The sequence below is a fragment of the Pelagerythrobacter marinus genome (assembly GCF_009827515.1).
In the GTDB taxonomy this organism is placed as follows: Bacteria; Pseudomonadota; Alphaproteobacteria; order Sphingomonadales; family Sphingomonadaceae; genus Pelagerythrobacter; species Pelagerythrobacter marinus.
This window is the reverse complement of the sequence record NZ_WTYO01000004.1, coordinates 277,908-332,887: the sequence shown is the minus strand read 5'-3', so window position 1 is coordinate 332,887 and position 54,980 is coordinate 277,908. Positions and strand designations below refer to the sequence as shown.

Here is a 54,980-nt window from a genome sequence, read left to right as displayed (position 1 = left end):
GTGCGGACGGTTACGCCGGGAGGAAAGGCAAGCGGACGGAACCGGCCGGTGCCGCCTGGGCATCACAGGATTGCCACCTGGGCGTCACAGGGTTGCCTTGGCAACATCCTTGCGAGTGGCGGGAGGGGTTGCCTTCAACCTCCCGCTCGGCCCTTCGAGGGGTGCGAGGCGCGGACAGGGCCAGGGCTCGCGCTTGCCCCGTCCGTTGGAACCAGCGTCCGTTGGAACCAGGGTTCGTGTCGTTCGCGGCGTTGAGGGCCACCGCGAAGAGCGAACCCGGGTTCCCATGTCCTCGCATCCCGGCACAGGGGTGCTTTATCGAGCGGTCACTAGCCCCCCGAGGCACCGGCCGTATGGACGAAGCGGCCAGACGTGACGCGTACACGCTTTGCCCCCGTCGCTGTAGCCAGCCTGGACTGGCCCTCACCACATAACCAAAACGGTTATAAATGTCAAGGAAAATGTGCCAGAGGCGGGTGTCGCCGCCGCGCTCCGCGCGCTAGTTCATCAGTTCGCGGACGAAGCCGATCAGCCCGGTCTGGCGGGCGCGTTTCATGCGCTCGGCGTGGAGGATCTCGCGCACCTTGGCAAAGCACTGGTCCACGTCGTCGTTGACCACGACGTAGTCATAGCCGTCCCAGTGGCTGATTTCCGCCCGGGCGCGTTCCATCCGCCCGTCGATCACTTCGTCGCTGTCGGTCGCGCGGGCCTTGAGCCGGCGGTGCAGCTCGTCGAGGCTGGGCGGCAGGATGAAGACGCGCACGACGTCCTGCTGGTCTTTCTGGTAAAGTTGCTGCGTGCCCTGCCAGTCGATGTCGAACAGGAAATCCTGCCCTTCCTTCAGCCCGGCGCGGATATGGCCCTTGGGCGTGCCGTAGCGGTGATCGAAGACATGTGCCCACTCGTAGAAGTCGTCTTCCTCGATCATGCGATCGAACGCGGCATCGGACACGAAGTGGTAATGGACCCCGTCGATCTCCCCCGGGCGCATCGGCCGCGTGGTGGCGGAGACCGAGAGGCGGATCTCGTCGTCGGCTTCCAGCAGCATGCGCGATATCGTCGTCTTCCCCGCGCCCGAGGGGGAGGAGAGGATGAACATGAGTCCGCGGCGGTGGAGCGTGTCGTGATCGGCCATGCGCGCTCATGCGCCGAGCGATGGCGCGAAATCAAGCCCGCGGGGGGAGATCAGTCCTCTTTCGCCTGTTCGCGCAGCGCCCGGTCGCCCTTGCGCCGCGCGCCGTGGCGCGACTGGCGCCGATCGAGCAGGGTCTTGGCGACGAGGCCCCCGCCGACGACGATGGCCCCGGGAATCGAACGGGTCGCGAGCCGCGCGATCGCGAATGTCGCCAGGGTCTGCGCCATCGTGCGGTTTTCGACCATCTGCTTGGCCTGCGATCCGCCGTAACGGTTGCTGAGCAGGCCCTTCTCCAGCCCGAGCCGCAGGAGGCGGCCGCCGCTGCGCAGCAGGACATCGTGGATGAGGAGGTTGGTCGCGGGGTTGGGGCTGGGGCCGGCCACTTCGCGGTTGCCGGGATTCATCCGGTCGCCGGCCGCGTCGATCGCCGCGCCCAGCCGGTCGGTCGCGTGCTTCCCGCCCGACCCTTTCGTACCAGATCCGTTGGTTCTTGCCATGTCCTTGCGCCCTTTCACCGCGGCCGGGTGGAAGGTGGCCCGGTCGCCTTACTTCTTGCGGCCGAAATCGACCGTGACGACGTTGGAGCCGTCCTCGCTACCGGTAACGGCCGGCTCGTCGCGCTGTTCCGGGCCGTCGTTCTCGGCATCGTCGTGCGCCTCGGGCGCCATGTCGGCCACGCTGGCCTGGAACTGGAGGCCGAAATCGACCGCCGGATCGACGAAGGCCGTGATCGCGGAGAAGGGAATGTCGAGCTTGGCCGGGACCTGATTGAAGCTGAGCCCGACGGTAAAGCCGGCCTCGTCCACCGCGAGATCCCAGAACTTGTTCTGCAGGACGATCGTCATCTCGTCGGGGAACCGTTCGCGCAAGTGGGCCGGGATCGTCACGCCCGGCGCATGGGTCTTGAACGTGATGTAGAAATGGTGGTTGCCGGGCAGCTCGCCGCCGCCGGCCTGGATCTCGCCCAGCACGCGGCCGACCACGGCACGCAGCGCCTCCTGGACGATCTCGTCGTAAGGGATCAGGCTGTCGGGTGTTTCGTCGGTCATCTTGCCCGCTTGGTGGCGGCCCTCGGCCCGCCGGTCAAGCGCCAATGCTTGCGCCGTGCCCAGCCTTGCGTATAGCGCCGCTGGCATGCGTACTGGCAGGATCGAGCGGAAGACGGCGGAAACCGCCATCGAGATCGAGGTGAACCTCGACGGGACGGGCACCTATGCGGTGTCCACGGGGATCGGGTTCCTCGATCACATGGTCGAACAGTTCGCCAAGCATTCGCTGATCGACGTGACGATGAAGGTCGCCGGCGACCTGCACGTGGACCAGCACCACACGACCGAGGACAGCGCGATCGCGCTGGGCCAGGCGCTCGCCCAGGCGCTGGGCGACAAGGCGGGGATCGCGCGATACGGCCATGCCTATTCGCCGATGGACGAGACGCTGGCGCGGGTCGCGCTCGACATTTCCGGGCGGCCCTACCTCGCCTGGCGGGCCGGTTTCACCCAGCAGCGGCTGGGCGAATGGGATACCGAGCTGATCGAACACTGGTTCCAGTCGGTCGCCCAGGCGGCGGGCATCACCCTGCATGTCGAGCTGCTCTACGGCCAGAACAACCACCATATCTGCGAGGCGATCTACAAGGGCTTCGCCCGGGCCATGCGCGCCGCGGTCGAGGTCGATCCGCGCAAGGGCGGGGCGGTCCCCAGCACCAAGGGCATTCTCGGTGGCTGAATCGGTCGCGCTGATCGATTACGGCGCCGGCAACCTGCACTCGGTCGAAAACGCGCTGCGCACCGTCGGCGCGCGGGTCCGGGTGACGGCGGAGCCGGACGCGGTGCGTGCAGCGGACCGGGTGGTCCTGCCCGGCGTCGGCTCGTTCGCCGCCTGCGCCGGCGGGCTGCGCGCGATCCCCGGCCTGGTCGACGCGCTGGAAGAGCGCGTCCGGGCGGGCGGCGTGCCGTTCCTGGGGGTCTGCGTCGGGATGCAGCTGCTGGCCGATCGCGGGCTGGAACACGGCACGACCGCGGGGCTGGGCTGGATCGCGGGCGAAGTGCGCGCGATCGAGCAGACCGACCCGGCGATCAAGGTCCCGCACATGGGCTGGAACGACGTCGCCCCCACGGCCCATGCAGGCCCGGCGATCGAGGCGGGCGAGGCCTATTTCCTCCATTCCTATCACTTCGCCGCCGACGATCCGCAAGCGATTGCCGCGATGACCGACCACGGCGGCGGGATCGTCGCCGCGGTCGCGCGCGACAACCTGCTGGGCGTGCAGTTCCATCCCGAAAAGAGCCAGGCCTACGGGCTGGCCCTGCTGACCCGTTTCCTGGAGTGGCGCCCGTGATCGTATTTCCCGCAATCGACCTCAAGGCCGGCCAGGTCGTGCGCCTGGCCGAAGGCGACATGGACCGCGCCACCGTCTACGGCGACGATCCGGCCGCGCAGGCCATGCTGTTCGCCGAGGCGGGGGCGCAGCATCTCCACGTCGTCGACCTCGACGGGTCGTTCGCCGGCCGGGCCGAAAACCGCGAGGCGGTGGAAGCGATCGTCGCCGCCTTTCCCGGCTACGTCCAGCTCGGCGGCGGCATCCGCACGCGCGAGGCGGTCGCGGGCTGGTTCGATCTCGGCGTGGCGCGCATCGTCATGGGCACGGCCGCGCTGAAAGACCCGCAGTTCGTGAAGGACATGGCGGCCGAATTTCCCGGCGGGATCGTGGTCGCGGTCGACGCGCGCGACGGCATGGTCGCGACCGAGGGCTGGGCCGCGGTGTCGGACGTGCCGATGGTCGATCTCGCCCGCCGGTTCGAGGATGCCGGGGTCGCGAGCCTGCTGTTCACCGACATCGGGCGCGACGGGCTGCTGAAAGGCTGCAACATCGATGCCACGGTCGATCTGGCGCGCCGGGTCGATATCCCGGTGATCGCCAGCGGCGGGGTCAAGGGGCTCGACGATATCCACCTCCTCGCGCTCCACGCGCACGAGGGGATCGAGGGCGTGATCACCGGCCGCGCGCTTTACGACGGGCGGCTGGACCTCGCCGCCGCGATCGCGATGGCGAACCGCGCATGACCGTTCGCGTGCGCGTGATCCCCTGCCTCGACGTGGCCGACGGCCGCGTGGTCAAGGGCGTGAACTTCGTCGACCTGAAGGATGCGGGCGACCCGGTCGAGCAGGCCCAGGCCTACGACGCGGCGGGCGCGGACGAGCTGTGCTTCCTCGACATCTCCGCCAGCCACGAAGGGCGCGGGACCCTGCTCGACATCGTGCGCCGCACGGCGCAGGTGTGCTTCATGCCCTTCACCGTCGGCGGCGGGGTCCGCACGGTGGAGGATGCCCGCGCGCTCCTGCTCGCGGGCGCGGACAAGGTCGCGGTCAACTCGGCCGCGGTCGCCCGGCCCGAGCTGGTCGGGGAAATCGCCGCGCGGTTCGGCAGCCAGTGCTGCGTCGCCTCGGTCGATGCGCGCCGCGTGGGCGAGGGGGCGACCGAATCCGGCTGGGAAGTCTTCACCCACGGCGGCCGCCGGGCGACCGGGATCGATGCCGTCGCCCATGCCCGCCGCCTGGCCGAACTGGGCGCGGGCGAGCTGCTCGTCACCTCGATGGACGGCGACGGGACGCAGGCCGGATACGACCTCGCGCTGACCCGCGCGATCGCCGATTCGGTCAGCGTGCCGGTCGTCGCCAGCGGCGGGGTCGGCACGCTCGACCACCTGGTCGAAGGGGTGAGGCAGGGCCATGCCAGCGCGGTCCTGGCGGCCTCTATCTTCCATTTCGGCACGCACTCGATCGCGGAAGCCCAGGCCGCCTTGCGCGCCGCCGGGATTCCCGCCCGCGGGCAGTCGGGCGAAGGCTGGCGCCGGCCGCGGTAGGGGCCAGCCCCGAACCGGCCAGTTCCGAACCGGCCAGTTCCACTTCGGGACGCGGCCGATCGCGCGCTTGCCAGCCGGTGCGGGGCGGGCAAGGGGCAGGATCGATGCGCCTTCCCGCCGCCTTCCTGCTGTTCCTTACCGCGCCGGCCGCCGCGGCGGAGGCCGTCGCGCTGCCCGAACCTTCCGGCCTGTCGCTCTTCGGCCTGGGCCTGGCCGGCCTCGCCATGGGCCGCTGGCTGGGAATGCGCGCGCGCGGCAGGGGTTCGCGCGACTGATAAAAGTCGGCCGGCGGAACCCGGCGCGCGTCTTGCGAGTAGTTGGGGCATGTCCCTGACCCTCGATTTCGATCGACCCCTCATCCCGCTGGACGCCGCGCGCCTCGAAGATTCGCTCCGCGAACATGTCGCGGCATCGGACTTCCCCTGCGTCGGCGCGAAGTCGGCGCTGGCCAAGGGCACCTTGCAAATCGAGCCGGCCTGGTCGCTCGTCAGCGCCTGGGATGACTTGCGCATTCACCGCAAGCTGCTGGAATGGAGCGCCGACTACAGCCGCGATCCGCAGGGGCTGCGCAGTTTCGCGGTCGTCTTTTCCGAACCCGGCGACCTCAGCGAACGGGCGTTCGAGCGGGCGATGTGGGAACGGCTCCAGTCGCTTTCCGACAAGGACGGCTGGATCGGGCACCCTTACGACGACAGCGTCAGCAGCGATCCCGACGATCCGCACTTCTCGCTCTCGTTCGGCAAGCAGGCCTATTTCGTGGTCGGGATGCATCCCAATGCCTCGCGGCCCGCGCGCCGTACCCCGCACCCGACGCTGGTGTTCAACCTCCACGACCAGTTCGAGCAGTTGCGTGCCGCCAACCGCTATGAACGGATGCGCGAGCGGATCCTCGCCCGCGACGAGGAACTGGCCGGGTCGATCAACCCGATGCTCGCGCGGCACGGCGAAGGCAGCGAGGCGCGCCAGTATTCGGGCCGCCAGGTGGACGAGGACTGGCAGTGCCCGTTCCGCGATCCGCGCTCGGCATGACGGAGCGTATCGCACCCCGCAGCGGCACGGCCTTCGTCCTCGACCAGGGGGACGAACTGGTCGTTATCGACCCCGATGGCGGCCAGGTCAGCGACCTGCTCGCCTATGCCCGCGACGACGTGCGCGAGGCGATCTCGAACGGTCGCACTTTCGATTACGAGGAAACGATCAGCCTGACGACCGGCAATGTCCTGTGGTCCAACCGGTCGCGCAGGATGCTGGAGATCGTCGAGGACACCGCCGGGCGGCACGATTTCCTCCTCACCCCCTGTTCGGTCGATACCTTCCGGCATTTCTATCCCGACAAGCCCGAACATCGCGGGTGCTTCGGCAACCTGGCCGAGGCGCTGGCCCCTTACGGGATCGACGAAGAGGCGATCCCGACCGCGTTCAACGTGTTCATGAACGTGCCGGTGGAGCCCGAAAGCGGGCGCATCGCCGTCCTGCCGCCGACGACCGAGCGGGGCGATCGCATCCGGCTGCGCGCGCTGATGCCGCTGGTGATCGGGCTGACCGCCTGTTCGGCCTATGCCTCCAACGGGGGGACGTTCAAGCCGATCGACTACCGGATCGAGAAGCCTTCGGGGCTGGCGCGGTGATCGGCCGGTATTGCCCCGCCCGCGGCGCGCGGAGATAGGGCGCGTGTTCGTCCAGTTGCAGACCCCGCTGCCCGTCCACGTGATCGAACGCGGGCCGGGCCTGGCCTTCGCGGTGATCGATTACGGCCCGGAACACGACCTGATCTGGGTCACCGCGCTCGACGAGTCGGGGGAGATCTGGTGCGCGCCGAACCCGAAAGTGCGCCTGGCCCGCAACTGGACGATGGGGCGCGGGACGGACCCGGCAGCGGCCAACGGGGCCGGACGGGATGGGGCCGGGCGGGATGGGACTGGCGGGAACGGGACCGAGCGGCCCGGTCCGCATCACGCGTCGTCGAGCGCGCCCGGGGCAAGGTCCCCTTCGCCGTAGAGATAGGACGCGTCGAACTGCGCCACTTCGCGCAGGCCCGCCTCGTCGTGGATGTCGAGCTGGCCGTCGCCCAGCGGGGAGAGGAGCCCGCGGTCCTTGAGGATGCGGAAACTGCGATTGGCGTGGACCGGGGTGATGCCGCATGCCTCGGCATAGTCGCGCTGGAGCAGGGGCACCGTCAGCACCCGGCCGTCGAACAGGTCCACGAAGCGCAACCGGTCGAGCAGCTCGCAGATCAGGTGCGCGATCCGCCCTTCGGCATTGAGCCGCCCGAGGCGGAAGATCCATTCGCGGTGCATCGCCGCGTCGAGCAGGGTGGAAAACCACAGCGCGCGCGCCAGGTGCGGATGGGCGGCCACCAGCGCGGTGATCGCCGCGTGCGGCACGGTCGCCAGCGTCGTCGCGGTCAGCGTCGAGATGCTGTGGTCGAGCCGCTTCATCGGATAACCGTGCAGGTCCACGAAATCGCCCGCGATGTTGACCCCGACCAGCTGCCGTTCGCCGCGCCGGTCGTCGAGATGGCGCAGCACCGCGCCTTCGACGACATAGTAACTGCGATCCAGCCGGTCGCCGCGCGCGACGATCCGCGTGCGCGCCGGCACCTCGATCGTGCCGGAAACCGCCTCGTCCAGCGCCCGCTTCTCGGCATCGTCGAGGTCGTGCCGCAGGCGGCCTTTCAGGAACAGGTCGGTCAGCAAGAACAATCCCCCTTCGCAAGCCGGGGGGGTACCGCCTTCGCCGCCCCCGGTCAAAGCCGAGGGCGGGGGCGCACGAGCCGGGCGGGCGCTAGGCCGGGCGGCGGGCGAAAATGCCGAAGCCGGCGATGATCGCGTAGCACGCGGCCGGCAGGGCCAGGGCCATGGCGAGGCTGCCGGTCAGGTCGGCCAGCGCGCCGAAGGCCACCGGCACGACCGCGCCGCCGAAGATCGCGACGTTGATGATCCCCGACCCGTCGGCCGCGCGCGGGCCCAGCTTCTCGCAGGCGAGCGAGAAGATCGTCGGGAACATGATCGAGTTCATCAGGCCGACGGCGAGCAGGCTGTAGCCGGCGAGCGCGCCGTCGGTATTGGCCGAGACCAGGATCAGCAGGATCGCGCCGGTGGCGTTGAAGGCGAGGATCTTGCCCGGGCTGAACACGCGCAGCGCGGCCGAGCCGATGAAGCGGCCGACCATCGCGCCGAACCAGTAGATGCCGACCATCCAGCCGATCGCGCTTTCCGGCTGGCCGAGCACGCGTTCCTGCGCGAGATAGTTGATGACGATCGACCCGATCGCGACTTCGGCGCCGACGTAGAGGAAGATCGACAGCGCGCCATATCCGAAGCGCGGCCGCTTGAGCAGGTCGAACCCGCCGAGGCCCGAGGACGGGGCGTGTTCTTCCCCCTTCAGCCGGTTGCGGAACAGCCACACGGCGAGCGCGACCAGCGCGATCAGCGCGGCGACGCCGAGGTAACCCTGCCAGATCGCCTCGCTTTCCGCCTGGCGATAGGCGAGCAGTTCGGCGCCCGAAAGCTCGTCCGCCGTGACATTGGCCAGGCTGCCGAGGATCACGATCGAGCCGACGATCGGGAAGACGGTCGTGCCCAGCGAGTTGAAGGCCTGGGCGAAAGTCAGCCGGCTGTGCGCGGTGCGCGGCGGGCCGAGCAGGCTGATCAGCGGATTGGCCACGACCTGGACGATCACCACCCCGCTCGCCAGGATGAACAGCGCGAACAGGAACAGCGCGTATGTCGCGGTCTGGCTGGCCGGAATGAACAGCAGGCAGCCGACCATCATCGTCAGCAGGCCCGCGACGGCCCCGCGCATGTAGCCGATCCGCTTGACCAGCTTGGCCCCGGGAATGCCGACCAGCAGGTAGGCGGTGAAGAAGCAGAACTGGACCAGCATGGCCTGGGTGTAGTTGAGCGTGAACAGCTCCTTCAGCTTGGGGATGATCACGTCGTTGAGGCTGGTGATCCCGCCGAAGATGAAGAACAGGCCGAAGACGAAGTACTGCAGGCCCGGCGCATCCACCGGCGGCGCGTTGTCTTCCACCGGGTTCGGATCGGTGCTCGATGCGGTTTCGGGTACCACGGCCATGTCTCTCTCACTCCCCAGGGTCCAAGCGGTTTTGCGGCGGCTTAACCGATCATGTAACCGGTTGCACGAGGTTTCTTCTTCGCGCACAAGCCATGCCACGGAATCGGCCCGGCGGCGACCCGCAACGGTCGCGCGGCGGGCAGGGAGAGATGAGGACCATGGACCACGACAGCCCCCGCCATCCGTTCGCGCGCCTCGCCATCCTCGCGCTGGGCCTCGCGCTGGGCCTCGCGCTCGGGCTCGCGCTGCCGCTCGCCGCGGCGCGGGCGCAGGAACCGGTCGCGCACCGCGTCTGTTCGCCCGACGCGCGCACCTGCTTCGCGCTGACCACCCGCGACGGCGTGCCGACCTACAGCGTGACGCGCGACGGGCAGCCGGTGATCGCGCCGTCCACGTTCGGCTTCATGCTGCGCGGCGCGGGCAAGTGGCAGCACGGCGTCGAACTGGGCGAAGCCAGCCGCGCCAGCCACAGCGACACCTGGGAACAGCCGTGGGGCGAAAGCCGGCTGGTCGCCAACGATTACAACGAACTGCGCGTGCCGATGGTCGAGCGGGTGCGCGATCGCCGCACGATCGAGCTGGTCGCGCGGGTCTTCGACGCGGGCGTCGGCTTCCGGTTCGTCTTTCCCCGGCAGGAAAGCCTTGCCGATGTCAGGATCGACGAGGAACTGACCGAGTTCAACCTCGCCGCCGCGGGGGGCGAGGTCGAGGCATGGTGGATTCCGGGCGGCGAGTGGAACCGCTACGAATACCTCTATCGCCGCACGCCCGCGCGCGAGGTCGGCACGGCGCACAGCCCGATCACCTTCCGCCGCGCCGACGGGCTGCACGTCGCGATCCACGAGGCGGCCCTGGTCGATTACGCGGCCTTCTGGCTCCAGCGGATCGAGGGGCAGCGCTTCCGCACCCGGCTCGCCCCTTCGTCGCAGCCGTGGAAGGTGCGGCGCACAGCGCCATTCGCGACCCCCTGGCGCACGATCCTGATCGGGGAAGACGCGCCCGCGCTCCATGCCGCGTCGGACCTGATCCTCAACCTCAACGCGCCGAGCCGGATCGCCGACATGAGCTGGTTCACCCCGCACAAGTACATCGGGATCTGGTGGGGGATGCACCTCGACACCTGGAGCTGGAACGACGGGCCGAAGCACGGCGCGACGACCGAGAACGCGCTGCGCTACATCGACTTCGCGGCCGAACACGGTTTCGGATCGGTCCTGGTCGAAGGCTGGAACAAGGGGTGGTGGAGCGAGAGCGGCCGCAATTTCCGCTTCGCCGAGGCCTATCCCGATTTCGACATCGAACGGGTCGCCGCTTACGCCCGGGCGCGCGGGGTCGAGATCATGGGCCACCACGAGACCGCGGGCAACGCCGGCCTCTACGAACGCCAGCTCGAGGAAGCGCTCGATTACTACGCGCGCCACGGCATCCACGCGGTCAAGACCGGCTATGTCGCCGATGCCGGCATGGTCCTGCGCGAGGATGCGGACGGCAGCGAGCAGTGGGAATACCACGACGGGCAATTCATGGTGCGCCACCACGCGCTGGTCGCCGAGCGGGCGGCCGCGCACCGGATCGCGATCAACGCGCACGAACCGGTCAAGGACACCGGCCTGCGCCGCACCTGGCCCAACCTCGTCACGCGCGAGGGGGCGCGGGGCAGCGAGTACATGGCCTGGGGCGAGCCGCCCAACCCGCCCGAGCACGAGCCGACCCTGCTGTTCACCCGGATGCTGTCGGGTCCGTTCGACCTGACGCCCGGCATCGTGAGCCTCGAGGGGCGCGACGGGCGGCCGCTGCCCAATACGCTGGCGCGGCAGCTTGCCCTCTATGTCGTGATCTATTCGCCGCTGCAGATGGCGGCCGACCTGCCGGAGAACTACGCCCGGTTCCCCGATGCGCTGGCCTTCATCGAACAGGTCCCGGTGGACTGGGAGCGGACCCGCGTCCTCGCCGGCGAGATCGGCGAATACGCGGTCGTCGCGCGCCAGCGCCGCGACGGGCAGGACTGGTGGATCGGCGGGGTGACCGACAGCGCGCGGCGTACGATCGCGATCGACCTCGGCTTCCTGCCCGCCGGACGCAGCTACCGCGCGGAGATCTGGCGCGACGGCGAAGGCGGGGGGATCGACGGCGACCGCTTCGCCATGGTGCGCGAGACGCGGACCGTCCGCGCGGGCGACCGCCTCTCGCTGACGATGGAGGCCGGGGGCGGCTTCGCCCTGTCGCTGCGCCCGGTCGAGGCCCGGTGACAGGGCCGCGACCGGGCCCGTAACCGGGCCGGCGGCCGCCCCCCCTGCGCGAAGGCAGGGAGCCGCTAGGCCGTCGGTTCGCGCTCGGCGCACTGGCCGGGCAGGGTGCCCATGCGCCGGTCGAACCGCCGCGCCAGTTCGGCCAGGCTGACTTGCGCCAGCCGCGCGGTCAGCAGGGCCTCGGCCTGGCGCATGGCATCGTCGAGCGTCTCGTTGACGACTTTCTCCACCAGGCAATCGGGGTGCGGATGCTCGTTGCCCATCGCGAAGACGCGCGGGCCGCCGACCGCGCGGTGGACATCGAGCAGCGAGATCGTCGCCAGGTCCACCGCGATCGACCAGCCGCCGCCGTGGCCCTTGGCCGATCGGACGTAGCCAGCCTCGCGCAGGCCGGCCATCGTGCGGCGCACGACGACGGCATTGGTGCCCAGCATCCGCGCGATCGCTTCCGACGTCATCGGCTCGTCGCGCCGTGCCATGTGGAGCAGGACGTGGAGCATACGGGAAAGGCGGCTGTCGTTGCGCACGGCGGCCATCTTCGGCCGCGCGGAAGCGATTGGCAACAGCCGCGCTTCATGTAATATACAAAGTTACATGATTCGTGGAGAGCCTCATCGTGTCCGCTTTCGAACAGCCCGCCCACTGGGACGATGCCGCGTTGCAATACGAGCGCACCGCGCACCGTTTCACCTCGCTCTATGCCGAAGATGCCGCCGCCATGGTGCCGCTGGGGCCGCGGTCCAGCGTGCTCGATGTGGCCGCGGGCACCGGGGCGCTGGCCTTCGTCGCGGCGCGGAAGGGCGCGCGCGTGCTCGCGACCGATTTCGCGCCGGGAATGGTCGCGCGGATCGCCGCCGCCGCCGTTCCCGGGGTCGAGGCGCGCGTGATGGACGGCCAGGCGCTCGACCTGCCCGACGCGCATTACGATGCGGTCTTCTCGCTCTTCGGCGTCATCATGTTCGCCGACTGGCGCAAGGGGCTGGCGGAGATGGCGCGCGTCACGCGGCCGGGCGGACACGGCGTCGTGGGCACGTGGGCGGACCGCGGGGCGGCGACGTTCCTCCTCCTCGGCGAGGTGCGGCGCAAGCTGTTCCCCGGGCGCGCGGAGATGACGATGCCCCCGGCGATCGCGGCGCTTTCCACGCCCGAGGGCTTCGTGCGCGAACTGCGCGCCGCCGGCTACCGCAGCGCGGAGGTGCGCGAGGTGACCCACGATTTCGCACTGGAAACCGCGGCCCTCGACCAGCCGGACACGCTGTTCGGCATGTCGCCCGACTGGAAGGACTTGTCCGCCGCCGAACAGGCGGCCGTGATCGCGGAGGTGCGCCGCATGGCCGCCGGGCGGCCGGTCCTGCCGGTCCCTTCGACCGCGCTGATCGGCCTCGCCCGGCGCTGATCGCGGCCGCGCCCGCTCAGTCGCGCGACGCGCGCGGCTGACTGCCGGCGTGGCGGTGAGCGAAGGCGGCCATCCGCTCCAGCGCCTCGGCCCCGGCGGGGTCGTCGAGGTTGAACTGGTACTCGTGCGGCAGTTCGGGCCGGCGGCCGGCGGCGAAGAACAGCGTTTCCACCGCCACGCCCTCGCCGCGCAGGCGCTGTGCCAGGCGGCGCGCCTGCGGCTCCAGCGGGTCGCCGTTTCCCGAGGAGACGAAGCTCGGCGGAAAGGCCGGGCCGACATGGTCGGTGACCGAGGCGAGGGCGAAGCGTTCGTCCTCCAGGAAATCGCGGCTGCCCGAATAGGCCCAGAGCACGCTGCGCACGAACCAGCCGTAGTCGCCTTCGAGATCGACCGAGCCGAGATCGTAGGCGCCGGAGAGCAGCAGCAGCGCCCGGATCGCCCCGCGATCGACCTGCGGCGCAATGCCCAGCGCACGGGCATAGCGATCGTCGGTGGTCAGCAGCGCAACCTGGGCGGCGATCTGCGCCCCGGCCGAATCGCCGGCGAGGACGATCCCGTCCGGATCGATCCCCAGCGCGCCGGCATTGGCGACAATGTGGCCGAGCGCGCGGTTCACCTGTTCCACCGGGCGGGGATAGCGCGATCCGCGCCCGGTCGAATATTCCACCGCGACGGTCGTGAACCCGCGGCCCGCCAGCACTTTCATGTAATTGGCGATCCCGTCCTTGCTCCCGGCGATCCAGGCCCCGCCATGGACCCACACGATCGCCGGCTGCGGCCCCGGGGCCTGCGCCCTGCGATTGATATCGAAGCGCTCGTCGCGCCCCGGACCGTAGGCGAGGTCGCGGCGGGTCTCGATCCCCGGCGGGACGTGGCGGGCCAGCGCGGCCTCGGACACGCGCTCCCCGTCGGAGAAGGCATAGGCGATCACCGCGACCGAGGGCCACGGGCTGAACCGGAAGGCGAGGAAGGTCGCGAGCGCCAGCAGCGCCAGGGCGATCGCGATGCGTTTCAGCCAGCGCATCGCGCCTGCCGCCCTGCCGTGCCCTTCGCTCGCCGGTGCTGCCATTCGTCCCCCGCTCGCGCGCCGTGGCGCCTTCGGTGCCGTCCCGGCGCGCATCCTATCGCGGGCGCCGCGGGCGAGGAAGGGCTGAGGGGCCGAACGCTTGAAACGGGCGGGCGCTCGTGTTTTCCTGCGCCCCGCAGCGGCAAGCGCAACGGCAGGGAGTAAACGGCCTATATCCGGCGATCGCGACCAGGCACGGCAGCGGGGGTGCACGGCCCGCGGCGCGGCGCGCCTCGGGCTGGCGGCGGCATCGGCGCTGGCGCTCGCCGCCTGCGGCACCGCGCCGCCGCTGCGGATCGCGAGCTGCGAGGCGAGCCCGCGCCCGGCGATCGAGCTGTCGGAAGACGGCCGGACCGCGCGGATGGAGCTATCCGTCCTCACCTACAATATCGAGGGGCTGGGCTGGCCGGCGCGGGTTTCGCGCGCGGGCGACCTGGCCGCGATCGGGGAGACGCTGGCCCGGATGCGCGCGGCGGGGACGGCGCCCGACGTGGTCCTGTTCCAGGAAATGTTCAGCGGCCCGGCCAAGCGGGCAGTGCTCGCCAGCGGCTACCCGGCCGTCGTCAGCGGGCCGCGCCGCACGACCCGCCCGCAGGGCTCGACGCGCAGCGCGCTGCCGGGCAAGTCCAATATCCGGCGCGGCGAGATCGGGATGCACCTGACGGGCAGCGGCATCGCGGTCGCCTCGCGCTATCCGGTCACCCATGTCGATCACCGCGCCTTCGGGCGCCGTTCCTGCGCCGGGATCGACTGCCTTGCCAACAAGGGCGTGATGCTGGCCAGGATCGCCATTCCCGGCGTCCCCGTGCCGGTCGATCTCTACAATACGCACATGAACTCGCGCCGCGCGGCGAAGGTACCGGAAGAACGCAGCCTCGTCGCCCATGGCCGGCAGGCGCTCGAAGCGTCCGAGTTCGTCGATCGCACGCACGACGATCGCTTCCCGGTCGTGTTCGGGGGCGATTTCAACATGCGCCACTCGGAAGATCGCTGGGCCCATTTCTCGCGCTACCAGCCGCTGACGCTGGTTCACCGGGTCTGCGCCGATCCGGCTTCGGGCTGCGAGGTGCGGATGTCGTGGGACGGCGACGAGCCCTGGGTCGATACGCAGGACCTGCAGTTCTTCGCCGACGGCGGGCTGGTCAAGATCCGCCCGATCCGGGTGGAGGCGATGTTCGACGGCAGCCACGCGATGCCGCGGCTGTCCGATCACGATGGCTTCGCGGTCACCTACGAGCTGCGCTGGCCGGCAGGCACGGTGCGCGACGGCGGCTGCCCCTGACCGGCGCCCGGTGCGGCCCGCTGGGCGGCCGGCCGGCCCGCTTGCACCCCGCCGGGCGGCCGCAGCCGCCGGCAGGGCGCTCGCGGGCAGCGCGGCGAGGGCGGCGCAGGCGGCCGGCGGCCGGCCCGTCGCCTCACTCGGTCAGCGTGAAGGTGACCGGCGTGCTCGCCTTCGCGCCCGAGGACGGGGCGATCCACAGCTGGAATTCGCCCGGCTCCCACCCGTGCGACATGTCGGCGCGGGTGAACGCCAGGTCCCGCGGGGTCAGGGTGAAGCTGACCGTGCGCGATTCGCCGGGTTCGAGCATGATCTTCTCGAACCCCTTCAGTTCCTGCACCGGGCGGGTGACCGAGCCGACGAGGTCGCGGACGTAGAGCTGGACGACTTCCTCGCCCGCGCGGTCGCCGGTATTGGTGATCGTCGCGCTGGCGGTGATCGATCCGCCCGGCCCCATCGAAGCGGCCGAGAGCGTCGCCGGCGAATAGGCGAAAGTCGTGTAGCTGAGGCCGTAACCGAAGCGGTAGAGCGGGTCGTTCGGCGTGTTGAGATAGCGCGAGACGTACTTCGCGCCCGGCGCGCCCAGTTCGATCGGGCGCCCGGTGTTCTTCATGTCGTAATGGATCGGCACCTGGCCGACATTGCGCGGGAAGGTGACCGGCAGCTTGCCCGAGGGATTGTAGTCGCCGAACAGCACGTCGGCCACCGCGTGGCCGCCCTGCGTGCCCGGGTACCAGGCGTGGAGGATCGCCGGAACGTTCTCGTCCGCCCAGGCAATCGCGTTCGGCCGCCCGCTGAGCAGGACGAGGACGACCGGCTTGCCGGTCGCCACCAGCGCCTCGAGCAGGGCCTGCTGGTTTCCGGGCAGGTCGAGGGTGGTGCGGCTGGCGGCCTCGCCGGTCATGTCCCATTTCTCGCCCATCGCCGCGACGATGACGTCGGAGCGTTCGGCCAGGGCCAGCGCCTCGGCGAAGCCGTCGGTCTTGCCGGCGTCGGCGAACTCGTAGCTGGCGCCCTTCGCGTGTTCGACGCTGACCCCGTCGCCCGCGCGCGCCGCGATCCCTTCGAACACGGTGACCGGGCGCGTCTCGCGGTCGCCGCCGGCGGCCCAGCTGCCGATCATGTCGGCCTTGCTGTCGGCCAGCGGGCCGATCACGGCGATCCGCCCGGCGTCGGCGGCAAGCGGCAGGACATTGCCCTCGTTCTTGAGCAGGACCATCGACTTGCGCGCCACGTCGCGCGCGGCCTCGAGGAACTCGGGCTTGTAGAGCGTGGCCTTCTCGCGCGCCGCGTCGACGTAGCGATAGGGATCGTCGAACAGGCCGAGGCGGTATTTCATTTCCAGCACCCGGCGCACGGCCCGGTCGATCTTCGCGGTGTCCACCCGCCCTTCCTCGACCGAGCGCGCCAGGTTCTCCATGAAGACAGCGCCCTGCATGTCCATGTCCACGCCCGCGTTCAGCGCCTGCTCGCCCGCCTGCGCGAGGTCGCGGGAATAGCCGTGGGGCACCATCTCGTTGATCGACGTGTAATCGGTTACCACGAACCCGTCGAAGCCCCATTCGTGCCGCAGCACGTCGGTCAGCAGGAACTTGCTGCCGCTGGCGGGTACGCCGTCGTACTCGTTGAACGCGGTCATGAAGGTCGCCACGCCCTCGTCCACCGCGGCCTTGAACGGCGGCAGGTAGACGTCGCGCAGCGTGCGTTCGGAAATGTCCACCGTGTGATAGTCGCGCCCGGCCTGGGCCGCGCCATAGGCGGCGAAGTGCTTGGCGGTGGCGAGCATCGTGTCGACCGCCCCGAGGTCTTCGCCCTGGTAACCGCGCACCCGCGCGCGGGCGATCTCGCTGCCGAGAAACACGTCCTCGCCCGCGCCTTCGGACATGCGGCCCCAGCGGGCATCGCGCGAGACGTCGACCATCGGCGAGAAGGTCCAGTGAATCCCCTCGGCCGTCGCCTCCTGCGCGGAAACGCGGGCCGACGTCTCGATCGCGTCGAGATCCCAGCTCGCCGCTTCGCCGAGCGAGATCGGGAAGATCGTGCGATGGCCGTGGATCACGTCATAGCCGAAAAGGAGCGGGATCTTCAGCCGCGTCCCCTCGACCGCCATCTCCTGCAGCTCGCGCGTGTAGGCGGCGGTATAGGCGTTGAAGATCGCGCCGACGCGGCCCGCGGCGATATCCTGCTTGTAGCCTTCGCGCATCGTCGGGCCGGTCGATTCCCAGTCGCTGGTGAGCAGGGTGAGCTGGCCGATCTTCTCCTGCAGCGTCATGCGCGCCAACAGGTCGTCGATGAAGGCGTCCATCTGCGAGTCGGGGCGGGCCCAGTCGGGCTCGGCCGGGGCAACCGGGACCTGCGTCTGCGGGCTGGTCTGCGCGGCGGCGGCGGAAGCATGGGCGGTGCCGCTCGCGAAGGCGAGCGCGGCAGCGCCGGCGAGCAGGACTCTGGCGGATCTGGTCATGTTTCTCTCCCTGCGCCCGGCCGCGGTGCGGCGCGGGCAGTAAAACGGCTGTGCCGGATTCGGCAACGTGGTGCAGGCTATACAGGCCATATGAAACCGGTTACAAGACCCCAGATCGAGTTGATTCGGCGGTTCGGGCGACAAGGCCCGCCGTCACGCAGGTAGCTTTTCGGATCGACCCTCAAGGGGCGGCCGACGTGGGGAGGAAACCATGACCAAGTTCGAATCTCGCAATCCGTTCACCCAGACCCGCCTGGCCCGCAGGCTCGCCGCCGCGCTGGCGATCGGCGTTGCCGGCGGGGCCATGTCGGTCGCGCTCGTCGCGCCTGCACACGCGCAGGAATCGACCGCCTCGCTGCGCGGGCAGGTGACCGGCGCGCAGGGCATCAGCCAGGTGACCGCGGTGGAAGTGAACACCGGGGTGCGCCGCACCGTCGCCGCCGGGGCCGGGGGCAATTACAACTTCGCCTCGCTGCGCCCGGGCACCTATCGGCTGGAAGTGACCACGGCCGACGGCGTGCGCACGACCGATTCCTTCACCTTGCGCGTGGCGCAGAATGCCGTGCTCGATTTCGACCTCGGCCCGCAGCAGGCCGGCGCCGGGCAGCCGCCGGCCGGCGCGCCGGCCGGCGGAAACGAGATCGTCGTCGTCGCCGATCGCATCCGCACGATGGAAGGGGGCGAAGTCGGTGCCAATATCTCGCTGCGCCAGATCGAGACGCTGCCGCAGAACAACCGCAACTTCCTCGCCTTCGCCGATCTCGCGCCCGGCGTGCAGTTCGTCACCGGGGCGAACGGCCAGTCGCGCCTGCAGGGTGGCGCGCAGGACAGCCGCACGGTCAACATCTTCATCGATGGCGTCGGCCAGAAGGACTATGTCCTCAAGAACGGCGTGACCGGGCAGGATTCGACCCAGGGCAACCCGTTCCCGCAGATGGCGATCGGCGAATACCGGGTGATCTCGTCGAACTACAAGGCGGAGTTCGACCAGGTCAGCTCGGTCGCGATCACCGCGGTCACCCGTTCGGGGACCAACGAGTTCCACGGCCAGGGCTTCATCGACTATACCGACCAGAGCATGCGCGCGGCCACTCCGCTCGAGCTTTACGGCAGCAATCCGGGCAAGGTGGAAACGAAGGACTTCCAGTTCGGCGGCGCGCTGGGCGGGCCGATCATCAAGGACGTGATGCATTTCTTCGTCACGTACGAAGGGAAGCGCCAGGAACGCCCGGTCGAGATCACGCCCGGCCTGGCGCTGCCGGTCTCGTTCTTCCCGGCCGAGTACCAGGACGAGTTCGGGCCGACCAATTCGACTTTCAATGAAGACCTCTATTTCGGGAAGATCGATTTCGTCCCGAGCAACAGCGACCTGTTCGAGGTCTCGGCCAAGTACCGCGACGAAAGCGGCGAGTTCCTGGGCAGCGGGATCAACGCCCGCTCCACGATCAGCTCGCAGGATGTCGAGGAACTGCGCCTGACGGGCCGGTGGGAGCACACGACCGACAACTGGATCAACGATCTCAAGCTCACTTACGAAGACGTGAAGTGGGCGCCGACCCCGGTCGAGTTCTCCAACGCCTCGCTCTTCGCCTATGCCGGCCCCTCGCCGACCGATCCCCAGCCGGGCGAGGTCGTGCGCGACAACCTGCTGCGGATCGGCGGGGGCGGCAATTACCAGGACAAGGGCCAGAAGGGCTGGGCGATCCAGAACGATTTCACCTGGACCGGCTTCGAAGGCCACACGATCAAGCTGGGGGTGAAGAGCAAGTGGGTGGAGCTGAACACGCTCGAGCTCAACAACTTCAACCCGGTCTATACCTATAACGTCGCCTACAACCCGGGCGGCGGCACGTTCAACGACACGATCCCCTATCGCGTGCAGTTCGGCGCCCAGACCGGGACCGGCAGCCCGATCGTCAATTCGAAGAACTGGCAGTTCGGGATCTACGCCCAGGACGACTGGGAAGTGACCGACCGGCTGACGTTGAACATTGGCGTGCGCTGGGATTACGAGGAAACGCCGGCCTTCTTCGATTTCGTCCACCCGCAGGACGCGGTCGAGGCGGTTTCGCCCGAGAACTATCCCAACCTCGTCAACGCGAACTACGACATCAACGACTACATCTCGACCGGGACCGAGCGGAAGGCCTTCACCGGCGCGATCCAGCCGCGTCTCGGCTTCACCTACGAACTCGACGAGGACGGCCGTTTCGCCCTGTTCGGCGGCTATGGCCGGTCCTACGATCGCAACCAGTTCGATTTCCTCCAGCAGGAAATCAGCGTCGGGTCCTACACCACGCGCACGTTCAACTTCATCACCGGCGATCCGAACAACACCTGCGACCCGAGCCCGACCTGCGTGCCGTGGGACCCGGTCTACCTGACCGAGGAAGGGCGCCAGCAGCTCCTGGCCCAGGCCGGGACCGGCGGCGGGCGCGAGTTGCGCTTCATCGATAACGACCTGAAGATGCCCTATTCGGACCAGTTCAGCCTGGGCCTGCGCGGGCGGCTGACGTCGAACTTCGACGCCGAAGTCGGCTTCAGCCATATCGAGAGCAAGGACGGTTTCGCCTACCTGCTCGGCAACCGGCGCCCCGACGGTTCGTTCTTCGAGCCGGCACCGGCCGCGCCCAATTCGCCCTGGGGCTTTGCGCCGGCGGGCTATGGCTCGATCATCATCGGGACCAACGGGCTCGAGACGAGCGCCGATTCGGCCTACCTCAAGCTGAACAAGAACTACACGCCCGCCTCGCCCTGGAGCCTCTCGGCGACCTATACCTACACCGAGGCGGAGGAGAACCGGAACTTCGGCGAAGTCTTCGCGCTCGACTTCCCCTCGCTGGAGGATTACCCGGTCACCCGTTCGAGCGGGGTGCGCAAGCATCGCCTGGTGATGACCGGCTCGGTCGACCTGCCGATCGACATGGTCCTTTCGGGCAAGTTCCAGATCGCCTCGCCGCCCTATCTCAAGAGCTTCATTTCCACCGGCGGGCCGAACCCCTCGCGTGACGTGATTGCGAACGAGGCGAATGCGAACGGCGATCGCTGGGGCTTCCGCCAGATGGACCTGGCGGTGACCAAGTACCTCTCGCTGCCGTTCGTCACCGACGAAACGCGCATCTGGATCCGCGCGGACGTGATCAACCTGTTCAACGATCGCAACTACGTCGATTATAACGCCGATCCCGCTTCGCCCGATTACCTGACCATCTCGGGGCTGGGCGTGGGCGGGAATCCGCCGCGCACCATCAAGGTGTCGGCCGGTTTCGAATTCTGACCGGTCACGATCGGGCACCTGGCCACCCCATCTCCCCCCTCCCCCGGGGTGGCCAGGCGTCCTTTGCCCTGGGAGCTGAAATGTCCGTCCGCTTCGCCGCTTTCACCCTGCCGCTGCTCGCGCTGGCCGCCTGCACGGCCGGGTCGCCGCCGCCTGCGCCCGCCGGCCAGGCCGGCCATTCGCCCGCCGCGCAGGCCGCCTTCGCCGAAGACCTGTCGCAGCGCACCTTCCGCTATTTCTGGGAAACCACCGATACCCGGCGCTGCCTCGCGCCCGACCGGTGGCCCAGCAACCCGTTCTCCTCGATCGCGGCGACCGGCTTTGCGCTCACCGCCTACGGCATCGGGGCGGAGCGTGGCTACGTCTCGCGCGCCGAGGCTGCCGCGCGCACGCGCGACTGCCTGGACTTCTACTGGAACGCGCCGCAAGGGCCGGCGGTGTCGGGCACGGCCGGGCACAAGGGCTTCTTCTACCACTTCCTCAACAACGAGGACGGCACCCGCCGCGGCCGGACCGAGCTGTCGACGGTCGATACCGCGCTGCTGCTGGGCGGCGTGCTGTTCGCGCAAAGCTACTTCGATCGCGACGACGCGGTCGAGGCGGAAATCCGAGCGCTGGCGGAGAAGATCTACCGCCGCGTGGACTGGACTTTCGTCCAGCGCGAAAACAGCACGATCCCGTCGGCCAACGGCGGCAGCGGCAAGGCGATCGCGATGGGCTGGTATCCCGAGCGGGGCGAGGGGGGCGATTTCGGCACCCACGACTGGGTCGGCTACAACGAGGCGATGCTGGTCTACGTCCTCGCCGCCGGCTCGCCCACGCACCCGGTCGGCAAGGATGCCTGGGACACCGGCTGGGCCGCCCACCTCGAGGAGGACTGGGGCGACTACTACGGTTACGAGCACCTGCAGTTCGAGCCGCTCTTCGGCCACCAGTACAGCCATGTCTGGATCGATTTCCGCGGCATTCGCGACGATTTCATGCGCGCCAAGAGCATCGACTATTTCGAAAACAGCCGCCGCGCGACCTTGAGCCAGCGCGCCTATGGCGCGGACAATCCGAACGACTGGACCGGCTATTCCGCCGATATCTGGGGCTGGACCGCTTCCGACGGGCCGACCGGCGCGGCCAGCGGGCGCGAGGTGAACGGCCGCCCGCGCGAATTCATGGGCTATTCGGCGCGCGGCGTCAGCGCCGAACGGGTGGTGGACGACGGCACGATCGTGCCGACCGCGGCCGGCGGGTCGATTCCCTTCGCCCCCGAGGTAACGATCCCCGCGCTGATGAACATGCGCGCCGCCTACGGCGAAGCGCTCTATACCCGTTACGGGTTCAAGGACGCGTTCAACCCCAGCTACACCTTCACCGATGCCGGCAGCGATACCGGCACGGTCGATCCCGAACGCGGCTGGATCGCGGGCGACCACCTGGGCATCGACCAGGGCCCGATCCTCGCGATGCTGGAAAACCACCGCAGCGGCCTCGTCTGGCGCACGATGCGCAAGAACCCGCATGTCCGGCGCGGGCTGGAACGGCTCGGCTTCGCCGGGGGCTGGCTGGACGAGGGCGAGTAACGGCCTGCCGGCCCGGCGCCGGTGCGCGCCGGGCCGCCGTCAACCCGCCCCGGATATTTTCGACGCGCTGCTCGATACGTCGCCGATCGCCGCTCCGTTGCTCTCGACGATGCGGCGATAGAGATCGGCCGATTTCTTCGGCGTGCGTGCCAGCGTGTCGTAATCGACGTGAACGATCCCGAAGCGCTTGGCATAGCCGAGCGCCCATTCGAGGTTGTCGAACAGCGACCATACCATGTAGCCGCGCACGTCCACGCCGGCCGCGATCGCATCGTGGACGGCGCCGATGTGCGCGGCGAGATAGCGGCACCGGTCCTCGTCGGCGATCGGGCCGTCGGCGCTGCTCGCCGGGTCGGCGAAGGCCGCGCCGTTTTCCATGATGTAGAGCGGGATCTCGCCGTAGCGTTCGCGGAACCAGAGCAGGGTGCGCGTCATCGCCGGGGGGAAGACTTCCCAGCCGGTTTCGGTGTGCTGCGCCCCTTCCTGCACCACCGCCTCCGCCCGCAGCGGCCAGGCGCTCTCGCTGGCCCGCACGACCGAGCGGGTGTAGTAGTTGATGCCGACGAAATCGACCGGCTGGCACGCCAGGGCAAGGTCGTCGGCGGACCAGTCCTCCCACGCCTCGCCATAGACGTCGCGCAGTTCGGGCGGGCAAGCGCCCAGCAGGGCCGGGTCGGCATACTGGCGGTTCATGTAGGCATCGGCGCGCGCGGCGGCGGCGACGTCTTCCGGCCGGTCGCTGGCCGGGAACTTGGGCTCGATATTGAAGACCACGCCGACTTCGTGCCGCCCCGTTTCGCGATAGGCCTGCACCGCCCGGCCGTGGGCGCGCATCAGGTTGCGGCTGGCGATCGCGCATTCGAAGATGCTGCGATGGCCCGGCGCGAGCACGCCGTTGAGATAGCCGCCGTCGGCCACGACCCACGGTTCGTTCAGCGTCGCCCAGCGGCGGACCTCGCCGTCGAGCGCGCGGTACATGACGGCGGCATATTCGCCGAACCATTCGGCCACGTCGCGGTTGAGCCAGCCCCCGCGGTCGTCGAGCGCGGCGGGAAGATCCCAGTGGTAGAGCGTGGGCAGCGGCACGATCCCCGCATCGTTCAGCCGATCGACCAGGCGGCGATAGAAGTCGAGCCCGGCCTGGTTCACCCGCCCCGTGCCCTCGGGCAGAATCCGGCTCCACGAAATGCTGAAGCGATAGGCCTGCAGGCCCAGCTGCTTCATCAGTTCGACGTCGCCTTCCATCCGGTTGTAGTGGTCGCAGGCGACGTCCCCGGTGTCGCCGCTGGCGATCATCAGGCGCGGATCGTGGGTGAAGCGGTGCCAGATGCTGGCCCCGGCCCCGTCGGCCAGCGGCGAGCCCTCGACCTGGTAAGCGGCGGTTGCCGCGCCCCACAGGAACCGGTCGGGAAAGGTCCGGCTCATCGTGCGCCTCCCTCGATCCGATGGGACAGGAGCCAGAGATAGAGCGCCGGGTCGTCGTAGGCCGGGTCCCAGGCGTTGTGCCCCAGGTCGGGGTAGATCGTCAGGCGGCTGCTGCGCCCGCCGCAGGCGCGGATCGCACGGGCCATGGCGAAGCTGCCTTCGGGCGTGACGACATCGTCGCGGTCGCCGTGGAAGGCCCAGGTGGGGATATCCGTCAAGGCGCAGGCGCTGGCGGGATCGCCGCGCCCGGCAACCGGGGCAATCGCGGCGAAACGCCCCGGCTCCGCCGCGGCCCAACGCCACGTGGCATGGCCGCCGCGGCTGAGGCCGGTGAGGTAGATCCGCGCCGGATCGACCGGCAGCGTGGCCAGGGCATGATCCAGCAGCGCGTCGAGCCGGGCGAGGTCCCAGTCCTCCCCGGCCGGGAGCTGGGGGGACACCAGGATGAAGGGGAAGGCAGGGTCGCGCTCGGCGATCCTGGGCGGGCCATGGACCTTGACCCGGGCGATGTCGCTGCCCCGTTCGCCCGAGCCGTGGAGGAAGATCATCAGCGGCCAGCGCGGGCCCCCGTCCTCGTCCGCGCGCGCAGCGCCCGGCGGCAGGTGGAGCTGGTATTCGTAGCCGCCCGGCGCGACCGGGGGCCGGGGATGCTGCCCGGCCTGCAATGCCGGCGCGCGCGCATGAAGGGGGCCGGGCGCGGTGCAGGCCGCGGCGCAACAGGCAAGGGCGAAAGGGATCAGTCGTTTCATCGTCATCCTTTGACACTTCCGGCCAGGAGGCCGCCGACGAACTGGCGCTGAAGCGCCAGGAACAGGACGAGGACGGGGACGGTGGTGACCACCGATCCGGCCATCATCAGCTCGATATCCTGCGAACGTTCGCGCCCGAGCGCGGCGAGCGCGACCGGCAGGGTGTAGAGGTCGTGATCGGACAGGACGATCAGCGGCCAGAGAAAGTCGTTCCAGCTGCCGAGGAACACGAACAGCGCGAGCGTCGCGATCGCCGGGCGCATGACGGGCAGGGCGACGTGGCGGAAGATGCGCCACTCGCTCGCGCCGTCGATCCGCGCGGCCTCGACCAGGTCGAGCGGGATGGCGAGGGCATATTGCCGCACGAGGAATATGCCGACGATCCCCGCCAGCCAGGGCACCAGGACCCCGGCGTAGGAGTTGACCAGCCCCAGCGCCTTGAGTTCCAGGAACAGCGGCAGCATCCCGATCTGCCCGGGAACCAGCAGCAGCGCGAGAAGCACCCGCACCGTCGTGTCGCGACCCGGGTAGCGCAGGCGGGCGAAGGCATAGCCGGCCGGCAGCGTGAAGATCAGCGCGAGGACGGTGGCGAGGGTAGAGATCGCGAGGCTGTTGAGCAGGAACAGGCCCATGCCCTGGTTCGCGAACAGCGCGCGGTAATGGGCGAGAGTCGGATCGGCGGGCACCAGCGGCGGCGGGAACCGGCCCGCCTCGCCTGGCTGCATCAGGCTGACCGCCACCATCCACAGCAGCGGCGCGAGGGTGATCGCGGCGAACAGCGCAGCGAGCGCGGTCATGGCAAGGCGCGCCTTCATCCGCCGCGCCCGCGAAAGAGCCGCAGCGCGGCCGCCGGGGCGAGCGCGGCGACGAGGATGCAGCCGAACAGGACCACGGCCACTGCCGCCCCCAGGCCCAGGTTCCACCACTGGAACCCCTGGTCGAACATCAGGTAGAGCACGGTGATCGTCGATTGCGCCGGCCCGCCTTCGGTCATCACGTATGGCTCTGCGAAAAGCTGGAACATCGACACCACGGCGAGCACGGCGACGAGGCCCGCCGCCGGGGCGATCGCGGGCAGGGTGACGTGGCGCAGGCGCGACCACCAGCCGGCGCCGTCGATCCGGGCGGCTTCCTCCAGCTCGCGCGGGACGGTCTGCAGCGCGGCGAGGAAGATCAGCATCGAGTAGCCGAAGCTCTTCCACACGACGAACAGGGTGATCGCGGGAATCGCCCAGCGCGGGTCGCCCAGCCAGTCCACCGGCGGCAGGCCGATGGCCGCCAGCGCGTGGTTGAGCAGGCCGTAGCGCGCGTGGAGCAGGTATTTCCACACGACCGCCGCGGCGACCAGGGTGGCGACATAGGGGGCGAAGAAGACCGCGCGCCAGAGCGGCCGCCAGGCGACGAGCCGCTCGTTCACCAGCACCGCGGCGGCGAAGGCGACGAGCATGATCGCCGGGACGCCGAGGGCGACGAACCACAGCGTGTTGCGCAGCGCGGTCCAGAACAGCGGATCGCCCAGGAGGGCGGAATAGTTGGCCAGCCCGACGAAACGCAGGTTGCCGATGTCGGCCAGGGCATAGATGTCGAAATCGGTCAGGCTGAGCGCGAGCGAGGCGATCGTCGGCAGGACGAAGAACAGCGCGATCGCGAGCAGCGCGGGCGCGCTGAACAGCCAGCCGGCGCGCCGCTCCGCCCGCGTCGCCGCGGCGACGGTCGTGGCAGCGGCAGTGCCTGGCCCCGCGCCTGCGCTCACGCCTTGCCCCTCTCGGCCATCCAGCGGCGCTTGGCCAGGATGCGATCGACCCGCCGGTCCATCTCGCGCGCCGCGCCGCGAACGGTGAACTCTCCGCGCACCATGCGCTCTGCGACGACCTGCATCTCGGTGACGATCCGTTCCCACTCCGGCACCTTGGGCAGGGGCCGCGCGTGGTCGATCTGGCGGGCGAAGGGGGCGACAACCGGGTCCGCCGCGAGCGCGCCGCCGGTCCAGGCCGAACGCATTGCCGGCAGGTCGCCGGTCGCGCGGTGCAGGGCGAGCTGGGCATCGGGGCGCAGCAGGCGGCGCACGACGTCCCATGCCTCGCGCTGGCGCGCGCCGCCGGCGAAGACGACCAGGCTCGATCCGCCCGGGGCCGAGGCGCCGATCCCATCGGGGCCGGGATGGGGGGCGGTCGCCCACTTGCCCTGGATGGCCGGCGGCAGCCGTTCGCGCATCTCGCCGATCATCCACGGGCCGGAGGGATAGACCGCGAACCAGCCGCGGGCGAACTCGGCCCAGCGGTTGGCGATCTGCGCGCCGGTGACGACGGGGGCGAGACCATCGTCGAACAGCGACTTGTAGAAACCCAGCGCCTCGACGAACTCGGGCGCGCCGAAGGCCCCGCGCGTGCCCCCCTCGCGCAGGAAGCCGGCACCGGCGGAGAGCGCGAAAGTCTGCAGGTGCTCGAACTCGTCGAGCGGGAGGAGGACGCCGAACGCCTCGCCCCCGGCCAGCGCGCGGACCCGGGCGAGCGCGCGCTTCCAGGCCGCCCATTCCAGCGGCGGGGCCGCGTAGCCGGCGCGCGCGAACAGGTCGCTGCGATAGAACTGCACGCGGGTATCGACATACCACGGCACTGCGATCAGCCGCCCGGCAATGCGATTGCTGCCGATCACAGCGGGGAAGGGGTCGCTGCCGCCGGTGACATCGCCGGGGGCAGGGGCGAGCGCGCCGATCGCGTCGAGTTCGCCCAGCCAGCTGTTTCCCACCTGGGCCAGGTCGGGCAGGGATTTGCCCACGAAGCCGGTCAACAGCTTCTGGTGCGCGCCCGACCAGGGAAGGGGTTGCACCCGGACGGTGCCGAGGCCGTGGCGATCGAGCAGCGCGGGCAGCGCGGCGGCCTCGTTGCCGATGGCCCAGAAGGTCAGCGCATCGGACCGTCCGCAGCCGCCCAGCGCGAGCGCGGCCGACCCGGCGGCGGCCGAGACGAGCAGGCGGCGGCGCGAAAGCCCGGGGCCCATTACCCGCGTCCGGCGGGCGATCTGGCGGTGCCCGTTTCGGGGCCGAGGGTCGATTCGCGGCCGGCGAGGCTGGGCGACAGGACGACCCCGTGCGCCATGCCCAGCTGTTCGCCGCGCAACATGCGCAGGAGCAGCATGGCCGCGGTGGAGCCGAGCTGCGCCATGTTCGATTGCATCGTGGTCAGCCGCGGCGTGATATGGCGGGCGAGCGGGATGTCGTCGAAACCGGCGACGAGCATGTCGCGCCCGATCGCCACGCCCGCTTCGTCGAGCACGGAGATCAGGCCCACCGCCATGACGTCGTTCGACGCGAAGACCGCGTCGGCCGGCACCTGCCCCGCCAGCAGCAGGCGCGCCGCCTCGCGCCCCGCGCCCTCGGTGAAATCGCCGGGCAGGACGACCGGCTGCGTTTCACCCGCCTTTTCGCGCATGGCATCGGTGAAGCCGCGCAGCCGCTCGCGCGCGTCGCGGTTGTGCTTGGGCCCGGCGATGTGGACGATCCGCCTGCGCCCGCAATCGATCAGGTGTTCGGTGATCGTGCGCGCGCCGTGATAGTTGTCGACCGCGACGAAGGGCACGTCGCTGCCGCCCGCCTGGGCGTTGAGGAGCACGGTCGGCATCCCCGGGTCGAGGTGATCGGTCAGCAGCTCGGCCGTCGAATCGGGCGGCATCAGCAGCAGCCCGTCGACCCGCCCGCGCATGGCCCGGATCGCGCTGGTCGTTTCGTGCGAGCTGCCGTGCATGTTGCCCAGCAGCAGGTGCTTGCCCGCGCCGTGGGCGATCATGTCGATCCCCCGGATGATCTCGGAGAAGAATTCCCCGAACAGGTCGGGCAGGATCACGCCGATCGTGTCGGTCTGGCGGATCGTCAGGCTGCGCGCGCCCGAATGGGGCACGAAGTTGAGCGCCTTGGCCGCGGCCTCGATCGCCTCGCGCGTTTCCTTGGTAACGTTGGTATGGCCGTTGAGCGCGCGGGAAACGGTGGCAACCGAAACGCCCGCTTCTTTCGCAACATCCCGAATCGTGACCATGCCACCCCTCTCCGGCACCAACCCTCTCCGGCGCCAAGTGTAACCGTTTTCACACACGGGGCAATGGCGCGCTCGCCATTGCCTGCCCGTCGGGCGCGAAGACCAGGACGTCGTGCGCCTCGGCCCAGAGGGTGACGGCGGCCCCGGTTTCGGGCGCCGGGCCGCCCATCGCGCGCCACGTGAGCGCGCCGTCGCCCGTGCCCAGGCCCACGTGTCGTTCTCCCCCGAACCACTCGGCATAGGCGACGGCGCGCGGGGCGAAGCGGACCCGGCCGCCCCCCGGCGCGGCGGCCAGTGCCTCGGGCCGGACGGCCAGGGTCACGCGGCTGCCGGCCGGCAGGGGGCCGGCGGCGCGCGGCGGCAGGACCAGGCGTTCCCCCTCGTGCCCGGTCGCCACTTCCATCCCCTCCGCGTCCGCCTGCACGACGCGCGCAGGCAGGGCGTTGATCGCCGGCTGGCCGAAGAACCGCGCGGCGAAGAGCGATGCCGGGCGATGATAGAGCTCCTCCGGCGTGCCGTGCTGTTCGATCCCCCCGTCGCGCAGCAGGACGATCCGGTCGGCCAGCGCCATCGCCTCGGCCTGGTCGTGGGTGACGTAGATCGTGGTCGTGCCCAGGCGCGCGTGAAGTTCGGCGAATTCGCGCCGCATCCGCGCGCGCAGGCCGGCATCGAGGTTGGAAAGCGGCTCGTCGAACAGGAACAGGTCCGGCTCGCGCACGATCGCGCGGCCGATCGCCACCCGTTGCCGCTGGCCGCCCGAAAGCTGGGCCGGGCGCCGCCCGGCGAGGTCGGACAGGCCGAGCATGTCGCAGGCGCGTGCGACCGCGCGCTCGATCGCCGCGCGCGGCCGGCCCGCCATGCGCAGGGGGAAGCCGATGTTCTGGGCCACCGTCATCTGCGGGTAGAGGGCGTAGGACTGGAACACCATCGCCACTCCCCGCTCGCCGGGAGGCAGCCGGTCGATCCGCCGCGCGCCGATGTGGATCGTGCCCTCGTCCGGGCTTTCCAGCCCGGCGACCAGGCGCAGGAGGGTGGACTTGCCGCAGCCCGACGGCCCGACGACGACCACGAATTCGCCGTCGCCGACCGAGAGGTCGAAGCCATCGAACAGCTGCACCGCGCCGAAACGCTTGCCGATCCGGGTTAGGGTTGCCCCCGGCACGTCTCTCTCCCCGTCCGCGGGCATCGCCGTGCCCGGTCGGGGTCACATAGCGCCGCGATGCGCGCGGCAGCAATCTCTAGTTGCGGCCGGCCTTTGCCGGCGGGGTGGGCGGCGCGTCAGTTGCGCTTCTGCACCGCATCGAGCACGCGGGCGACCTGTTCGCGCAAGGTCGAGGCCTGGCCTTCGAGCTCGGTCGCGGAACTGAGCACCTGCGAGGCGGCGGCCCCGGTCGAGAGCGCGGTTTCGCGGATCTGCTCGACATTGGAGCGCACTTCGCTGGTCCCGCGCGCGGCGAGATCGATATTGCGCGCCAGTTCCTGCCCGGCGACCGATTGCTGGTCCACGGCCGAGGCGATCGAGATCGCCGTCGATTCGAGCTGCTGGACCTGTTCGGCGACCGCGTGGAGCGCGCCCACGCTGGCCCCGGTCGAATCCTGGATCGCCTGGATCTGCCGGGCGACCTGCTCGGTCGCGCGCCCGGTCTGGGCGGCCAGTTCCTTCACTTCGGAAGCGACGACGGCGAACCCGCGCCCCGCCTCGCCCCCGCGGGCCGCCTCGATCGAGGCGTTGAGCGCCAGCAGGTTGGTGCGCTGCGCGATGGTGGAGATCAGTTCCACGACCTGGCCGATTTCCTCCGCGGTCTTCGACAGGGCGGAAATCGTGTCGTTGGCCTTCTGCGTGGAGCCCGTGGCCTCGCGCGCCAGCTCGGCCGACTGGGCCGCCTGGCGGCTGATCTCGCCGATCGACATTGCGAATTCGTCCGACGCGGCCGCGGCGGCGGTGACGCCGGAGGACGCCTCGGCCATGGCCTGGGCCACGCGCGAGGTCTGCCCCGCGCCGCGCTCCGCGGCCTCGGCCATCGAGCTGGCCGTCTGCTTCAGTTGCACCGATGCGGTGGAGACGCCGTTGACGACGTGGCCGACGTTCGATTCGAACGACCGGATGAGCGCGCGCATCTCCTCGCGCCGGCGCTTGCGTTCGCCGCGGCGGGTTTCGAACATTTCGTCGAGCTTGCGGCCCGACTTGACGAAGACCTCGAACGCGCGGGCGATCTCGCCCACTTCGTCCTGCCGCTCGGTGCCCTTGATGGTGAAGTCGCGGTGGCCGGCGGCGAGCGCGGTCATGTCGCCCGCCAGCTTGCGCAATGCGTTCGACGTGCCCGCCAGGACCAGGCGTATCGCGACGATGCCCAGCACGATCAGCACGGCCGTGACCGCGACGATGACCCACCGCAGGCTGGCCGCGGTCCCGGGATCGTTCGTGCCCAGCGCCACCCAGGCCAGCCCCGCGATAGCGGCGAGCGCGGCCAGCGGCACGCCGCTGAGCAGCGCGAGCTTGCGGCCCAGCGACTGGTCGTTGAGCCGCCGGAAGAGGGCCGAGCGCACAGGCCGCGCCGGGCCCGCGTGATCGAGCACGACCTGCTCGATCTCCTCGCGCATTTCGTCGGGGACGATGATCTTTGTCTGGGCGGTCATGCTACTTTCCTTCCCGGCCTTTTCCGGGCGCCGTTTGCTGAAGCTGGGCGTGAGAGATGGGGCGCGATGTCGCGCGCGGGCATCGGCGCGAAGTAGAGCCAGCCCTGCAGGTGGTCGCAGCCCGCGCTGCGGACCATGGTTGCCTGGTCTTCGGTCTCGACCCCCTCGGCCGTGACGCGCATGGCGAGCGCGCGCGCCATCGAGATGGAGGAGAGCATCATCGCGCGCGAGCTTTCGTCGCTGGCGGCATCGACCACCAGCGACCTGTCGAGCTTGAGCTTTTCGAACCGGAACTGGCGCAGGAACCCGATCGACGCATAGCCGGTGCCGAAATCGTCGAGCACGACATCGACGCCGAGCCCGCGCACGAGGTCGAGCGTGCGCTCCGCCACCACCGGGTCGAGCACGAGGCAGGTCTCGGTGATCTCCAGTTCCAGCCGCTCGGGCGGCAGGCCCGTTTCCTCCAGGATCTGGCCGAGCTGGAAGGGGAATTCCGGGTTGCGCAGCTGCGCGGCGGATATGTTGACCGACAGCTGGATGTCCCACGACAGCGCATCGGTGCAGGCCCGGCGCAGGACCCACTGGCCGATCGAGTTGATCAGCCCCGATTCTTCCGCCACCGGCACGAAGACGTCGGGGCCGATCTCGCGCCCGTCGGGCCGCGCCCAGCGCAGCAGCGCCTCGGCCGCCACGATCTCGTGCGTGCGCGCATCGACCAGCGGCTGGTAATGAACCTCGAACTCGTTGTTGAGCAGGCCGGCGCGCAGCTCGTTGTCGAGATCGCGCAGGGCCTCCAGGCTATGGTCGAACTCGGGCTTGAACCAGGTGCAGCGCATCTTCCCGTCGCGCTTCGAAACGTACATCGCGACGTCGGCGCGGCGCAGGAGCTCGGACGAATCGAGCGGCTCCGCGGCGGTGCAGCGGGCCAGCCCGACGCTCGCCCCCACCGGGATCTTCTTGCCTGCCACCCCGACCGGGTGGGTCAGCGTTTCGAGGAACCCGCGGCAGATCCCCTCCAGCAGCGTGCCGGCGAGCGGGCCGATCAGGCTGATCGCGAACTCGTCTCCGCCCAGGCGATAGGCGACCGCGTCCTCGCCGCACAGCTGGCGCAGGTTGGCGGCCACTTCCTTGATCAGCTGGTCGCCCATCCCGTGGCCATAGAGGTCGTTGATCGTCTTGAACCCGTCGAGATCGATCAGGGCGACGGCGATTTCCTGGTTCGGCCCCGAACCCGAGGCGATGTTGCGGTGGAGCGCGCGGCGATTGGGCAGCTGGCTGAGGCTGTCGGTGATCCCCAGCCGTTCGAGCCGGGCGACATGCGCGAAGCCGAACCGCAGCAGCAGGAGCACGGCGATCGCGTAGATCGCGCTGCCGCCCAGGATCAGGTGCGATGTCCGGGCAAAGCCGTAGTCGTCGCCGAGCAGGAGGGCGAGGCAGATCGCGGCGTAGATCGCGGTCAGCACCACCAGGGGCACGATGACCAGCAAACGCGGTGCGAAGCCGTGCTGTTCTGCCTCCAGTGTCACCGCCTGTGCCCCAACCCCTCTTATCGCGAACCGTTTAGCCGCGCTGCACTAACGAAGCGTTAAACGCGGGTTTACCTTGCTGTTCGGCGGCCAGGTGCCCGGCGCGGCGATAGAGGCCCTGGACCTCGGTCGCGGATTCGAACAGGTCGGACCGGCCGCCCACGCTTTCGCCGGAACCGAGCATCAGCCACCCGTCGCCGCGCAGGCTCGAAGCCAGCCGGGCGAACGCGGTGTCGCGCGTCGCGTGGTCGAAATAGAGCAGGACGTTGCGGCACAGGACCAGGTCGAAGCGTTCCGGCCGGGCCTGCTCGTCGAGGATATTGCCGACGCGGTAGCGGATCGGCGCGAGCAGCGCCGGGTCCGGTTCCCACCCGTGGGCGGTTTCGCGGAAATGCTTGAGCATCTGCACGACGCCGAGCCCGCGCTGGATCTCGAACTGGCTGTAGCGCGCGCGGCGGGCGGCGGAAATCGCCTGGGCGGAGATGTCGGTGCCGAGGATGTCGATCGTCCAGCCGCGCCAGGCCTGGGGCCGCTCGGCGAAGATCATCGCCAGCGACAGCGCCTCCTGCCCGGTCGAGCAGCCGGCGGACCAGATCGACAGGCGGCGCGTGGCGGCCCGCGACCGGGCGAGATCGGGCAGGACCGTCTCGGTCAGCTGCTGGAACAGCTGGCGGTCGCGAAAGAAATAAGTCTCGTTGTTGAGCAGGGCCTCGACCACGCGCCGGGCCAGCCCGTCGGCGTCGGGGCCGTCGAGCAGGCAGACCAGCTGGTCGGCATTGGCGATCCCGTATTCGCGGAACAGGCCGGCCAGCGCGCTCTCGATCCGCCATTCGCGGCCGCTCGTCAGCTGCTGGCCCGTCCGCCGCATCAGCAGCTCCGCGATGATCCGGTGCGATGCCCGCGTCACTTCCACGCCGCATCTCCGGCATGGACCGCGATCCTGAGGGCGATCTTGTCGGGCGGCAGGATGGCCGAGGCCAGCCCGCTTTCCGCGACCGCGCGCGGCATGCCCCAGACGGAGGAGCTGGCTTCGTCCTGGGCGATGATATTGCCCCCCGCATCGACCAGGCTTCGCGCGCCCAGCGCGCCGTCGCGGCCCATGCCCGACAGGACGATCCCGAGCGCGCCGGCCCCCGTCGTTTCGGCCATGCTCTCGAACATCGGGTCGACCGAGGGCAGGCAGCCGCTGGGGGCGCGGAAGCTGGCCGGGTCTGCGACCAGCCGGTCCTCCTCCCGCCGCAGGACGAGATGGGCATCGCCCGGGGCGATCACGATGCAGCCCGGCCGCAAGGCCATCGGGCCGGCGAGGACCCGCGCGCTGCGGCCGCTGGCCAGTTCCAGCTGGTGTGCGAAAACGGCCATGAAATTGGCCGGCAGGTGCTGCGTCACCAGGATCGGGGCCGCCAGCTGCCGCGGCAGGTTGCGCAGCAGGACGCAGAGCGCGTGGATGCCCCCGGTGGAGGCGCCGATGCCGATCACTTCGAGCGGCCCCGCGCGGTTGCGCGAACGCAGCGTTGGCGGCGCCGGCCGCGGTGCTTCCGCACCGGGATGGCCGCGCCGGCCCAGGACGCGGATGCGCTGGAGCAGCGCCTGGCGATAGGCCTCGTCGAATTCGCCGCTGCGCGGCTTCAGCATTGTGTCCGCCGCGCCGGTGGAAAGCGCGGCCAGCGTGTGTTCGGCCCCCGCCCTGGTCAGCGAGGAGACGACCAGCACCCGGCAGCCCGGGCAGATCGAGAGGATCCGCGGCAGGGCGTGGAGACCGCCCATTCCCGGCATTTCCAGGTCCAGCAGCACGACGTCGGCAGGCGTGCGGGCGAGGCTTGCCAGCGCGGTTTCCGCGCTGCCCGTCTTGCCCACCACGGCCATGTCGCGTTCGGCCGAGATGATCTTGGAAAGGACGGTGCGCACGATCAGCGAATCGTCGACGATCATCACCCTGGTGGGCGATGCCGCGCCGTCCGCGCCCCCGTGCGGGGAGGCCGTGATCGTGCCCTGCGCCGTCATGGCCCCGTCAGGCCATGCCGACGAGCTGGAGCTTGATCTGCAGCGTTTCGTGGTCGAACGGCTTCATCACGTATTCGTCCGCACCCGCACCGATCGCCTCGCGGATATGTGCGACGTCGTTCTCGGTCGTGCAGAAAACCACCTTCGGCTTGTCGCCCCCCGGCATCTGGCGCAGGTGGTTGATGAACTCGATGCCGTTCATGATCGGCATGTTCCAGTCGAGCAGGATCAGGTCCGGCATGCCCGATTCGCACTGGGCGGCCGCCGCCTGGCCGTTTTCGGCTTCCTCGACGGCGAAGCCCAGCGATTCCAGGATATGGCGCGATACCTTTCGGATCACGCGGGAATCGTCGACGATCAGGCAGGTCTTCATTGGTGCGATCCTTAGTTTGCGGTTTGCCGGTTATACCGTCCGGGTAACCATGAGTTTAAGCGGCGGCCTTCTGCGGGCCGGTTATCAGGGCGGGCACGTCCATCACGATCGCGGGCCCGGCGGCAGTTTCGATCATGCCCTGGGCGCAGGCGCTCCAGCGCGGGCCGAGGGTGGGGCCGACCGGCGAGAGCGCGCCGACCCCGGCGACCACGTCGGCCACCTTGTCGACCAGGAGGGCGTAGGAATGGCCGGCGATGTCCACCACCGGGCTGCGGTCGTCGGCGCTGTCGCGACCGCCCCGGGCGCCGAGGATCCGGCGCGCGTCGATCACGGTCAGCGCGCGGCTGCGCAGGGCGGTGATCCCGGCGACGAAATCGGGCGCGCGCGGCACCGGGGTGATCGTGCCGAGTTCGATGATCGAGCGCACGTCCACCGCGCGAAAGGCGGCCGGGCGCCCGGCGATCCGGGTGAGGAGGAGGAGATCGTCCATCAGGCGCCTTTCGCATGCGTGCCGGCGAGGGCGGAGAGCAGGCCGTCGCGGTCGTATCGATAGATGCTGTCGGGCGCGTCGTTCGACGGTTCCGGGCGCGAACGCAGCCGCAGGATGCGGCCCGCGGCGGCCCCCGGCGCGCTCTCGTCGAGAACCACCGCGACATCGGCCGGTCGCGGATCGCCGTCGCCCAGGACATCGTAGCCCGCGCCCTGCAGCAGCGGGGCGAGGAAGCCGGTCGCCCAGGCATCGCCGGCGGGAATGCGGCAGGTCGGTCGCCGCGTGGTGACGGCCCTGCGCCCGTGGCGGGCGAAGAGCCGGTGGGTATCGACGAGGCCGACGATCCGGCCTTCCACCAGCACGCTGCCTTCGAGCGCGTCGTCGCCGTCGAGCGGGACGACGTCTTCGCCCAGTTCCACCGTGTCGACGATCGCGCGCGCGGCGTGGAGCAATTCCGCCTCTCCGTCGCTCAGGCGAAGCGCGATGATGGTCTCGCGCTCCTGCGGAACGGCGTCGATCCCGGTCAGCGGCAGGATCGCCCCGTCCACGTTGGCCAGCATGGCCGAACCGGTGCGCTCGATCGCCGACACCGGGACCGTGTGGATGTGCCGGATCGGCTGCATCCGCAGGCCGAGACGGCGCCCGTCGAACCCTTCGAACACGACGATGTGCTGCGCCTGCGCCTGGATCGGCGCCTGCGCCGGTTCCTCCACTTTCGCGCGCACCCGCCCGGGGCCCGCCAATCCGTGCCGTTCGGCCAGGGCGGGCACGTCGAGCTTCAGGATCGGCTGCCCGTCGTCGAGCAGGGCGGTTCCCCCGAACAGCCCGATTTCCTCCAGCGCGGGGGGCAGGGGCTTGAGAACGAAATCCTCGTTGTCGAGCACCCGGTCCACCGCCAGCGCGAACAGGTCGCCGCTGACGAGCCGCAGGAAGACGAACGTCGCACGTTCGAGGTCCACCGGCGCATCGAGGTCGAGCACTTCGGCGAGGTCGAGGCACGGCACGCGCTGGTCGCGGAAGGTCAGGAAGATCCCGTCGCCCAGGCGATCGACCGAGATCGCGCGCGAGACGCTGCGCGCGATCTCGACGATATAGGATCGCGGCAGGCCCAGCGTGTGCTCGCCGACGCGGACCGTCAGCCCCTCGACGATGCTGAGCGTCAGCGGGACGTAGAGATAGACGATCGTGCCCTGGCCGGCCTTGCTGGACACGGTGACCGAGCCCCCGATCCGTTCGATATTGGCGCGCACCACGTCCATGCCCACGCCGCGGCCGGACACCTGGCTGACCGCGTCGGCGGTGGAGAAACCCGGCGCGAAGATGAGGTCGAGCGTGGCCTCCTCGCCCAGGGCCGCGGCCTCGGCCTGGCCAAGGATGCCGGCGGCCACCGCCTTCTCGCGCAGCCGGTCGAGCGCGATGCCCCGGCCGTCGTCGCTGACGGCGACGACGATCCGGTTGCCCGTGCGGCGCGCGGAAACGGTGATCGTGCCGATCTCGCGCTTGCCGGCGGCGATCCGTTCGGACGGCGGCTCTATCCCGTGGTCGATGGCATTGCGCAGGATGTGGGTCAGCGGATCGCGGACCGATTCGATCATCTCGCGGTCCAGCTCGACGTCGCCGCCGTCGAGATCGATCATCACCTGCTTGCCCAGTTCGGCCGAGAGGTCGCGCACCATGCGCGGCAGCGTGCCGAAGAGATGCTCCAGCCGCTGCATCCGCATCCGCGTGGCGCCTTCGCGCACGCTGTCGAGGATCGAGGACAGGCGTTCGAAGGGCGCCTCCAGCGCGGGATCGGCCCCCTGTTCGCGCAGCCTGCGCGCCAGCTCGTTGCGGGCCAGGACCATGTCCGAAACCCCCACCATCATCCGGTCGAGCAATTCCACCGGCAGGCGGATCGAGCGGGTTCCGCTGGCCGCGCGGGCCGTGCGCTGGCCGGTTTCCCCCTCGCTGCGCAGGGCCTCGCTGTCCGGTTCCTCGCCGTTCGGCTCCAGCGCGGCGACCAGCAGTTCGTCACCCCCTTCGGGCAGGGGCTCGCCGGCATCGATCGCCTCCACCATGTCGCCAATGCGATCGATGACCGCCAGGACGCCGCTGACCAGGCCGGAACTGGCCTTGCGCTGGCCCGCGCGCACTTCGGAAAGCGCGCTTTCGGCCGCGTGGCTGAGTTTTTCCAGGCGCGGAAAGTCGAAGAAGCCGCAGTTTCCCTTGACCGTGTGGACGAATCGGAAAATCGCGTCGAGCCGCTCGCGGTCCGCGGGATCGGCTTCCCACGCCACGATCTCGCCCTCGATCGCTTGAAGCATCTCGCGGGTTTCGGCCACGAAATCTGCCAGCAGGTCGTCCATCTAAGTCCATGCCCCCGATATCGCCCGGGGGTATGGCCAATGATGGTTAACGAAGCGTCACCCGCGGCCGCTAAAGTTCCGCAGGGCGTGCATGACGACGAGCGCGGCGATCGCGCCGCCGATCACGTTCGCGGCCAGCTCCGCGGCATAGATCGCCGGCGCGCCCCAGGCCGGCCGCAGCAGCCAGCCGAACGGCAGCATGATCAGGAACACCCGGGCGAAGCTCTGCGCCATCGCCCAGCTCGCCCGGTCCACGGCGTTGAGCGCGCCGTTGGCCACGATCAGCAGGCCGAACCCGGCAAAGCCCCAGGCGGCGATCCGCAAGTAGCGATCGAACTCGGCCACCACCGCCGGATCGTCGGTGAAGAACCCGGCGAACCATTGCCCCGCGGCAAACAGGACCAGCGCCAGCGCGAGGCCGTAGAGCAGGCAGAAGGCCCCCGCCTCGCGCATGGCGCGGCGGGCCCGGTCGGGCCGCCCGGCGCCCCAGTTCTGGCCCACGATGGCGCCGATCGAACCCGACAGGCCCAGCAGCGGAACGACCGCGAAGCTCTGCAGCCGGCCCGCGGCGCCGAACCCGGCGACCGCCGCTTCCCCCTGCGAGGCGAGCAGGGCGGTCAGGATCGACAGGCCGATCGGGTTGATCGCGTTGGAAAAGGCGGCCGGCGCGGCTACGCGCGAAATGGCGCGCGCCGATTCGGCGAAGCGGCACTGGCGGATCAGCCCCGGGCGGATCGGCAGGACGGTGCGCCCGATCAGGCCCAGCGCGACGACGATCGCCAGGCCGTAACCCGCCAGCGAGGCATAGGCCGCACCCGCAATGCCGAAGCCGGCAAACCCGAAAGCGCCCGAGATCAGCGGCGGATCGAGCGCCCAGTTCGCGGCGGCATAAGTCAGCGAGACGAGGAAGGTCTTGCGCGCTTCCCCCTGGCCGCGCAGCACCCCGTTGAGCGCCATCTGCAGCAGCAGGACCGGCATCCCGAGCGAGAACGGCGCCATGTAGGCGCGGATCAGGGGCAGCAGCCGGTCGCTCGCCTGCATCAGGCGGAACAGCGGGTCGAGCAGGGCGAAGAGCGCCAGCCCGAGCGCGAGGCCCAGCGCCACCGCGAAGACGACGCCGAAATTCGCTCGCCGCGCCGCCCGCTCGACATCGCCTTCGCCCAGCGCGCGGGCGATCACGGCGTTGACGCCGACCATGACCCCGACGCCGAGGCTGGAAAGCGCGATCGTGACCGGGAATACGAAGGCGACGGCCGCCAGCTGCGCGCTGCCGAGCTGCCCGATGAAATAGGCATCGACCAGCCCGACCGACATGATCGCCGCCACGCCCACCGTCATCGGCAATGTCTGGTGCACGAGATGGCCGCGGATCGAACCGCGCGTCAGCTTTGCCGCCTCGCTCATGCCCCGGCCGATAGCCGCCCGATCGCGATCTGCCTAGCGCCAAGCTTGTGCCCGTGGCCCGCTGTGCGATAACGGCGGGCGATGGACCTGGCCCCGGACACCGAATGACTGCGCTTACCGTCAACGACCGGCCCGTCGAATTCGCGATGGACCCCGAAACCCCGCTGCTGTGGGCCCTGCGCGACGCGGCCAACCTGACGGGGACCAAGTACGGCTGCGGCGTGGGCGACTGCGGGGCCTGCATGGTGATCGTCGACGGGGAGGCGCTGCGAAGCTGCCTGATCACGCTGGCCGAGGCGGAAGGCCGCTTCGTGACCACGATCGAGGGGCTCAGCCGCGATCGCTCGCACCCGGTGCAGCAGGCGCTGGTCGCCGAACAGGCGATCCAGTGCGGGTTCTGCACCCCGGGGATCGCGATGGCCGCCGCCGCGCTGATCGGGCGCAACCCGGATCCTTCGGACGAAGAGATCGCGGCCGCCGTTCCCAACTTGTGCCGCTGCGGCGTCCAGCCGCGCCTCGTCCGCGCGATCCGGCGGGCCGGCCGGGTCGCGCGGCGGGTCGAACGGATCAGCGCCGCCCCGGCGCCCGGGATCAGCGCCGAAGACGCGGCGAAGGACGTGCCGGCCCTGGCCGCGCCCGGCCCCCCGGAAGGGGACTGAGCGCCGCCCGGCGGCCCGGCCGCCCCCGGCCTAGAACGCGAAGCGCAGGCCGATCCGCGCGCTGAACGGCTCGGCTGGCTGGATGTTGTTGTTGCCGTGGGCGCTGGGGTAGTAAGCCTCGTCGAACAGGTTTTCGACGTTCAGCTGGACGGAGAGATTGTCGCTGACCGTGTAGTAGGCCGCGGCATCGACGCGCCAGTAGGCGGGCAGCACGACCGTGTTCGAGAAGCTGGCATACTGCTTCGACTGGTGGACGACGCCCAGCCCGAAACCGAGGCTGGGGTTGATGTCGAAGCGGTTCCAGGCGGCGACCTGGTGGCGCGGAAGCTGTTGCAGCCGCGCGCCCGCCGGGCCGAAGCTGGACGTCGTCAGCAGTTCGCCGTCGAGATAGGTATAGCCCAGGTTCGCCTGCCAGAAATCGGTCACCGCGCCGGCGGCGCCGATCTCGAACCCTTCGACCCGGCTTTCGCCCGCGAGGACGACGAGGCCCGGCTGGTCGGGATCGGGCGCGCGGGTGTTCGTCCGGTCGAGGCGGAACGCCGCCGCGGTGACCAGCACGTCCTCCACCGGCGCCCACTTAAGGCCGATCTCGTAATTGGTGAACTTTTCCGGCTCGAACTCGCTGTCGCCCGGGCTCAGGATCAGGAACTGGTCGCCGGCCTGGGGCAGGAAGCTTTCGGCAAAGCTGGCATAGAGCGACAGGCCGGTGACCGGCTTGACGATCAGGCCCAGGCGGGGGCTGACTTTCTCGTCCACCCGGCCGCCCGGGGTGCCGCCGATCAGGTCGCGCGTGTCGAGGTCGAACCGGTCCCAGCGCAGCCCGGCGACCAGTTCCACGTGATCGCCGATGCGCAGCTGTTCCTGCAGGTAGGCGGACAGCGTTTCGAGCTGGCTGTCGCGCGAGCGGCTGGCAGGGGCGAGGGTGTAGGGCGGCACGACGATGCGGTCGGCCAGCGGGGTCTCGTTCGTGTCGTCGAAGGCCACCGTGCGGCGGGCGTTCTGCGTGTCCTGCCGGACCGCCTCGACGCCGATCAGCAGGGTCGAGCCGATGCCCTCGCCGCCGGCCTGCCAGACGAGGTTGGCCTGGCCGATCACGTTCTCGCGCGCGGTCGTGTCCTGGTATCCGCCGAGGGTGACCGTCTCGCCGTCGGTCCCCGAGGGGACGATATTGGCGTAGATCTTGTCGTAATCGGCATATTGCACCGTGGCATTGGCGGTGAGACCGGCGCCGAACGCGTGGTCCAGCCGCAGCTTCGCGATGTGGACTTTCGCCCGCGCACGGTTGAAGTCCGGATCGCCGAAGAACGTCTCGTCATGGCCGCGCAGCGGGCCGCCCTGGAACGAGGGGACGCCGCGGTCGGTCACGCGCCGGTCGTCGTCGTAGCTGTAGCTGGCGGTCACCCGCGTCTGCGGCCCCAGCTGCGCGGTCAGGGTGGGGGCGATGCCGATGAAGCGCCCTTCGTAGAAGTCGCGGTGGCTGTCGAATTCCTCGTAAGTGCCGTTGATCCGCAGCGCGACGTCGCCCGAAAGCGGCTGGTTCAGATCGCCGAGGAGGGCGAAGGCGCCGAACGTATCGACCGAGGCCTGTCCGCGCGCGAAGACCTCGTCCGGGCGGGCGGTCTTGCTGACGCGGTTGATCGCGCCGCCGCCCGCGCCGCGCCCGAAGATCAGGGCATTGGCGCCCTTGAGCACCTCGACCCGCTCGATGTTGTAGAGCGAGCGATAGTACTGCGCATCGTCGCGCAGGCCGTCGAGGTAGAAGTCGGCCGTCGTCTCCTGGCCGCGGATGAAGACCTCGTCGCGGTGCCCTTCGCCCGTTTCCATGCTCACGCCCGGGACATAGCGCAGGGCCTCGTTCAGCTGGCGGATCGACTGGTCTTCCAGCTGGTCGGCGGTGAGGAAGCTCACGCCCTGGGGCACGTCGATCAGCGGGGTCGGCGTCCTGGTCGCGCTCGACCCGTCTTCGAGGCCGTAGCCGTCGGCCGCGCCGGTCACGACGATTTCGCGGGGCAGATAGTCGCGCTCGCCCGCGGGGTCGCCGTCGGCGGAATCGGAGGCGAGGGCGGGGGCGGCCATGCCCGCTGCGCCGGCCAGGAGCGCGATGCGCAGTGTCAGGTGGGTCATCGATCGGTTGTCCTGTGCTGAATAATTCCGGCCGCGCCGCTATTGCAACAAACTCGCATTTGCAATGAGCCTGGTTCGGCGAACCGGTCGGAAAGGGCAGTGCTGTGGCTTTTCGGCCACCCCTCAGCACGTTAGAGGCAGGGCGAACCGACCGAAGCGGAGACGAGAACGATGAAGGCGACGATCTGGCACAACCCCAAGTGCGGCACTTCGCGCAACACGCTGGCCATCCTCGAGGCGCGCGACGGCGTCGAGGTGAGGGTCGTCGAATACCTGAAGGAGCCGCCTTCGCGCGAGAAGCTGGCGCAGCTCTATCGCGATGCCGGTATCTCCCCGCGCGAGGGCCTGCGCCTGCGCGGCACCGACGCGGCCGAGCGCGGCCTGACCGAGGCGAGCGACGATGAGGTGCTCGATGCCATGGCCGCCGAGCCGAAGCTGATCGAGCGGCCCCTGGTCGAGACCGCCAAAGGCGTCAGGCTTTGCCGCCCGAAGGAGAAAGTCGAGGAAATCCTCTAGCCATCGTCGAGCGCGCGCCCTTCCAGCACGGCGTCGGCATCGAGCGAGCGCCAGCCGAGGACGAAGACGGCCGCGCAGAGCAGGCAGATCGCGGCGAAGCCGATCCACTGGTGGTGGCCGTAGAGCCAGACGCCCACCGCCGGCGCGATGACATAGGCCGCGCCGTTGATCGAGGCGACGATGCCGCCGATCTGCCCCTGTTCCTTGCGCGTCACGGCGAGCGAGGCCCCGGCGGTGAACCCGGGGCGGTAGAGCCCGAAGCCGAGCGAGGCGACCGCGAAGCCCAGGGCGATCGCGTGAAGATCCTGCGCCAGCGAGAAGCCGAGCACGCCGACGATCGCCAGCGCCATGCCCCACAGCGTGGACGCGCGCGGCCCCAGCCTGAGCATCGGGATCAGGCCCCATTGCGCGAGCAGGGTGGCGATCGCGCCGCACATCAGGATCAGCCCGATCGGGCCGGTGCCGGCCGCCGGGTCGCTGCGCAGGCCCAGCCGGTCGAGGATGAAGAAGCCGATGATCCCCAGCGTCGCGGCCTGGGCGTGCCCGCCCAGAAGCCCGGCGATGACCCAGGGGCGAAGCCGCCGGTCGCGCCAGGTGAGGTCGGGGATCGTCTCCGGGTCGATCGCCTCTTCGCCGGCCGCGCCGGCGGCTTCGCCCTCGTCGCTCTCGTCCCGCTCGACGCTGGGATTGGAATTGGCGCTGAACGGCGCGGCCACGACGTCGCCGCGCGCGGCGAAGCTGGGCGCATCGTTGGGCAGGCGCAGGCGCAGGGCGACGAGCACCGCAACCCCGACCGCGGCGAAGGCGAAGAACGGGCCGACCAGGCCGGTCGCGGGGAAGATCAGCAGCGGGGCCAGCGCCGGCCCGATAACGGTGCCGAGGCCGAAGCTGGAGGCGATCAGGGCCATCGCCTTGGTCCGCTCGCTGCGCGGGGTCCGGCTGGCGACATAGGCCTGGACCGCGGGCGGCGCGGCCGAGCCGAACCCGCCGTAGAGGCTGCGCGCGGCGGCGAAGAAGATCAGCGTGGCCGCCGCGGGGATCAGCCCGGCCAGCCCGAACATCAGCACGAGACCGCAGAGCGCGAACGAGGCGATGAAACCGGCAAGCCCGATGGCCATCATCGCCTTGCGCCCGCGCCGGTCGGACCGGCGGGCCCAGATCGGCGCGCAGATCACCCACAAGAGCGCCGACCAGGTATAGGCGATGGAGATCCACACGTCGGCCACGCCCAGCGCCGTCCCGATCGAGGGCATGACCGATTGCATCGCGGTATTGCCGGCGGCCGTCACCAGCATGACCAGGAACAGCAGCACCATCCGCCCGCGCGAAATGCCGAGCGGCGGGGCCGGCTGGAACATCTGCGGGGCGGGATCGGGTTCGCGGTCGGCCATCGCGACTTGCGCTAGGCCGGGCGCGCGACGCTTGCAATATCGCGGTCGATTTGCAAACGGCGCGCGATTGCGGCAGCTTGGCACCAACGCAATCGAGCGAGGCACTTTTCTTGTCGAACAGTAACGATCTGGCGGTTACCCGCCGCACCCGGCTCCGCGACCACGTCGGCCGCCTGCTCGGGCAATGGGGCGTGTTCTTTCGGGGCTTTGTCGAACATCCCAGGATGGTCGGGTCGATCATCCCCTCTTCGCGCTTCACCATCCGCAAGATGCTGGCCCCGGTGAAATGGGAAGAATGCAAGTTGTTCGTCGAATACGGCCCCGGCGTCGGCACGTTCTGCCGCCCGGTGCTGGAGCGCCTCCCGCGCGACGGCAAGCTGCTGGTGATCGATACCAACCCGCTTTACATCGATTACCTGAAGCGCACGATCACCGACAGCCGCTTCGTCGCGGTCCACGGCTCGGCCGCCGACGTGGAGGAAATCGTCCGCGCGATCGGGTATGAAGAGGCGGACTACGTCCTTTCGGGCCTGCCCTTTTCCACCCTGCCCGAAGGGGTCGGGCCGGCGATCGCGAAGGCGACGCACGATGTCCTGCGGCCCGGCGGCGCTTTCCTGGTCTACCAGTTCAGCGCCAGGGCGCGCGATTACATGGCGCCGCACTTCGCGCGCATAGAGCAGGGGTTCGAGCTGTGGAACGTCCTGCCCTGCCAGCTCTTCTGGGGCTGGAAGGACGAAGCGGCCTGATCCCGCCGGGGGGCCGGGCCGCTCCGCATTCGCGATCGGGCGCCCCCCGCCCTTTCGGGGCAGATCCCTACTCGAAAGTCTCGCTGACCGCCTCGGTCGAGGGGCCGGACAGCTGCCGGTAAACGGCCGCCAGCACGCAGACGAATACGACGCTCCAGATCGTTGTGAGAATGCCGTTCAGCACGCCCCCGACCAGCAGGCCGGCCGTGGTCTCGCCCAGCATGGCGACGAACAGGCCGATCACCATGGTGATCACCATCGCCGCGATGACGATCGCGATCAGCAGCAGCAGGTAGAAGGCGAAAAGCCGCAGGCTGTTGCCCTTGGTCAGCTGCCACGAATCGCGCAGGGCCCGCACGGGATTGAGCGTATTGCCAAGGACCATGACCGGCGAAACGAGCGACACCTTGACCATGACGTAGATCGCCACGACGACCGCGAGAAGGCTCAGCACCACGGCTGCGGTCGTGCCGCCCAGGAGGCCCGCGACGCCGACCGGAACGCCCAGCGCGATCGCGAGACCGATGACCAGCAGCACCTGCGCCGCGAAATAGGGCAGCAGGACGATCAGGCCGGTGCGGATCGCCTCGCCCACCGTGGGCCGCCTATCGTGCAGCAGCGCCAGCAGCGACAGCGTGCCGATCGACTGGACGATCGCGACGAGGAAGAACCACAGGCCATTGGCGGCATAGAAACCCTGGACCGCCGCCATCGGGTCTTCCGGGTCGAGCGCGGCCGGGCCCTCCATCGCTTCCGGCACGAACAGGGCCAGGGCAAGGTTGGGCAGGAAGATGAAGATCCCGGCGATGACCGCGAGGAGTTCCTTGTTCGCGCTCAGCAGCGAAACGGCTTCGCTCCAGGCGCGCCCCATGTCGAATTTCATTGATCTGCCCCTCTCGTTTTACGCTGCCCCCTTGATAAGCCCGGCAAGGCGCGCCACGCAATCGGCAATGTCGGGAAATCTGGACCACGATATCGAATGGCGCCGCGAAGGGGGGCAGGTCCCCTATCGCGCCGCGCTGGCCGAGATGGAGGCGCGCAACCGGGCCATTGCCGCGGGCGAGGCGCGCGAACTCGTCTGGTCGCTCGAACATCCGCCGGTCTATACGGCGGGGACGAGCGCCGCCCCGGCCGAGATGCTCGACCCCCGGTTCGAAGTGGTCGAAACGGGGCGCGGCGGGCGCTACACCTATCACGGCCCGGGCCAGCGGATCGGCTACGTCCTGCTCGATCTCAACCGGCGGGGCAGGGACGTGCGCTGTTTCGTCCATGCGATCGAGGGGTGGGTGATCGACACCCTGGCCGATTTCGGGGTCGAGGCCTGGCGCGCGGAAGGCCGCATCGGCATCTGGACGCGCGATATCGACGGGACCGAGGCGAAGATCGGCGCGATCGGCGTGCGGGTGCGCCGCTGGGTGACGATGCACGGCTTCGCGGTCAACCTCGCGCCCGACCTGTCGCATTTTGCAGGGATCGTTCCCTGCGGGATTTCCGAATATGGGGTGACGAGCCTCGACCGGCTCGGCGTCGCGGTGGCGCCGGCCGAATGGGACGAGGCGCTGGAACGGCGCGCGGAGGGCTTTCTCGATGGCCTGTCGCGCGCCTGCAAAGCGAAGCGATGAAGCGGAAGGACGCGAACATGAAGATCACGGCGCGGCGGGGCGCACTTGCGGTACGGGTGAAAGGCCAGGCTCGGGGCCCGGCGCTGGCCGGCGCGCTGGCAATCGCGCTGGCCGCCTGCGGCGGGGAACCGGCGGGCGAGGCCGAGAGCGATGCCGCGCGCGGGGAAGTGCTGGGCGGCACGATCAGCGACGAGATGCTGCCGCTCGACACGGTCCGTTCGCAGTCGCCGCCGCTGGAAGAGCGCGGGGGAAGCGCCGGCGCAGGGCAGGCGGCAACCGCCGCCGCCCCGGCCGGGCCCGCCGCGCGGGAGGCCCCGGCCGGCGATGCGGAAGCGGGCGAGGCGGGCGGCGACGAAACTCCGCCCGCCGCGTCGCCCACCACCGGCGAGGCCGGCGACGGGCCGGACTGACCTCAGGCGTCGATGCTTGCCTCTTCGAGGGCGGGATAGTCGATATAGCCTTCGGGACCGCGCCCGTACCAGCTGTGCGGCACGTTGACGTTGGGCGCCAGTTCGGCGCCGCGCGCGATGCGGGCGGGAAGGTCGGGGTTGGAAATGAACGGCCGGCCGAAGCTGACCGCGTCGCACCGCCCGCTGGCGACATCGCGCGCCGCCTCTTCGGGCGTATAGTCCGAATTGAGGATCAGCGGCCCCTTGTAGATCCGGCGGATCAGCGCGTCCTGCTGCGGCACCTCGGTGCTGCCGAAAGTGCCCTCGGGCCCCGGCTGGCGCAGTTCGAGGAAGGCAATGCCCAGCGCCTGGGCGACTTCGGCCGCGGCGCCGAACGTCGCCGCCGGGTCGCTGTCGTCGCAGCCCTGCGTTTCGCCGTTGGGGCTGAGGCGCAGGCCGACGCGTTCCGGGCCCCAGACGTCGACCAGCGCGGTCAGCACTTCGCGCAGGAAACGGACGCGGTTCTCGGGCGGGCCGCCGTATTCGTCGTCGCGGTGGTTGGTCCCGTCGCGCAGGAACTGGTCCACCAGGTAGCCATTGGCGCCGTGGAGCTGGACCCCGTCGAACCCGGCTTCCTTCGCGTTCTGCGCGGCCTTGCGATAATCCTCCACCACGCGGGCGATCTCCTCGACCGACAGCGCGCGGGCGGGCTCGTAATCCTTGCGCCCTTCGTAGGTATGGGCGTGGCCCGGGGCCGTGGTCGCGCTGGCCGAGACCGGGGCCTCGCCGCCGAGGAAGTCGGGGTGGACCAGCCGTCCCATGTGCCAGAGCTGGAGGACGATCTGCCCGCCTTCCTCGTGCACCGCGCGGGTCACGGCCTTCCAGCCTTCGACTTGTTCCCGGCTCCAGATCCCGGGCGCGGCGGGCCAGCCGGCCCCTTCGACGCTGATGCCGGTCGCCTCGCTGATGATCAGCCCGGCGCTCGCGCGCTGGCGGTAGTAAGTCACCATCATCTCGTTCGGCACGAGGCTGGGAATGTCGGCCCGCGCGCGGGTGAGCGGGGCCATGTGGATCCGGTTGCGCGTCTCGATGGCGCCCATCGTCAGCGGTTCGAACAGGTTTTCGTGCATCTGGGGTAGCCTTTTTGCTGTGGCTTGGAGCGATTGGAGCTAGGGGCGGCCCATGGCGGTGACAACCGAATCGGTGGCAGAGAAAAACTTTCAGGCCAGGGCCTGGCACTTCGCCGCGCTGATGGCGGGGAACTTCGTGCTGGCGCTGGGGCCGTGGCTCGTGCGGCTGGCCGACACCGGCCCGGTCGCGGCCGGCTTCTGGCGCATGGTCCTGCCGCTGCCGCTGCTCGCCATACTGGCGTGGCACGGGCGCACCCCCGGGCCGCTCGACCGCAAGAGCGCGCTGCTGGTTATCGCCGCCGGCCTGTTCTTCGCCTTCGATCTTGCCAGCTGGCACATCGGGATCGAGCGCACGCGGCTTGCCAATGCGACCCTGTTCGGCAACGCGGGCAGCGTGATCCTGATGATCTGGGGGTTGCTCGCGCTTCGCCGCGCGCCCCGGGGCCGCGAATGGCTGGCGCTGTCGGCCGCGCTGGGCGGGGCGGCGATCCTGATGGGGCGCAGCCTCGAGATATCGACGGCCACGCTGGTCGGCGACCTTCTGTGCCTGCTGGCCGGCGTTTTCTATGCCTTCTACCTCCTCCCCGCGCAGCGCGCGCGGGCGACGCTGGGGCAGTGGAGCGTGCTCCTGCTCGTCGCCCTCGTTTCGGCGCCCGTCCTGCTGGCTTTCGCGCTGCTCATGGGCGAGCCGGTCTGGCCGGGGGAGGCCGGGTGGGGGCCGGTGGTCGCGCTGGCGATATCGAGCCAGCTGATCGGGCAGGGGCTGCTGGTCTTTTCGCTGCGCCATTTCCCGCCGCTGGTGATCGGGGTGGCCCTGCTGACCCAGCCGGCCGTGGCCGCGCTGGTCGGCTGGCTCGCCTTCGACGAGGTGCTGGGCCTGCCGGACATGGCCGGGATGGTCCTCGTCGCCTGCGCGCTCCTGCTCGCCAAGATGGCCGAACCGCGGGTGACCGGCGCGATCCGCACCAGGTAACGCCGGTCAGCCGGCGAAATCGCGGCGGAAGGCGGTATAGCGTTCCTCCACCCTGTGCAGGTCGGGCCCGTCGAGCCGGTTGCACGCCTGTTCGTACAGCATCCGGCCCTGTTCGCGCAGCATGTCCTTGCGCCGGCGGTCGGGCAGCGGGATCGCGGCGTCGCGCAGCGCGTCGAACATGACCAGCGCCGCGACCGGGCTGGCAGCCACGCCGCCGCGGATCGCGTCGAAGCTGCGCTCGATGAACTGGCCGAACGTCTCGGGCAGGGGGGTGACCCGGTTTCCGTCGGGATGGTCCTCCCGCCGCCGCTCGAGGTCGCGCAGACCGAGATCGGCGATGGCCGCGCCGAGCCAGTGGATCGCGGTGATCGCGGTGAAGGGATCGTTGATCCCCGGCGACAGCGCCCGCAGGCCGATCTCCACCAGTTCGTCGAGCAGGAAGCGCGGGTCCTGCGTCGGCGTGCGGGTGGAGCCGAGCGTGAAGGCCCCGCGCAGCCGCTTTTCCTGCCGTTCGTCCATCTCGCCTTCGCAGATGCGGACCAGCGGCATCCCCGGGTGGACGAAATCGCCGGTGCGCACGTCCAGCGCGAGGCGGCAATCGGCCTCGCGCGCGACCTCTTCGAGGTCGTCGAACTCGATCAGCTGGACATAGCCGGTGGCCTGCGCGGCCAGCGGGCTGCCCTGCGGGGCCGGGGGGCTTTCACCGCCGCGGTGATCCTGCGGATAGTTCTCGTCGATATCGCCCAGCAGCCGCCGGCCGATCCCTTCCAGCACCGAATTGATGCGGATCGAGGAAGGAACGTGGTTGAGGAAATAGACCAGCACCGCGATCGACAGCGCCATCAGGAAATAGGCGACCAGCAGCGAGAGCTGGGGCACGAAGCCGGGCAGGGCGGTGGCGATCGCGTCGTCGGTGCCCGCAGGCGGTTCCTCGTCCAGCCGGACCGAGCGCAGGACCGTGATCGCGTAGACGAAGGTGCCGATGAAGGTCGCCAGCGAGAGCTGGTTGCCCTTGTCCTCCATGAAATTGGTCAGGAGGCGCGGGCCATAGGTGCCGCTGGCATAGGCGACCGCGGCGATCGTGATCGAGAAGACGGTCGATGCCACGCCGATCATCGAGCCGGCGATCACCGTCAGCATGTTGGCCGCCCCGTCGGGCCGCGCCGGGACGATCGCCTCCACCCGGTTGAGCCATTCGGCCGCCCCCATCCGGTCCGCCTGGATGAGCCCGAAGGCGAGCAGGACGGCCCCCAGCGCGAACAGCGCCGGATAGAACCAGTAATTGGCGTTGAGCCGCGCCAGCAGCCAGCGAATATCCACCCTCATGGCCGGTCAACGCCGGGAAGGGGGATCGGTTGCATGGCGCGCGCCGGCCGGCTGCCGCTCAGACTTTGCCCAGGTCGCCCTTGCCGATCGTGCCGCTGGCCATTTCCAGCATCCGGTCGAGGCTCTGCTTGGCCTTCAGCCGCAGGCCTTCCTCGATCTCGATTCGCGGTTCGAGATCGCGCAGGCAGGCGTAGAGCTTCTCCAGCGTGTTCAGCGCCATGTAGGGGCAGATGTTGCACGAACAGTTGCCGTCCGCCCCCGGCGCGCCGATGAAGTTCTTTTCGGGCAGGGCCTTTTCCATCTGGTGGATGATGTGCGGTTCGGTCGCCACGATCAGCGTGTCGCCTTCGAACGTGCGCGCGAACTGCAGGATGCCGCTGGTCGAACCGACGTAGTCGGCATGGTCGATGATCGTCGGCGGGCATTCCGGGTGCGCGGCGATCGGGGCGCCGGGATGCTGTTCCTTCAGCTTCAGCAGCTCGGTCTCGCTGAAGGCCTCGTGCACGATGCACACGCCGGGCCAGAGCAGCATGTCGCGGTTGAACTTTCGGCTGAGATAGCCGCCCAGGTGCCGGTCGGGGCCGAAGATGATCGGCTGGTCCTCGGGAATCTGGCTGATGATCGTCTCGGCAGAGGAACTGGTGACGATCACGTCCGACAGCGCCTTAACCTCGGTCGAGCAGTTGATGTAGGTCAGCGCGATGTGATCGGGATGCGCCTCGCGGAAGGCGGCGAACTTGTCCGGCGGGCAGGAATCCTCCAGCGAGCAGCCCGCGTCGAGATCGGGCAGGACGACGATCTTCTCGGGGCTGAGGATCTTGGCCGTATCGGCCATGAACTTGACCCCGCAGAACGCGATCACGTCGGCGTCGGTCTCGGCCGCCTTGCGGCTCAGTTCCAGCGAATCGCCGACGAAATCGGCCAGGTCCTGGATCTCCGGCTTCTGGTAATAGTGCGCCAGGATGATCGCGTTGCGCTCCTTGCGCAGGCGATCGATCTCTGCAAGCAGGTCGGTGCCGGAGGGGATATTGTTTTCAAACGACATGCCGGTCTCCTATGCCGGGCGATATAGGAAGCGTTCGGGCGATTGTCGCGGAGTTATTCTTCGACATCGCGTGGCCCCGCTATCCGCCCGCGGCCGTGCAGAACCTTCCCCGTGCAGGTGAACGAGATGGAGAAAGGCGTGAACGACCCAGTCCTAAAGGAAGCGGCGGCGATAGAGCAGAGCGCGCGGATCAAGGTCAATCCCCCGGTCTTCTTCACCTCGGCCGCGCTGATCCTGGCCTTCGCCCTGTTCGGGGCGCTGTTCTCGGAACGGGCCGGCGCCCTGTTCAGCCAGGTCCAGGCGCTGATCGTGGTCGACTTCGGCTGGTTCTACGTCGCGGCGGTGGCCGGCTTCCTCGTCTTCGCGGTGTTCCTCATGGTCAGCCGCTACGGCGACATCAGGCTGGGACCCGACGATTGCGAGCCCGAATACAGCTATCTGTCCTGGTTCGCGATGCTGTTCAGCGCGGGAATGGGCATCGGCCTCGTGTTCTTCGGGGTGGCGGAACCGATCCAGCACTATGCCGCCCCGCCGGTGGGCGAGGGGCAGACGATCGACTCGGCGCGCCAGGCCATGGCGCTGACGTTCTTCCACTGGGGCTTCCACGCCTGGGGCATCTACGTCGTGGTCGGGCTGGCGCTGGCCTATTTCTCGTTCCGCCGCGGCCTGCCGCTGACCGTGCGCTCGGCGCTGTTCCCGCTGATCGGGCGGCGCATCCACGGCCCCATCGGCCACGCGGTCGACGTTTTCGCCGTGCTGGGCACGATGTTCGGCGTCGCCACATCGCTGGGGGTCGGGGTGCTCCAGGTCAATGCCGGGTTCGCCTACCTCTTCGGGCTGCCGATCGGCACGCCGACCCAGCTGATCCTGATCGCGGTGATCACGGGCCTTGCCGCGATGTCGGTCTTCCTCGGCCTCGACCGGGGGGTCAAGCGCCTTTCCGAGATGAACATCGTGCTGGCCGTCCTGCTGCTGCTGTTCGTCCTGTTTGCCGGTTCGACCGTGTTCCTGCTGGAGGCGCTGATGCAGAACATCGGGGCCTACCTCTCCTCCTTCGTCCAGCGCACGTTCCGCATGTACGCCTACGAGCCGAACCCGTGGCTGGGCGACTGGACGCTGTTCTACTGGGGCTGGTGGATCGCCTGGTCGCCGTTCGTCGGCATGTTCATCGCGCGCATTTCGCGCGGGCGGACGATACGCCAGTTCGTCGCCGGCGTCCTGCTGGTGCCGGTCCTGTTCACCTGCCTGTGGATGACGGTCTTCGGCAATACCGCGATCAACCTCGACATGACCGGGGTGGCGCCGATCGCCGACACGGTGGCCGACAACCTGCCGATCGCGCTGTTCGAAATGCTCAACCAACTGCCGTTCTCGGCGATCACCTCGCTGATCGCGACGCTCCTGGTCATCACCTTCTTCGTGACATCGGCCGACTCGGGCGCGCTGGTGATCGACATGATCACCTCGGGCGGGGCGGACAACCCGCCGGTGTGGCAGCGTATCTTCTGGGCCGCGAGCGCCGGCGGGATCGCCGCGGTCCTGCTGGTCGCGGGCGGGCTGGAGGCGCTGCAGACCGCGGCCATTGCCAGCGCCTTGCCCTTCGCGGTGATCATGGTGTTCATCTGCTTCGGCCTGCTGCGCGCGCTGCAGATGGAGGAACTGGGATCGGCCGCCGACCTGTCGCAGCCGATCAGCGCGCCGGCCGACCCGGAACTGAGTTGGAAGCAGCGGCTCGCCTCGATCACGCATTTCTTCCACCGCGACGAGATCGAGCACTTCCTGGCCGACACCGCGCGCCCTGCGATCGACGAGGTCGCGACCGAGCTGCGCCGGCGCGGGCTCGCGCCCGAACTGGTCCAGGAAGGCGACCGGCTGGAATTGACGGTGCCGCACGGGGAGCGGGGCGCCTTCCGCTACACGATACGCAGCCGCGCCTTCCTCGCCCCCAGTTTCGTCTGGGCCGAAACGCGCAAGGCGCACGAGGAGGAACGGCGGCATTACCGCGCGATGGCCCACAGTTCCGAGGGCGAACATACCCACGACGTGACCGGCTATACCGCGGCGCAGCTGATCCACGACCTGCTGAACCGCTATGCCCATTTCCGCCATGCGCGGCGGCTGGCCTGAGGGCGTGCCGGGGGGGTGTGCCTGAGCGCAGCGACGCGCGCGCGCCGCGCCCGCTATGCCGGGGTGCCGCGGGCTAGGGCGCGGGGGGCGCGTCCTCGCCGTCGAACGTGACGCGGACGCTGGCCCGTTCGTAGCCGGCGACCTGCAGCGGGATGGCCAGGTTCTGGCGCACGGCCTCGCGCGCGGCGGTCCGCGCCAGCGCGAGCACTTCGGGGTTCCTGGCGAATTCGCCCGCCTTGCGTTCGGCCTGTTCGGAATTGTTGCGGCTGAGATCGCGCGAGGCGTCGCGGGTGATGAAGACGCCGTCCTGGAACACACGCGCGCGCGCTTCGTCGAGGTTGGGCCGGCTCGTGCGCAGCGGGGGCAGGCGCACGGTCAGCCGCTGGGCCTCTGCATCCCATTCCATCCGCTCGCGATCGACTTGCGACAGGTCCACCCGGTATTCGACCGTCGCCGGGATGATCATCGCCTGGCGCGATCGCAGCACCGGCACGCCCAGGACGCCGCGCGTATCCTCGCTCTCCGCGACGACTTCGAAACGGGAAGAGAAGACGATGAGCGAGTTCTGCTTCTCGAACGCCAGCATCGCGCTGCCGACCGGGTCGCCCTCTTCCTGGTAGAAGAACGCGCGCCAGCCGAGCCAGGCCGCGAGCGCGAGCAGCGCGATGACGATCATCCACGGCACCGCCTGGACCAGCGCGAGCGGGCGTTCCTCGCGCAGCTCGGGGGCGGGGGTGGGGGTGGCGCTCCCGCGCTCGCGTTCGCGTTCGTCGGTCTTCATCCGGTTTTCCATCGATCACCCGAACGGGCCACGCGCCCGCGGCGTTCCAGGTCGAGCAGGTGGGCCGTCACGCTCATCTCCGCCGCGCCGTGCAGGCGCGGATCGAGGCCCTTGTACATCCGCGGCACGAAGTCGGCCGCGGCCAGCGGCCCTTCGCCCAGCAGGCGCAGGATCTGGTTCTCGCGCTGGCGGCGATGGCCGATCATTCCGCGCACGAGCTGGCGCGGCTTCTCGATCGCGGGGCCGTGCGCGGGATAATAGACGCGGTCGTCGCGTTCGTGCAGCCGCTCCAGGCTGGCCATGTATTCGCCCATGTCGCCATCGGGCGGGACGACGACGCTGGTGGACCAGCCCATCACGTGGTCGCCGGTGAACAGGGCGCCCGTTTCCTCCAGCGCGAAGCACAAGTGGTTCGACGTGTGGCCCGGGGTATGGACCGCGCGCAGGGTCCAGCCCGGCCCGGTCATCGCCTCGCCGTCCTCCATCACCCGGTCGGGGGCATAGGCATCGTCGAAGGCGGCGTCGGCGCGCGGCCCCCATGCGTCCAGCACCTCCCGGTCGAAGGCGAGCGGGGCGCAGCCGACCACCGGCGCACCGGTCGCCGCGGCAAGCGGGCGCGCGCCCGGCGAATGGTCGCGGTGGGTATGGGTGCACATGATGGCGACGACTTCCGCCGTGCCCAGCGCGCCGCGAATGGCGGCGATATGCGCCTCGTCCGCGGGGCCCGGGTCGATCACCGCGACCCGGCCTGCGTCGCCCACGATGTAGGTCTGCGTGCCGGTATAGG

At 69.8% G+C, this 54,980-nt stretch carries 51 protein-coding genes (1 of these 51 only partly in view); 20 read left to right on the top strand and 31 right to left on the bottom strand.

What is annotated here, in order from left to right:
• Nucleotides 1-499 precede the first annotated feature (499 nt).
• The 3 genes from gmk to GRI72_RS11025 are packed head-to-tail and all read right to left on the bottom strand — an operon-like array spanning nt 500 to nt 2,184.
• On the bottom strand, nt 500-1,135 hold the full coding sequence (gene gmk, locus GRI72_RS11035) for a guanylate kinase (RefSeq protein ID WP_160733965.1): 636 nt from the start codon (nt 1,133-1,135) through the stop codon (nt 500-502).
• A gap of 50 nt (nt 1,136-1,185) precedes the next feature.
• Complete coding sequence (locus GRI72_RS11030; RefSeq protein ID WP_160733964.1) at nt 1,186-1,632, bottom strand: hypothetical protein; 447 nt, start codon at nt 1,630-1,632, stop codon at nt 1,186-1,188.
• Nucleotides 1,633-1,680: 48 nt separating this feature from the next.
• Nucleotides 1,681-2,184 carry an SspB family protein gene (locus tag GRI72_RS11025; RefSeq protein ID WP_160733963.1) on the bottom strand — a complete coding sequence of 168 codons (504 nt, stop codon included), beginning with the start codon at nt 2,182-2,184 and terminating at the stop codon, nt 1,681-1,683.
• Between the two features lie 85 nt (nt 2,185-2,269).
• Here GRI72_RS11025 and hisB point away from each other — a divergent pair, with 85 nt between their 5' ends.
• From hisB to GRI72_RS14750, 8 genes are all read left to right on the top strand, one after another.
• Nucleotides 2,270-2,863, top strand: coding sequence for an imidazoleglycerol-phosphate dehydratase HisB (hisB, locus tag GRI72_RS11020; protein WP_160733962.1), 594 nt, complete (start codon nt 2,270-2,272; stop codon nt 2,861-2,863).
• Nucleotides 2,856-3,476: an imidazole glycerol phosphate synthase subunit HisH gene (hisH, locus tag GRI72_RS11015; protein ID WP_160733961.1), complete on the top strand. Its 621-nt coding sequence runs from the start codon at nt 2,856-2,858 to the stop codon at nt 3,474-3,476. The genes hisB and hisH overlap by 8 nt, the downstream gene beginning before the upstream one ends.
• A complete protein-coding gene (gene hisA / locus GRI72_RS11010; protein ID WP_160733960.1) occupies nt 3,473-4,201 on the top strand; it encodes a 1-(5-phosphoribosyl)-5-[(5-phosphoribosylamino)methylideneamino]imidazole-4-carboxamide isomerase in 729 nt (242 codons plus the stop codon). The genes hisH and hisA overlap by 4 nt, the downstream gene beginning before the upstream one ends.
• Entirely contained in the window at nt 4,198-5,001 is an 804-nt protein-coding gene (hisF, locus tag GRI72_RS11005) for an imidazole glycerol phosphate synthase subunit HisF (RefSeq protein ID WP_160733959.1), read from the top strand. The genes hisA and hisF overlap by 4 nt, the downstream gene beginning before the upstream one ends.
• Before the next feature lie 104 nt (nt 5,002-5,105).
• Entirely contained in the window at nt 5,106-5,276 is a 171-nt protein-coding gene (locus GRI72_RS11000) for a PEP-CTERM sorting domain-containing protein (protein WP_160733958.1), read from the top strand.
• Nucleotides 5,277-5,325: 49 nt separating this feature from the next.
• Complete coding sequence (gene gntA / locus GRI72_RS10995; protein WP_160733957.1) at nt 5,326-6,030, top strand: guanitoxin biosynthesis heme-dependent pre-guanitoxin N-hydroxylase GntA; 705 nt, start codon at nt 5,326-5,328, stop codon at nt 6,028-6,030.
• Nucleotides 6,027-6,629, top strand: coding sequence for a DUF1989 domain-containing protein (locus GRI72_RS10990; protein WP_160733956.1), 603 nt, complete (start codon nt 6,027-6,029; stop codon nt 6,627-6,629). The genes gntA and GRI72_RS10990 overlap by 4 nt, the downstream gene beginning before the upstream one ends.
• A gap of 43 nt (nt 6,630-6,672) precedes the next feature.
• Complete coding sequence (locus GRI72_RS14750; protein WP_337191176.1) at nt 6,673-6,999, top strand: hypothetical protein; 327 nt, start codon at nt 6,673-6,675, stop codon at nt 6,997-6,999.
• Here GRI72_RS14750 and GRI72_RS10980 read toward each other — a convergent pair.
• Nucleotides 6,954-7,697, bottom strand: coding sequence for a Crp/Fnr family transcriptional regulator (locus GRI72_RS10980; protein WP_202389062.1), 744 nt, complete (start codon nt 7,695-7,697; stop codon nt 6,954-6,956). The two genes, GRI72_RS14750 and GRI72_RS10980, sit on opposite strands and share 46 nt — an antisense overlap.
• Nucleotides 7,698-7,785: 88 nt before the next feature.
• Nucleotides 7,786-9,078 (bottom strand): sugar MFS transporter, encoded by a 1,293-nt coding sequence (locus GRI72_RS10975; RefSeq protein WP_160733954.1) that lies wholly within the window; start codon nt 9,076-9,078, stop codon nt 7,786-7,788.
• A gap of 158 nt (nt 9,079-9,236) precedes the next feature.
• Here GRI72_RS10975 and GRI72_RS10970 point away from each other — a divergent pair, with 158 nt between their 5' ends.
• Nucleotides 9,237-11,327, top strand: coding sequence for a glycoside hydrolase family 97 protein (locus GRI72_RS10970; RefSeq protein WP_160733953.1), 2,091 nt, complete (start codon nt 9,237-9,239; stop codon nt 11,325-11,327).
• A gap of 65 nt (nt 11,328-11,392) precedes the next feature.
• On the opposite strand, the gene GRI72_RS10965 is transcribed toward GRI72_RS10970, so the two are convergent.
• Nucleotides 11,393-11,854, bottom strand: a complete 462-nt coding sequence (locus GRI72_RS10965) for an Rrf2 family transcriptional regulator (protein WP_160733994.1) — start codon at nt 11,852-11,854, stop codon at nt 11,393-11,395.
• A 74-nt stretch (nt 11,855-11,928) separates the two neighbouring features.
• On the opposite strand from GRI72_RS10965, the gene GRI72_RS10960 reads away from it, so the two are divergent.
• A complete protein-coding gene (locus GRI72_RS10960; RefSeq protein WP_337191175.1) occupies nt 11,929-12,723 on the top strand; it encodes a class I SAM-dependent methyltransferase in 795 nt (264 codons plus the stop codon).
• A gap of 16 nt (nt 12,724-12,739) precedes the next feature.
• Here GRI72_RS10960 and GRI72_RS10955 read toward each other — a convergent pair whose 3' ends face one another.
• Entirely contained in the window at nt 12,740-13,792 is a 1,053-nt protein-coding gene (locus tag GRI72_RS10955) for an alpha/beta hydrolase (RefSeq protein ID WP_237487076.1), read from the bottom strand.
• Between the two features lie 97 nt (nt 13,793-13,889).
• Between GRI72_RS10955 and GRI72_RS10950 the strand changes: the two genes are divergently transcribed.
• On the top strand, nt 13,890-15,071 hold the full coding sequence (locus GRI72_RS10950; protein WP_337191174.1) for an endonuclease/exonuclease/phosphatase family protein: 1,182 nt from the start codon (nt 13,890-13,892) through the stop codon (nt 15,069-15,071).
• Between the two features lie 133 nt (nt 15,072-15,204).
• On the opposite strand, the gene bglX is transcribed toward GRI72_RS10950, so the two are convergent.
• The gene (gene bglX / locus GRI72_RS10945) at nt 15,205-17,529 is read right to left on the bottom strand and encodes a beta-glucosidase BglX (RefSeq protein ID WP_160733952.1); all 2,325 of its coding nucleotides are present in this window, start codon (nt 17,527-17,529) and stop codon (nt 15,205-15,207) included.
• A gap of 211 nt (nt 17,530-17,740) precedes the next feature.
• On the opposite strand from bglX, the gene GRI72_RS10940 reads away from it, so the two are divergent.
• Together GRI72_RS10940 and GRI72_RS10935 are read left to right on the top strand one after the other, a co-directional pair.
• Complete coding sequence (locus tag GRI72_RS10940; RefSeq protein ID WP_160733951.1) at nt 17,741-20,806, top strand: TonB-dependent receptor; 3,066 nt, start codon at nt 17,741-17,743, stop codon at nt 20,804-20,806.
• Between the two features lie 80 nt (nt 20,807-20,886).
• Nucleotides 20,887-22,380, top strand: coding sequence for a glucoamylase family protein (locus tag GRI72_RS10935; RefSeq protein WP_160733950.1), 1,494 nt, complete (start codon nt 20,887-20,889; stop codon nt 22,378-22,380).
• A gap of 39 nt (nt 22,381-22,419) precedes the next feature.
• Here the strand turns inward: GRI72_RS10935 and GRI72_RS10930 are convergent, their stop codons facing one another.
• The 15 genes from GRI72_RS10930 to GRI72_RS10860 all read right to left on the bottom strand — a co-directional run bounded on the left by GRI72_RS10930 (nt 22,420) and on the right by GRI72_RS10860 (nt 39,364).
• Nucleotides 22,420-23,805: a GH1 family beta-glucosidase gene (locus GRI72_RS10930; protein ID WP_160733949.1), complete on the bottom strand. Its 1,386-nt coding sequence runs from the start codon at nt 23,803-23,805 to the stop codon at nt 22,420-22,422.
• The gene (locus GRI72_RS10925) at nt 23,802-24,554 is read right to left on the bottom strand and encodes a carboxylesterase family protein (RefSeq protein ID WP_202389060.1); all 753 of its coding nucleotides are present in this window, start codon (nt 24,552-24,554) and stop codon (nt 23,802-23,804) included. Before GRI72_RS10925 ends, GRI72_RS10930 begins: the two co-directional genes overlap by 4 nt.
• A 2-nt stretch (nt 24,555-24,556) precedes the next feature.
• Entirely contained in the window at nt 24,557-25,351 is a 795-nt protein-coding gene (locus tag GRI72_RS10920) for a carbohydrate ABC transporter permease (protein WP_237487074.1), read from the bottom strand.
• Between the two features lie 14 nt (nt 25,352-25,365).
• Nucleotides 25,366-26,307, bottom strand: coding sequence for a carbohydrate ABC transporter permease (locus GRI72_RS10915; RefSeq protein WP_337191173.1), 942 nt, complete (start codon nt 26,305-26,307; stop codon nt 25,366-25,368).
• Complete coding sequence (locus GRI72_RS10910) at nt 26,304-27,554, bottom strand: extracellular solute-binding protein (RefSeq protein WP_160733948.1); 1,251 nt, start codon at nt 27,552-27,554, stop codon at nt 26,304-26,306. The genes GRI72_RS10915 and GRI72_RS10910 overlap by 4 nt, the downstream gene beginning before the upstream one ends.
• Entirely contained in the window at nt 27,554-28,585 is a 1,032-nt protein-coding gene (locus GRI72_RS10905) for a LacI family DNA-binding transcriptional regulator (RefSeq protein WP_160733947.1), read from the bottom strand. Before GRI72_RS10905 ends, GRI72_RS10910 begins: the two co-directional genes overlap by 1 nt.
• A gap of 49 nt (nt 28,586-28,634) precedes the next feature.
• A complete protein-coding gene (locus GRI72_RS10900) occupies nt 28,635-29,747 on the bottom strand; it encodes an ATP-binding cassette domain-containing protein (protein WP_160733946.1) in 1,113 nt (370 codons plus the stop codon).
• A gap of 116 nt (nt 29,748-29,863) precedes the next feature.
• Nucleotides 29,864-31,222 carry a methyl-accepting chemotaxis protein gene (locus GRI72_RS10895; protein WP_237487071.1) on the bottom strand — a complete coding sequence of 453 codons (1,359 nt, stop codon included), beginning with the start codon at nt 31,220-31,222 and terminating at the stop codon, nt 29,864-29,866.
• Entirely contained in the window at nt 31,219-32,748 is a 1,530-nt protein-coding gene (locus GRI72_RS10890) for a putative bifunctional diguanylate cyclase/phosphodiesterase (protein ID WP_337191172.1), read from the bottom strand. Before GRI72_RS10890 ends, GRI72_RS10895 begins: the two co-directional genes overlap by 4 nt.
• 34 nt (nt 32,749-32,782) lie before the next feature.
• A complete protein-coding gene (locus GRI72_RS10885; protein WP_160733945.1) occupies nt 32,783-33,661 on the bottom strand; it encodes a CheR family methyltransferase in 879 nt (292 codons plus the stop codon).
• The gene (cheB, locus tag GRI72_RS10880) at nt 33,652-34,752 is read right to left on the bottom strand and encodes a chemotaxis-specific protein-glutamate methyltransferase CheB (RefSeq protein ID WP_237487069.1); all 1,101 of its coding nucleotides are present in this window, start codon (nt 34,750-34,752) and stop codon (nt 33,652-33,654) included. Before cheB ends, GRI72_RS10885 begins: the two co-directional genes overlap by 10 nt.
• 7 nt (nt 34,753-34,759) lie before the next feature.
• Complete coding sequence (locus GRI72_RS10875; protein ID WP_160733944.1) at nt 34,760-35,125, bottom strand: response regulator; 366 nt, start codon at nt 35,123-35,125, stop codon at nt 34,760-34,762.
• Between the two features lie 55 nt (nt 35,126-35,180).
• Nucleotides 35,181-35,615 carry a chemotaxis protein CheW gene (locus GRI72_RS10870; RefSeq protein WP_160733943.1) on the bottom strand — a complete coding sequence of 145 codons (435 nt, stop codon included), beginning with the start codon at nt 35,613-35,615 and terminating at the stop codon, nt 35,181-35,183.
• Nucleotides 35,615-37,960 (bottom strand): chemotaxis protein CheA, encoded by a 2,346-nt coding sequence (locus tag GRI72_RS10865; protein ID WP_160733942.1) that lies wholly within the window; start codon nt 37,958-37,960, stop codon nt 35,615-35,617. Before GRI72_RS10865 ends, GRI72_RS10870 begins: the two co-directional genes overlap by 1 nt.
• A 57-nt stretch (nt 37,961-38,017) precedes the next feature.
• Nucleotides 38,018-39,364, bottom strand: coding sequence for an MATE family efflux transporter (locus tag GRI72_RS10860; protein ID WP_160733941.1), 1,347 nt, complete (start codon nt 39,362-39,364; stop codon nt 38,018-38,020).
• 104 nt (nt 39,365-39,468) lie between these two features.
• Here GRI72_RS10860 and GRI72_RS10855 point away from each other — a divergent pair, with 104 nt between their 5' ends.
• Entirely contained in the window at nt 39,469-40,023 is a 555-nt protein-coding gene (locus GRI72_RS10855; protein WP_160733940.1) for a (2Fe-2S)-binding protein, read from the top strand.
• Between the two features lie 30 nt (nt 40,024-40,053).
• On the opposite strand, the gene GRI72_RS10850 is transcribed toward GRI72_RS10855, so the two are convergent.
• Nucleotides 40,054-42,147 carry a TonB-dependent receptor gene (locus GRI72_RS10850; protein ID WP_160733939.1) on the bottom strand — a complete coding sequence of 698 codons (2,094 nt, stop codon included), beginning with the start codon at nt 42,145-42,147 and terminating at the stop codon, nt 40,054-40,056.
• Nucleotides 42,148-42,318: 171 nt separating this feature from the next.
• Here GRI72_RS10850 and arsC point away from each other — a divergent pair, with 171 nt between their 5' ends.
• On the top strand, nt 42,319-42,663 hold the full coding sequence (gene arsC, locus GRI72_RS10845; RefSeq protein WP_160733938.1) for an arsenate reductase (glutaredoxin): 345 nt from the start codon (nt 42,319-42,321) through the stop codon (nt 42,661-42,663).
• On the opposite strand, the gene GRI72_RS10840 is transcribed toward arsC, so the two are convergent.
• Entirely contained in the window at nt 42,660-44,054 is a 1,395-nt protein-coding gene (locus GRI72_RS10840; protein WP_237487067.1) for an MFS transporter, read from the bottom strand. The two genes, arsC and GRI72_RS10840, sit on opposite strands and share 4 nt — an antisense overlap.
• 110 nt (nt 44,055-44,164) lie before the next feature.
• Here GRI72_RS10840 and GRI72_RS10835 point away from each other — a divergent pair, with 110 nt between their 5' ends.
• A complete protein-coding gene (locus GRI72_RS10835) occupies nt 44,165-44,800 on the top strand; it encodes a class I SAM-dependent methyltransferase (protein ID WP_160733937.1) in 636 nt (211 codons plus the stop codon).
• Nucleotides 44,801-44,867: 67 nt separating this feature from the next.
• Here the strand turns inward: GRI72_RS10835 and GRI72_RS10830 are convergent, their stop codons facing one another.
• Complete coding sequence (locus GRI72_RS10830) at nt 44,868-45,683, bottom strand: glycerophosphoryl diester phosphodiesterase membrane domain-containing protein (protein ID WP_160733936.1); 816 nt, start codon at nt 45,681-45,683, stop codon at nt 44,868-44,870.
• Between the two features lie 67 nt (nt 45,684-45,750).
• Between GRI72_RS10830 and lipB the strand changes: the two genes are divergently transcribed.
• Entirely contained in the window at nt 45,751-46,422 is a 672-nt protein-coding gene (gene lipB, locus GRI72_RS10825) for a lipoyl(octanoyl) transferase LipB (protein WP_160733935.1), read from the top strand.
• Nucleotides 46,423-46,439: 17 nt separating this feature from the next.
• Nucleotides 46,440-46,832 (top strand): hypothetical protein, encoded by a 393-nt coding sequence (locus GRI72_RS14595; protein WP_202389058.1) that lies wholly within the window; start codon nt 46,440-46,442, stop codon nt 46,830-46,832.
• A 2-nt stretch (nt 46,833-46,834) separates the two neighbouring features.
• Here the strand turns inward: GRI72_RS14595 and GRI72_RS10820 are convergent, their stop codons facing one another.
• A complete protein-coding gene (locus GRI72_RS10820; protein ID WP_160733934.1) occupies nt 46,835-47,941 on the bottom strand; it encodes an alkene reductase in 1,107 nt (368 codons plus the stop codon).
• Nucleotides 47,942-47,993: 52 nt separating this feature from the next.
• Here GRI72_RS10820 and GRI72_RS10815 point away from each other — a divergent pair, with 52 nt between their 5' ends.
• Nucleotides 47,994-48,914, top strand: a complete 921-nt coding sequence (locus GRI72_RS10815; RefSeq protein WP_160733933.1) for a DMT family transporter — start codon at nt 47,994-47,996, stop codon at nt 48,912-48,914.
• A 6-nt stretch (nt 48,915-48,920) separates the two neighbouring features.
• Here the strand turns inward: GRI72_RS10815 and GRI72_RS10810 are convergent, their stop codons facing one another.
• Nucleotides 48,921-50,240 (bottom strand): DUF2254 domain-containing protein, encoded by a 1,320-nt coding sequence (locus GRI72_RS10810; RefSeq protein WP_160733932.1) that lies wholly within the window; start codon nt 50,238-50,240, stop codon nt 48,921-48,923.
• Between the two features lie 58 nt (nt 50,241-50,298).
• Nucleotides 50,299-51,285: a quinolinate synthase NadA gene (gene nadA / locus GRI72_RS10805; protein WP_160733931.1), complete on the bottom strand. Its 987-nt coding sequence runs from the start codon at nt 51,283-51,285 to the stop codon at nt 50,299-50,301.
• Nucleotides 51,286-51,423: 138 nt separating this feature from the next.
• Here nadA and GRI72_RS10800 point away from each other — a divergent pair, with 138 nt between their 5' ends.
• Nucleotides 51,424-53,412, top strand: coding sequence for a BCCT family transporter (locus GRI72_RS10800; protein ID WP_337191171.1), 1,989 nt, complete (start codon nt 51,424-51,426; stop codon nt 53,410-53,412).
• A 73-nt stretch (nt 53,413-53,485) separates the two neighbouring features.
• On the opposite strand, the gene GRI72_RS10795 is transcribed toward GRI72_RS10800, so the two are convergent.
• Together GRI72_RS10795 and GRI72_RS10790 are read right to left on the bottom strand one after the other, a co-directional pair.
• Nucleotides 53,486-54,193 (bottom strand): DUF4230 domain-containing protein, encoded by a 708-nt coding sequence (locus GRI72_RS10795; RefSeq protein ID WP_160733930.1) that lies wholly within the window; start codon nt 54,191-54,193, stop codon nt 53,486-53,488.
• On the bottom strand, nt 54,190-54,980 hold the 3' portion of the coding sequence (locus GRI72_RS10790) for an MBL fold metallo-hydrolase (RefSeq protein WP_160733929.1). 97 nt of this gene lie beyond the right edge of the window; the window shows 791 of its 888 coding nt (coding positions 98-888); the start codon falls outside the window, past its right edge; its stop codon occupies nt 54,190-54,192. Before GRI72_RS10790 ends, GRI72_RS10795 begins: the two co-directional genes overlap by 4 nt.

Coding starts and splice junctions, on each gene's coding strand:
- GRI72_RS11030 (WP_160733964.1), bottom strand. CDS start 1,632: ATGGCAAGAACCAACGGATCTGGTACGAAAGGGTCGGGCGGGAAGCAC.
- gmk (WP_160733965.1), bottom strand. CDS start 1,135: ATGGCCGATCACGACACGCTCCACCGCCGCGGACTCATGTTCATCCTC.
- GRI72_RS10975 (WP_160733954.1), bottom strand. CDS start 9,078: ATGGCCGTGGTACCCGAAACCGCATCGAGCACCGATCCGAACCCGGTG.
- GRI72_RS10925 (WP_202389060.1), bottom strand. CDS start 24,554: ATGAAACGACTGATCCCTTTCGCCCTTGCCTGTTGCGCCGCGGCCTGC.
- arsC (WP_160733938.1), top strand. CDS start 42,319: ATGAAGGCGACGATCTGGCACAACCCCAAGTGCGGCACTTCGCGCAAC.
- GRI72_RS10840 (WP_237487067.1), bottom strand. CDS start 44,054: ATGGCCGACCGCGAACCCGATCCCGCCCCGCAGATGTTCCAGCCGGCC.
- hisF (WP_160733959.1), top strand. CDS start 4,198: ATGACCGTTCGCGTGCGCGTGATCCCCTGCCTCGACGTGGCCGACGGC.
- GRI72_RS10875 (WP_160733944.1), bottom strand. CDS start 35,125: ATGAAGACCTGCCTGATCGTCGACGATTCCCGCGTGATCCGAAAGGTA.
- gntA (WP_160733957.1), top strand. CDS start 5,326: ATGTCCCTGACCCTCGATTTCGATCGACCCCTCATCCCGCTGGACGCC.
- GRI72_RS14595 (WP_202389058.1), top strand. CDS start 46,440: ATGAAGATCACGGCGCGGCGGGGCGCACTTGCGGTACGGGTGAAAGGC.
- GRI72_RS10820 (WP_160733934.1), bottom strand. CDS start 47,941: ATGCACGAAAACCTGTTCGAACCGCTGACGATGGGCGCCATCGAGACG.
- GRI72_RS10795 (WP_160733930.1), bottom strand. CDS start 54,193: ATGAAGACCGACGAACGCGAACGCGAGCGCGGGAGCGCCACCCCCACC.
- hisB (WP_160733962.1), top strand. CDS start 2,270: ATGCGTACTGGCAGGATCGAGCGGAAGACGGCGGAAACCGCCATCGAG.
- GRI72_RS10855 (WP_160733940.1), top strand. CDS start 39,469: ATGACTGCGCTTACCGTCAACGACCGGCCCGTCGAATTCGCGATGGAC.
- GRI72_RS10850 (WP_160733939.1), bottom strand. CDS start 42,147: ATGACCCACCTGACACTGCGCATCGCGCTCCTGGCCGGCGCAGCGGGC.
- lipB (WP_160733935.1), top strand. CDS start 45,751: ATGTCGGGAAATCTGGACCACGATATCGAATGGCGCCGCGAAGGGGGG.
- GRI72_RS10815 (WP_160733933.1), top strand. CDS start 47,994: ATGGCGGTGACAACCGAATCGGTGGCAGAGAAAAACTTTCAGGCCAGG.
- GRI72_RS10955 (WP_237487076.1), bottom strand. CDS start 13,792: ATGGCAGCACCGGCGAGCGAAGGGCACGGCAGGGCGGCAGGCGCGATG.
- GRI72_RS10905 (WP_160733947.1), bottom strand. CDS start 28,585: ATGGTCACGATTCGGGATGTTGCGAAAGAAGCGGGCGTTTCGGTTGCC.
- GRI72_RS10940 (WP_160733951.1), top strand. CDS start 17,741: ATGACCAAGTTCGAATCTCGCAATCCGTTCACCCAGACCCGCCTGGCC.
- GRI72_RS10920 (WP_237487074.1), bottom strand. CDS start 25,351: ATGACCGCGCTCGCTGCGCTGTTCGCCGCGATCACCCTCGCGCCGCTG.
- GRI72_RS10935 (WP_160733950.1), top strand. CDS start 20,887: ATGTCCGTCCGCTTCGCCGCTTTCACCCTGCCGCTGCTCGCGCTGGCC.
- GRI72_RS10860 (WP_160733941.1), bottom strand. CDS start 39,364: ATGAGCGAGGCGGCAAAGCTGACGCGCGGTTCGATCCGCGGCCATCTC.
- GRI72_RS10870 (WP_160733943.1), bottom strand. CDS start 35,615: ATGGACGATCTCCTCCTCCTCACCCGGATCGCCGGGCGCCCGGCCGCC.
- GRI72_RS10930 (WP_160733949.1), bottom strand. CDS start 23,805: ATGAGCCGGACCTTTCCCGACCGGTTCCTGTGGGGCGCGGCAACCGCC.
- GRI72_RS10810 (WP_160733932.1), bottom strand. CDS start 50,240: ATGAGGGTGGATATTCGCTGGCTGCTGGCGCGGCTCAACGCCAATTAC.
- GRI72_RS10865 (WP_160733942.1), bottom strand. CDS start 37,960: ATGGACGACCTGCTGGCAGATTTCGTGGCCGAAACCCGCGAGATGCTT.
- GRI72_RS10910 (WP_160733948.1), bottom strand. CDS start 27,554: ATGGGCCCCGGGCTTTCGCGCCGCCGCCTGCTCGTCTCGGCCGCCGCC.
- GRI72_RS10830 (WP_160733936.1), bottom strand. CDS start 45,683: ATGAAATTCGACATGGGGCGCGCCTGGAGCGAAGCCGTTTCGCTGCTG.
- GRI72_RS11025 (WP_160733963.1), bottom strand. CDS start 2,184: ATGACCGACGAAACACCCGACAGCCTGATCCCTTACGACGAGATCGTC.
- GRI72_RS10895 (WP_237487071.1), bottom strand. CDS start 31,222: ATGACCGCCCAGACAAAGATCATCGTCCCCGACGAAATGCGCGAGGAG.
- bglX (WP_160733952.1), bottom strand. CDS start 17,529: ATGACCAGATCCGCCAGAGTCCTGCTCGCCGGCGCTGCCGCGCTCGCC.
- nadA (WP_160733931.1), bottom strand. CDS start 51,285: ATGTCGTTTGAAAACAATATCCCCTCCGGCACCGACCTGCTTGCAGAG.
- GRI72_RS11000 (WP_160733958.1), top strand. CDS start 5,106: ATGCGCCTTCCCGCCGCCTTCCTGCTGTTCCTTACCGCGCCGGCCGCC.
- cheB (WP_237487069.1), bottom strand. CDS start 34,752: ATGACGGCGCAGGGCACGATCACGGCCTCCCCGCACGGGGGCGCGGAC.
- GRI72_RS10990 (WP_160733956.1), top strand. CDS start 6,027: ATGACGGAGCGTATCGCACCCCGCAGCGGCACGGCCTTCGTCCTCGAC.
- GRI72_RS10970 (WP_160733953.1), top strand. CDS start 9,237: ATGGACCACGACAGCCCCCGCCATCCGTTCGCGCGCCTCGCCATCCTC.